The sequence below is a fragment of the Streptomyces sp. NPDC046887 genome, from assembly GCF_040644755.1.
In the GTDB taxonomy this organism is placed as follows: Bacteria; Actinomycetota; Actinomycetes; order Streptomycetales; family Streptomycetaceae; genus Streptomyces; species Streptomyces lichenis.
On sequence record NZ_JBEYXH010000036.1, the window covers coordinates 1 to 56,076 of the forward strand.

The window sequence follows — 56,076 nt, forward strand, 5'->3', positions numbered from 1 at the left end:
GCGCGGTGATCCTGCCCGGCGCCCGGCTGGGCCGGAACGTGGTGGTCGCCGCCGGGGCGGCGCCCCGGGCGCGGGCCGCCTCGGCCTCCGCCTGGGTGGCGGCGTTGCGGGCAGCGGCCGCGTCGGCGAACGCCTGGTCGGCGGCCGCGCGAGCGAGCTTCGCATCAGCCTGGGCTTGGACGTCGGCCTGGTTCGCGCGGACGGCCGCGGCCCGGGCCTTGGCGCCGTCATCGGCCGCCTGGGCGGCGGACTTCATCGCCGCCGCTGCGGAACGGGCCGCGTCGGCGGAGGAACGGGAGGCAGCGGCAGCCGCCTTGAATGCCGGAGCGACCTGGGCGTTGGCCTGGGCCGCCGCGGCCTCGGCGGCCTGGGCCGCCTTGACCGCCTCCGCCGCCCGCGTCTCCGCCTTGGTGACCTCGGCCTGACCCATCGCCTGGGCCGCCTTGGCGACGTCGGCGGCGAAGTCGGCGGCGACGTCCGTGGCGGTGAACGGAGCGGTGAGCGCGATGGCGGTGTTCGCCGGATCGGCGATGCCGGCCGCGGTGGTACGGGCCGACGCGGCGGCCTGGAGCGCGATGGTGGACTGGAGGCGGGCCATCGCCGCCTCCCGGGTGGCACCCTCGGCCTCGTCACGGGTCCGATTGGCCGCTTGGAGCGCCTGGTTGGCGTGGACGGCGGCCAGCCCGGCCAGCCGGGACGCCTCATGGGCCGCGATGCCCGCCCGGGCCTCCTGCGCGGTGGCCTCCGCCGCCTTGGCGTCGGCCCGCCGCGCGGCGGCGCGGGTGAGCGCGGCCTCGGCGTCGGCCCGGTTCGCCGCCGCGTTCGCCGCGGAGGCGGCCGCCTCGGCCTTGTTGGCGGCGGCGTTGGCGCGTGCCGCGTGCGCGGTGGCCTCGGCGGCCGCCGCCCGAGCGCATGCCGCCGCTCCGGCCGCCTCGATGGCCGCCGAGCGGGAACGGACCGCCGCGGCCGACGCCTGGTCGGCCGCGCCCCGTGCCGTACCGGCCGCCGCTCCGGCGGCGTCGGCCGCGGAGCGCGCCTCGGTGGCGGCCGCGCGGGCGGTCTCGGCGTACTCGCTGCCCATGATCTTGGCGGCCATCGCCTCCAGCGCCCGTGCCCTGGCCGCTTCGGCGTTGTGAAGGCGTTCGGCCTCGACGGCCTTGTCGCGTGCAGTGCGGGCCTTGGTCTCCTCGCCCCGTGCCAGTTCATCGGCCTTGGCCGCGTAGCCCTCCTGGACCTGCGCGGTAGCCCGCTTCTCGGCGGCCGTGGCCGCGGCCGCCTGGGCGTCGGCCCGGAGGGCGGAGGCGGTACGGGCCTCGGCTTCGGCACGCGCGCGTGCCGAAGCGGCGATGTCCCGTTCCCGCTCGGCACGCGCCCGCGCGGCCGCCGCGAGGTCTCGCTCGCGTTCGGCGACGGCCCGCTGCTCAGCGGCGACCCGCGCCTGGCGCTCGGCCTCCACCCGGGCGTCCCGCGTCTTTCGGGCGTGCTCCCACGCCTCCTTCTCGGCCTGCTCGGCGGCGATCCGCGCCTGGCGCGACTTCGCCGCCGCGTCCGCAGCGATCCGCGCCTGAGAGGCGGCGGCGTCGGCGAGCCGGGCCGCGGCCTTGGCGTGCTCCTCGGCGTTGGCACGCCACTTGGCGGCCTGCTGGGCGTGCAGCTGGGCCGCGTTCTGGGAGTTCAGCCCGGCCGCGTCGGCGGCGGTGGCGTCCACCGCGTGCCGCGCGGTCGCCGCGGCCTTGGCCGCCGCGTCCGCCGCGCCCGCGATGCCGGAGGCCACCTCGGACCACTGCACCCCGTGTGTCAGACCGGTCCCGACCAGCACATCGGCCTGCGCCTTGGCCTGCCCGGCGGCCACCTGGGCCGCCTTCGCCGCGCCCTCGGCGACACCGATCTGGCGTGCCACCTCGGCCTTGACCGCGGTGTAGTCCGACAGCCGCTTGCCGGCCTTGTCGGCGGCGAGCATCCGATCGGCCTCACGGGACTGGGCCCCCGCCGCGCTCATCGCGTTCGACGCGGTCTTCAGGGCCCTTACGGCATCCCCGTGGGCGGCGATCAGCTTGGTGCGGGCAGCGGCGGCGGTAGACGCCTTCGCCGCCAGCTCGCGCAGCCGCTCGGCCGCCTCCAGCGCTTCCTTCTGGGCCTTCTCGTGGGCCTCCCGGTCGTCCGCATCCTTCCGCGCGGCGACCAGGTAGCCCTTCTCCAGGAAGTCGGCGATCACCTTGTCGTCACCGGCGGCCAGAGCGGCCAGCGCGGTGCGCTTCACCTCGGGTCCGCCGACCGCGGCGAGCATCTCGACCCGCTTCCGGTTCTCCGCCGCGCGCTGCTGCTCGTTCTGCTCCGTCTCCTTGTCCCGCTGCCGGGCGATGTCGGAGCCGAAGGCCAGGAAGTCCGCGCGGTCCCGGGGGGTGCCCTTCAGGACCCGCTCGACCTCCGCGTTGAAGAACGGCCCGCCGGTGCCGCGCAGCGCCTCGATGGTGCCGCGGTTGGCGACATCGGTCGCGTTCCTCTTGTCCTTGGCACGCTGCCTGGCCTCGGCCTCACCGCGCTCCAGGAAGTCACGGATCGCGTGAGGGTCAGTGCTCTCCAGCGCCTTCCTGGCGGCCTCGCGGACCTCATCCTCCTCATCGAACTCCGCGAAATCCTCGACCAGTTGCCGGTCGCGCTCGTCGCTGATCCGGTCCAGCTCGGACCGGGCGGGCGCGGGCGGGGCAGGGTTGCCGCTCTGCGGCTTCACCGCCGCCGCGAGCCGGTCCAGTGACTGGAGCGTCCGCGTCAGTGATGCCTGCTCGGTGTGTACGGAGGTCGAGGCGGCGGCCTCACCGGTCGCGGTGCCCAGCACCGCCACGGCGATCACCACGGACACGGCCTTCCGTATGTGCACGGCCGCGCCTGCGCGCGGCCCTCCGGCTCTGGGCCGGAATCGTCCCCTCATGGGAATCCCCCTCGACGAGTGGATGGAAATACCCCGGCCCATCGTGGGGCGGGGTGGTCGGTGTGCCGTCCGGCCGGCCCCGGTCACGGGCCGGCGGCCGGACGCCCGGTGTCCGGGGACGGTGCCGGAACTCATCGGCTGTGGGCCGGACTTCCGGGCAGTGCCAGGCCGGGGCCGGGGCTCATAGGCCGGGGCCTGATCTCCGGACCTGTGCCGGGCCGGGGCCGGAACTCGTGGGCCGGGAGTCTGATCTCCGGACCCGTGCGGGCGGGGTTCCGGACATCACGGGCCAGGGGGACGAGTGCGGGGCCCGGGCGGGGGCTCCTGTGCCGGGCCGGATCTGCGGCACCGTGCCGGGGCCTGAAGTCGTTGGCCGGGGCCGTGGCCGGAGCCGGGTTCCGAAGTCCCGGCCCCGGCCACGCGCACTCCCCGCCCGTACGCTCTCAGCGTGTCCCCGCTCACGGACGTGACGGCCTGCCCGGCCCCGCCCCGGTCACGGGCGGGGCCGGCCGTGACCGGGGCGGGGACCGGTTCAGACCCGGGTGCGGTTCTCGCCGTCCTGGGCGCGTTCGAACATGGCCTGCCAGAACGCGGCCGCCCCGTCCGCGGCTGTCCGCTCCCCGGACCAGGCGGCCTCGTGGTCGTCCGCGGTGCCGGATATCGCCTGCCAGAGGCGCTCGGCGGACTCGCGGGACAGCCGGGCGACGATCCGCCAGTTCTCGGCCTGAGCGGCCGCGGCGGCCTGTTCGGCCTGCCAGGCACGCTGCGCCGCTCCGGCGTGCTCGGCCACCGACTGCCAGGCGCGTTCCGCCTCCGCACGCGCGCGAGCCGCGTCGGCCGCGCCGGTCACCGCCGCCTCGGCCGCCGTGGCCGCGGCGATCAGACGGGTCAGCGTGTGGTGGCGCACCGCCTCGGCATCGGCCACCCGGGTGCGGTACGCGGCCAGGTCCAGCGTGGCGCCGGTGGCCCAGCCGTAGCCGAAGAACTCCGCCACGTCGGCGTCCGTGGCTCCCGGCCGCAGCGCCCACTGGGCGGCGACGCGCACCTGCTCGCCCGGGTCCTGGGTACCGAGGGCGCGGACGAACTCGCGGTCGGCGGCGGCGACGTCCAGCCGCTGCTGCTCGCCGGCTTCACGGGCGGCGCGGTCGCTGCGCTGTGCCTCGGCGTAGCCGGTCGCGACGAAGGCGGCCTGCTCGGCGGCGCCGCCCTTCAGGGCGCGGGTGGCAGCGGCCCGCGTCTGCGGGGAGAACTGCGCCGTGTGGGTGGCGATCACCCGCTCGCAGAACGCCTTGTTGCGGGCGCGGGTATCCCGGGCGCGCTGCTTCGCGCCGTCGAAGCCGCCACCGGGGGCGAGCCACTCCAGGAGTGCCTGGTCCCCCCGGGTGCTACGCAGGGCGTTCCACGCCGAGGTCCGCACCTCGGCGGCGGGGTGGGTCTTCGCCATCGACGTCACCCGCCTGCGGGCCTCCTCGACGGCGGCGGCCAGCTCCGGCGACAGCGCCTGCTGCGGCAGTTCCTGCAAGGACAGCACGGGCGGTACGGCGGCGGGGACGCTCGCCCACGCCGGTACGCCGCCCGCGAGGGTGATCGCGCAGGCCAGCGCGCCGGCGGTCACCACCTGCGCACATCTCCTCTGACGACTCAACTCAAGGACCCCCCTTGGGAAAGAAGTACGGTTCACGGCCGCCGGGGCGGGACCGCGGGTGCGGCTCCACCCCATCGCGGCGTTCAGCACGCGCACGCCTGCGCGCCGTCCGGCCGGTTCACGCGACCGACCGGACCTGCCACAGCTGGGCGACGGAGCGGTTGCAGGTGTAGAGCTGGAGATCGACGCCGTTGTCCTGCTTCTGTGCGGGCACGTCGACGCACTTCTCCGCGGCGTGCGCGGGTTGGAGTTCGTACAGCTTGCGCACGTGGTCGACCAGCATCATCCGCCAGCGCTGGTGGGGACCCTGGCCGCAGGCGAACTGCTGGACGGCCGCGCCGGACTCGACGCTCTGCCCCTGGACCTCAAGGCACTTTCCGCTCTTGACGTTGCGCAGTTCGAAGGTTCCGCCAGTGGTGGCGACGGCCTTCCACTTCTGGGAATCGGTGCCGTTGCAGTCGTACTGCTGGACATTGACGCCGTCCGTGGTCTTGCCGCCCTCGATCTCCACGCACTTGCCGCTGTGGGCGGCCGTGAGGGTGACGACCTGTTGGGGCACCTGGGCACGGGAGACGGCCTCCGCGCGGGCTGCCGCGGCGGCGGCCGCGGCTTGGCGGGCCGCTTCGGCGGCGGCCGAGGTGGTGGGGCGGGTGGGGTCTTCGTCGGCCTGGACGGCGGTGGCGGTGCCGGCGAGGACGGCGACGGCTGCGGCCGCCGTCAGGACGGCCCGGATGGTCCGAGACATGTGATGATCCGTTTCTCTCGCGTGTCGGAAGCTCAGGTGCCCGTGACCGGGTGGATGCGCCACTGCTGGGCGGGCGTGCCGTTGCAGGCCCACAGCCGGGCGGCCGCGCCGTCCACCTTGCTGCCGCTATCGATGTCCACGCAGAGGTTCGCGGAGACAGGGATGTGGGCGGGCCTGAGCTCGTACAGCTCGCTGGTGATGTCGACCATCACCATGCGCCAGCGCTGGTTCTGTGCTCCGACGCACCACCACTGCTGGACTGGCGTGCCGCTCTTGGTGCCGGCGCTCTCCGCGTCGAGGCACTTGCCGCTGTGCCCGAAGCGCAGCTCGAAGGTGCCGGCGCCGGTGGGCACCAGGTCGATGCGCTGGTTCTCGGCGTCCGCGACGCAGGTCGACTGGACGCTGTTGGCGCCGTTGCGGAAGCCGGCGTTCGGGATGGTGAGGCACTTGTCGCTGTGTGCGGCCCTGAGCTGGAGGGCCGAGGGTGCCGAGGCCGCGACCGCGGCGGCGCGGGCGTCGGCGGTGGACGTGGCAGCGGTAGTGATGGCGGGGGTCGGCTCGGGACGCGCCTCGTCGGCGACGGCGACGGTCACGGTGCCGGCGAGCGCGGCGACACCGGCCGCGACGGTCAGGGCGGATCGGACGATCCGGGGCATGGGTGCTTCCGTTCTTCTCAAGTCTGAAGGGAGAGGGCGCGCGGGTGAGGTGGTCACCGCCCGCGCGGTCAGCGCGCGAGCGGGGTGACGATCTTCCAGGACGCGTCCTGGGCGAAGTCCTTCTCGACGTCGAAGCTGTTCTTGGCGGTCTTGTTGGCGACGTACAGGTCGCCCTGGTGTGCGCGCAGGTAGCGGCCGGGCTGTGCGGACGACTCGAAGGAGGTGCCTGAGCCGCTCAGGCCCTTCTTGGCGCACCAGGTGGCGTCCTTGCGGAACTGCGTGCTGTTGTCGCTCGCGGCCATCCTGGCCCGAAGGGCCTTGTGGGTGAGGTAGTGGCCTGCCTTGCGGGAGGACTCAAGGGAGTAGCAGCCCGGCTTGCCGTCGAGAGCGGGGACGACCACCCAGGTACCGTCCTCGCGGTCGGTCTGCTTGGACGCGGTGGTCAGGGGCGCGAGGAACGCCTCTCCGGCGTCGGGCGCGGACTGGCGGACGTAGAAGCCCGCCGGCTTGCCGCTCGCCGGCTGGAACGACTGGCGCTTGGCCCGGTACTGGCTTTCGGGCTTGAGGAAGTCGGCGACGTCCTCATCGGTGCCGGCCAGGGCCTTCTTGGCGGTGGCGACCAGGTGCGGGTTGACGCCGATCTTCTCGGCGGCGGCCTGGATCTGGAGCGCGAGCCGGCGGTTGGCGTCGGCGATCTGCTTGCGGCGTGCCTCATCGTCCTTCTTGTATGCCTCTTCGGCACCGGTGTGGATGTACTGCTTCCACACGGCCGGATCGGGGCTGAGGACGGCGCGCTGGGCCGCCGCGTACAGCTCGCTGCCCTTGGCGTCGGCCGGGGCGACACGCAGCAGTTCACGAATGAAGTTGTCGTCGCCGAGGGCGAGCATGGCCTCGGAGGGCGTGATGCGGAAGAGGGCGGCCGCGTTGGTGCGGGCGGCGAGCTCCTTGCGGCGTTCGGCCTCCACGCGGTCCTTCTCCTCCAGCTCCTTCAGCTCGTTGGCGATATCGCGCTGGTGTGCCTCGCGGGCGCCGTTGGCGATGAACTCCTGCCAGGCGGCCGGGTCCCCGGCGAGGGCCGTGGCGGCGGCGGTGCGTACCTCGGGCCCAGCGGCCTGGTGACGCATCACGGCGCGGATGAAGTTGTCATCGCCCAGGTCGAGCAGGTCGGGGCTGCTGGGGATGCCGATGGCGGTCAGCGCCTGGGACTTGGCGAGCCGGGCGGCGCGCTCGGCGTCGGCCTTGTCCTTCTCGCGCTGCTTGTCCACGGCGTACGCCTCATGGATGCCGGTGACGATGAACCGCACGTGCTCGTCGGCCGATTCGCTCATCATGGCGGCCTCGGCGGCCTGCCGTACCGCGTCGAAGGTCTCCCCGCCGTCGCGGGCTTTCTGCCAGAGGGCATGGATGAAGTCGAGGTCGCTGAGCAGCAGGGTGTCTGGACTCGGGTCCAGGCGCACCACGGCGGCGGCGTCGACCCGCTGGATGTCGGTGGTGTCGATGTCGGCTGCGGCGGCCAAGGCGGCCGGCGGGGTGGCGATGGCGGTCTGCGGCGCGGCCACCGCCGTCACGGAGGCGATCGCGGTGGCGGTCACCAGCCCGCGGGTGACGGCCCTCCGCACACGGGCGGAGTTCGGGTTGTTCTTCATGCTGATCTCGGTCCCCCTGTCAGGTCCCGCACTCGGTTGCCGATCGAGTGCCAGGTGGTCGGGGCGCAGTCTTGAAGATCAACCCGGGGGAGTCAAAGTGAATGTGAAGGTTTCCGTGCGTCGGCTGGCCGAAATCGCTGTTCAAGGCGCATTTTGAGGCCGAATTTCGGCTGGAAGTCGCCTTGTGTGAACCGTGGAGCACTGAGCAGTAAAACGGAATGCTCCATTCCCTATGGCGTCGCCAGCAGGTATCACGTCATTGGGTCACCCCTCCGACACGCTTGCGTCCCAGGCGGCACACGGCTCGTGGGGCCCGGGGCCCGTCCATGTCGCGACAGGCCCACTCTCGCGAAGAAGATGCGAGGGAAAAGTGTGTGCTGACACACATGGACCAGATCACTGCACCCGGCGTCGTACAATCCGCCACCCCGATGTGACCGATTCCCCGCAGAAGTTCACCAAGACCGCGGTCGGCAGCTGAGAGCGGAGGGGGAGGGGCGGCGCCGTCGCAGAGAAACGGCGCCGCCCCTCCCGCACAGCCTGGGCGTCAGCCCGCCCGCACCGCGGCGACCGCCTTGCGGGCCGCGACCTGGACCGGGTCCCAGACCGGGGAGAACGGCGGGGCGTAGCCGAGGTCCAGGGCGACGATCTGCTCGACCGTCATCCCGGCGGTGAGCGCCACCGCCGCGATGTCGACCCGCTTGGCCGCGCCCTCGCGGCCGACGATCTGGCAGCCCAGCAGCCGGCCGGTGCGGCGTTCGGCGAGCATCTTCACCGTCATGGGGGCCGCGCCCGGGTAGTAGCCGGCCCGGCTGGTCGCCTCGATGGTGGCGGTGACGTACTGGAGGCCGACGGCGCGGGCGTCCTTCTCGCGCAGCCCGGTGCGGGCGATCTCCAGGTCGCAGACCTTGCTGACGGCGGTGCCGACCGCGCCGGGGAAGGTGGCGTAGCCGCCGCCGACGTTGGCGCCGATGACCTGGCCGTGCTTGTTGGCGTGGGTGCCGAGCGGGAGGTGGCGTTCCCGGCCGGAGACCAGGTCCAGCACCTCCACGCAGTCCCCGCCGGCCCAGACGTCCTCCCGGCCGCGCACCCGCTGGGAGAGGTCGGTGAGCAGGCCGCCGAAGGAGCCGAGAGGCAGCCCCGCGTCCCGGGCGAGGGTGGTCTCGGGGGCCACGCCCATACCGAGGACCACCACGTCGGCGGGGTACTCGGCGTCGTCGGTGGCCACCGCCCGTACCCGGCCGTCCTCGCCGGTGAGGATCTTGGTCACGTCGGCTCCGGCGACGGTCTCGATGCCCAGGCCGTCCATCGCCTGGTGGACCAGCCGGCCCATGTCGGGGTCGAGCGTGGACATCGGCTGCTCGCCCCGGTTGAGGACGGTCACCCGGTAGCCGCGCAGCAGCAGCGCCTCCGCCATCTCCACGCCGATGTACCCGGCGCCGACGACCACCGCGCGGCGGCCGTGGTCGCCCTCCAGCCGCCCCAGGGTGTCCAGCAGCGCCTGCCCGTCGTCCAGGGTCTGCACCCCGTGCACCCCGGCCGCGTCGATGCCCGGCAGCGGCGGCCGCACCGGGCGCGCCCCGGTGGCGATGACCAGCTTGTCGTAGCCGGTCCACTCCTCCGTGGGAGACGTACCGGAGTCCACCTGCCGGGTGCGCACCCGGGAGCGGTCCGGGTCCAGCTCCACCACCTCGGTGCGCAGCCGGAGGTCGATACCGCGCTCGCGGTGCTCCTGGGGGGTGCGGGCGATCAGGGCGTCCGGGCCGTCCACCTCGCCGCCGACCCAGTAGGGGATGCCGCATGCCGAGTAGGAAGTGAAGTGGCCCCGCTCGAAGGCGATGATGTCCAGGTCCTCGGGCTTCTTCAGCCGTCTGGCCTGCGAGGCGGCCGCCATGCCCGCCGCGTCGCCGCCGATGACCACCAGTCGTTCGCGTCCTGTGGATGCCATGGCCGACACGCTACGCGGTGCGGCTGGGGCGTCTGAGAGAGTGGCCGCATGGACGGCACCAACGGCATCAGCGGGGCGGGGACGGCGGCGGACGCCGGTACGGGGCACGGCGGGCACACCGTCGTCATCGGCGGCGGTATCGCCGGACTGGCGGCGGCCCACCGGCTGGCCGCCGCCGGGACGCGGGTCACCGTGCTGGAGGCCACCACCCGGCTCGGCGGCAAGCTCCAGGCGGGGGAGTTGGCGGGCGCCCCGGTGGATCTGGGCGCCGAGTCGATGCTGGCCCGCCGGCCCGAGGCGGTGGAGCTGGCCCGGGCGGTCGGCCTGGGCGACCGGCTCCAGCCGCCGGCCACCGCCACCGCCTCGGTGTGGACCCGGGACGCCCTGCGGCCGATGCCCAAGGGTCATGTGATGGGGGTGCCCGGGGATCCGGCCGCGCTCGCCGGGCTGCTGTCGGCGGAGGGTACGGAGCGGATCGGGGCGGAGGACGCCCTGCCGCCGATCGATCCGGAGGAGCTGGACGGTGATGTGGCGGTGGGGGAGTTCGTGGCCTGCCGGCTGGGCCGCGAGGTGGTGGACCGGCTGGTCGAGCCGCTGCTGGGCGGGGTGTACGCGGGGGACGCGTACCGGATCTCGCTGCGGGCCGCCGTACCGAAGCTGTACGAGGAGGCCCGGCGCCATCCGACGCTGTTGGAGGCGGTACGGGCGGTGCAGCGGGCCGCCGCCGGGGCGAGCGGGCCGGTCTTCCTGGGGATCGCGGGCGGGGTGGGCACCCTGCCGGGGGCGGTCGCGGACGCGGTCACCGGGTCGGGGGGCGACATCCGGCTGGACAGTCCGGTGCACGAGGTGACGAGGACGGGGGAGGGGTGGCGGGTGCGGACCGGGGCGGAGCTGATCGAGGCGGACGCGGTGGTGCTGGCGACACCCGCCTGGTCGGCCTCCGAGCTGCTGGCCTCGCTGGCTCCGGCGGCCTCGGCCGAGCTGGCCGCCGTGGAGTACGCCTCGATGGCCCTGGTCACCCTCGCCTACCGGCGCGCGGAGGCGGAGGCGGTGCTGCCGGCCGGCTCCGGGTTCCTGGTCCCGCCGGTGGACGGGCGCACCATCAAGGCGTCCACCTTCTCCTCCCGCAAGTGGCGCTGGACGGACGAGGGTTCGGACGAGCTGCTGTTCCTGCGCACCTCGGTGGGGCGGCACCGGGAGGAGGAGCATCTGCGCCGGGAGGACGGGGAGCTGGTCGCCGCCTCACGGACCGATCTGGCGGCCGCCACCGGCCTGACCGCCGCGCCGGTCGCCTCGGTGGTCACCCGCTGGACCGGGGGGCTGCCGCAGTACCCGGTGGGCCATCTCGACCGGGTCGCCCGGATCCGTGCGGCGGTGGCCGAACTGCCCGGTCTGGCGGTCTGCGGGGCGGTCTACGACGGGGTCGGGATCCCCGCCTGTGTGGCCAGTGCCCACCGCGCGGCCGACGAGATCCTCGCCATGCCGACCCTGGCGCACGGCACCGCGGGCGGGGGGCGAGAATAGCCCCATGAGTGCGCCCGAAAAGATCCCGAACGCCGGCAAGAAGGCGAAGGACCTCAACGAGGTCATCCGCTACACGCTGTGGTCCGTCTTCAAGCTGCGCGAGGTGCTGCCCGCCGACCGCGCCGGCTACGCCGACGAGGTCCAGGAGCTGTTCGACCAGCTCGCCGAGAAGGACGTCACCGTCCGCGGCACCTACGACCTGTCCGGTCTGCGCGCCGACGCCGACCTGATGATCTGGTGGCACGCCGAGACCAGTGACGCCCTCCAGGACGCGTACAACCTCTTCCGGCGTACGAAGCTCGGGCGGGCGCTGGAGCCGGTCTGGTCGAACATGGCGCTGCACCGCCCGGCCGAGTTCAACAAGTCGCACATCCCGGCGTTCCTCGCCGACGAGACGGCCCGCGACTACGTCAGCGTCTACCCGTTCGTGCGCTCCTACGACTGGTACCTGCTGCCGGACGAGGACCGCCGCCGGATGCTCGCCGACCACGGCAAGATGGCCCGCGGTTACCCTGATGTGCGTGCCAACACGGTCGCCTCGTTCTCGCTGGGCGACTACGAGTGGATCCTGGCCTTCGAGGCGGACGAGCTGTACCGGATCGTGGATCTGATGCGCCATCTGCGGGCCTCCGAGGCGCGGATGCACGTCCGCGAGGAGGTGCCGTTCTACACCGGCCGCCGCAAGTCGGTGGCGGATCTGGTGGCCGGGCTGGCGTAACGCCGGCCACCGGACCGTTGCCTTGCCAGGGCCGCGGTCACTTCTCCGCGGGAGACCCGCGGTCCGGAAGATCAGACGGCCGGCGGGCGCCGGGGGTGCGTGACCGCGCTTCCCCGCCCCGTCCGTCGGCCGCTCCAGCGACACCGGACCGCCGTAGAGGGTCCCGCTCCGGGTGCGGCGCGCGTCATGTACGCGCGCCGCACCCTTCGTCGTACGCCGGGCCGCTAGCGGATGCCGAGAGCCCGCGGGTGCGGGGTGCTGAGCGCCGCCCGCAGCGCCGGGTCGTCCAGGGTGCCGACCCCGCCGACCGCCACCGCCGACAGCGGGTCCCGGGGGCTCAGCCGCCGCAGCAGCCGCTGCCCGGCCGGAGAGGCCCAGCCGGTGTACGGCCGGCATTCGAACCGGGCGATCACCAGGCAGCCCGTGGTCAGCACCAGCGGCAGCCCGAACCAGGCCAGTTCGGGTGCGCCGGGGGTGTGCGCCTCGGGCAGCAGCAGTACGGCGGCCGCGGCCAGCGCCACGGTCAGCGCGGTGGAGGCCCGTACCGCGCGCAGCGCCCCGAGCACCGCCGCCCGGGTGTCGGCCGCGACCGCCAGCCCGCTGTCGACCAGGCGGTCCGCCAGGCTGCGTACCGGCTGGTCCGCGGAGGCCCCGGCGCGTACCGCGGCTATCGGGGACTGCCCCTCGGGGCCGATCGCTCCGAGGACCGAGCGCTCCCACTCGTCCCCGCCGTCCGGCCGGACCACCGTCGCCCAGCCGGTGTGGGCGAGCAGCACCCGCTGCCGCCGGTGCATCGAGACCAGGGTCAGCTCGGCCACCCGCTGCGGGCCCCCGGCCAGGAACGCCGCCTCGTGCAAGGTCAGTTCGGCGGTGGAGCCGGGCTTCTCGGGGCCGGGGCGGTGGTCGGCGGCGGCCACGGCGGTCAGGCAGAGCCGTACGCAGCTGAGGGCCGCGGCGACCCAGGTGACCAGCAGAAGAGGGACCCAGAGCATGCCGGAGTTGTACGCCACCGGCCCAGGGGACCGCCACAGGATATTCACCATGTGGACGGGGGCGCGGCGGGCTTCCGGGCCCGGTCAGCCGGAGCTGCCGCCTCCGCAGCTCGACCCGCCGCTGCTGCCACCGCAACTGGAACTGCTTCCGCCGCCGCAGCTCGATCCGCCGCCGCAACCGGAGCCGCCTCCGCCGCAACCCCAGCCGCCGCCCCCGCCGTCGCTCCCGCCGGGAGCGGTCGAGGCGCACCACACCACGACGGCCCCTCCGGCGTAGAGCGCGCTGTCGTCGGTGGAGCCCTGGGCCGCCGAACGGCGCCTGCCCCGGCCGCCGCTCATCCGGGCCGCCGCGACCAGCTGCTCGAACAGGGCCCGGTCCGGCAGTGCGCGCAGCCCCTGCGCCGCGACCAGCGCCCCCGGGTCGGCCGACGCCGCGTAGGCCCTGCGGTACTCGTCCCGGGCGGCCGTGCCGGCCCGGGTGGTGTGGCGGCCCAGCAGATTGCGGCAGACCGCGCCCACCACCACACCCGCCACCACCGCGGGGATCACGGTGAAGACGAAGGGCACCGGGAAGTCCCGGTCGAAGGCGTCGAAGGCGGTGGCCATCTGGATGAAGGTCAGCGGGATGGCGAGGAACAGCAGCAGCACGCTGCCCCCGGCCAGCGCCCCGGCCAGCCGCCGTGCGCCGGGCTCATGGCCGGGCGGGCGCAGCAGCCCCCGGGCCGCCAGGCCGTCCCCGACCTCCTGTACGGCCGGGTGGCGCATGGCCGCCAGCCGTACGGTGTGCAGGGCGCCGTTCGGCGCGGCGGCGAGGGTGTCCAGCACCGCCCGCTCCACCGTGTCCCGGGCTTCCGGACGCACCACGGTGATGATCCCCGGGCCGCCGACCACCACCCGGCCGTCCGCGTGCAGGGCGGCGATCGCCGCGTCCACGGCCCGCGCGGGGCCGCCGCCGAGGAAGGCCGCCTCCGACCGGTCCAGCGGCACCCGGTCGGCCGTCCGGGCGCCGCGCCCGCGCCGCATCACCGAGGCGACCAGCACGACCGAGGCGACCAGCACGGCCGCGTACACCAGCAGCGTGAGGGTGTTCATGCCCGGGCTCCCGTCAGCGCGGTACGGGCGGCCCGCAGCAGCCGGGTGGTCCGGCCGGGCGGCCGTGCGCCCGCCCGGTCCCGCCACCAGTGGGTCAGCTCGCGCCGGGCGGCCGGGTCCTCCGGCAGGTTCCGGCTGAGCAGGTGCTCGGCGAAGTCCAGGGCGTCCCGCCGGTAGCCGTCCCGCATCGGCCGGCCCGCCGCGTACCCGCCGAACGCCGGCCGGTAGCCCTCGCCGAGGATGCCCGGCAGCTCCGGGGCCACCTTGGCGACCACCCCGGCCCGCTTGGCCGTCAGGGCCCGGCTCTGCACCCGCAGCCGGGCCGCGTCGAAGCCCTGCGGCACCGGCCCGCCGGCCACCAGGCCGGACAGCAGCGCGGTCTGGGCGAGGGCGAGCCGCTCCCGGGCGCCCCCCGCGGCCGCGACCACCCGGGGCCGCCCCGCGTCCGTATCGGTGCCCGCATCGGCACCCGCCCGCCCGGCCCCGCCACCAGCCACCGTCTCGCGGATCACCGCGACCTCGGAGGCCAGCTCACCGGGGGGCGGGAAGTCGTCGTCCCGCTCCAGCAGCACCCCCGGCGGGGACACCCGGGAGGCGAGGTCGGCGAGGACGTCCAGCACGGCCGGGGGCACCGGGTGGGCGTGGGTGTCGTGCCAGACGCCGTCCCGCTCCACCCCGCCGGCCACATGGACGTAGGCGATGGCCTCCACCGGCAGCTCGGCCAGCGCCTTGGCCGGGTCCTCGCCCCGGTTGACGTGGTTGGTGTGCAGATTGGCCACGTCGATCAGCAGCCGCACCCCGGTCCGCTCCACCAGCTCGGCCAGGAACTGCCCCTCGGTCAGCTCCTCGCCGGGCCAGCCGAACAGGGCGGCGATGTTCTCCAGCGCCAGCGGCACCGGCAGGCTGTCCTGGGCGATCCGCACGTTCTCGCAGAGCACGTCCAGGGCCTCGCGGGTGCGCGGCACCGGCAGCAGATGGCCCGCCTCCAGCCGCGGTGAGCCGGTGAGCGGCCCCCCGGCCCGTACGAAGGCGATGTGCTCGGTCACCAGTGGCGCGCCCAGGGCCTCGGCCCGGACGGCGAGGTCGGCGAGCCGGCCGGGGTCGGGGCGGTCCGCGCCGCCGAGCCCGAGGGACACCCCGTGCGGGACGACGGTGACGCCCCGCTCGCGCAGCCGGGCCAGGGAGGGGTGGAGGTGGCCGGGGCAGACGTTCTCCGCCACCACCTCCACCCAGTCGACCCCGCCCGGGCCGCCGGCGGCCAGCCCCTCGACCGCCTCCGCGATCTCCGGCCGCCAGCCGATCCCCACCCCGAGTGCCGCCATCCCTGCCGTCATGTCCCTCACCTCCGCGCTCCGGACTCGTCGTCCGTCCGGTGATCCGATCATCCGGTACTCCGGTCGCAGGGGTGATGGCCCCGCCGGGCGGCGGTCAATCCGCACCCGGCGCTGTTCAGAGCTTCATTTGAGGTTGGGGGGCCAAGGGGAGGGGTTACGGGTCAGTTGCCCGGGGCGGGCCGGTTGGTGTTGACGGCGGTGGGGGCGCCGGGCTGGGTGGACGGGCGCGAGGTGAAGGACCCGTCACCGCTGGGCCGGGCCGGGGAGGGGGCCGGCGGCAGGTTGCCGTTGGGCGGCGGCGGGCCGGAGGGGCTGGCCGTGGCGCCCCCGGCGGCCTCGTTGGCTATCGCGTCGAAGTCGACCATGCCGGTCCCCTCCAGCATCGTGATGTGGTCCAGCACCGTCTGGTTGGCGTCCGACGCCAGCTGCCGCACCAGCATGTTGCGGGTGGTGTGGCGTACCTCGGCCACCACCGCGAAGACCTTGCCGTGGGCGTTGCGCAGCAGGTTGGCGAACTTCCGGTCGTACTCCTGGCCCTGGGCCGCCGACAGCTCCCGCAGCCAGCCCTGCTGCTGCTCGGTGGGCTGGTTGGGCAGCTCCACGCCCAGCTTGGCGCTGACGTCCCGCACCCGCTGGTCCAGGTCGGTGTGGCCGACCACCAGATGGTCGCCGGCGTCCTTGATGGCCTGGCTGGGGGCGCGTTCGATGGCCTGCTGCCCGGCGGGGAGCTCCCACAGCCCGGCGAGCCGCACCTTCACCAGGAAGTCCCGGTCCAGCGCCGACAGCGGCCCCCACTGGGTGGCCACGGTGGAGGCGTTGAGGTTGGCCTGCCCGGTGCCCGAGCGGTCGGCGTAGGACCAGACCGGGAACGCCAGCGCCCCCACGGTGGCGACCAGGGCCGCGAGGATGAGGGCCGTGCCGTTGATACGTCGCAACAAGTGGGTGCCTCCCGAGCCGGACGCAGGACGCCGATGCCTGACGCCGATGCATTACTGGGAGGTACGTATACCGGGGGCGGACTGTTCAGTTCCGCCGGACGGCCGAGGAGGGCGCCGGGTATGCCGGTTATGGAATGCGACTTCGCTCACACCGCCCCGGAGTGCGGCGGAGAAAAACGCTGCTCAGGGGGGTGGTTCGGGGCGTACCGTCGTGATCTTCCCTGATCCCGACGCGAGGACCGATCGGCCGTGACCGCCAGCAGCACCCCCCGGGCGACGACCCTGTGGCGCCCCACCGGGCCGGTGGAGCTGGATCTCGTCCGCGACTCCGGCTGGCGCGCCTGGCCGCCGCGCCTCCCCGACCAGCCGATCTTCTACCCGGTGCTCAACGAGGAGTACGCGGTCATGATCGCCCGGGACTGGAACGTCCGCCACGACGGCGCCGGCTTCGTCACCCGCTTCGCGGTGGACACCGACTTCCTGCGCCGCTACCCAGTGCGGCAGGCGGGCGGCCGGACCATCCTGGAGCTGTGGGTGCCGGCCGAGGAGCTGGACGAGTTCAACGCCCATCTCGTGGGGCCGATCGAGCTGGTGCACGAGTTCCGCTGAGCTTGGGGCGGGGCGGCATTGCCGTCGCCTCGCCTCATGCGCGGAGTACGGCGTTGCGACGCCGGTGAGGGCGCGCGTCGCGCGGCGGACGCCCCGGGTTGCGCGCAACCGGCAACCTCCCTGCTCGTTGACAGCCCATGACGACCCGTACACGCCGACTCGTAGCGCTGGTGTCGACCGCTGGCTGTATCACCGCAGGCTCCGTCCTCGCCGCCACCCCGGCCGCCGCCGGCGGTGTCGGTGACTTCCTCTCACCCGCCTTCGGCACCAACTGCGCCAACCACCACACCCAGCCCCGTGCGGACGGAGCCACCACCGCGGACACCGGCACGGCCAACGGCAACCTTCTCGGCCTGCCCGTCGGAACCGCCCTCAACCAGTGCGGCGGCGCGGACGCCCCCTCGATCATGGACATCCAGAGTGCGATGACGGCCCTGGAGGGCCCGACGGCACGGGTCGGCGACCTGGCAGGCGCACTGAAGATCCAGGGCGTGAGCAACGCCCTGAGCAACCCCTCCTGATCCCCGGCCCGTGTCTCCGGGCAGCCCGTCCTAGTCCCGCCGGGCCGCCGGGTGGTCGGCGACCACGGTGCAGGAGCCGGGGGCGATCTCGGTGAAGCCGGCGTCCCGGACCACCGGGAGGCCGGCGGTGGTGAGCCCGCTCCAATCGCCCGCGCTCGCGGTGCGGACGGTGAGCGGGAAGCCGACCTCCCGCCAGGCCTTGCGGTCCGGCTCCGCGAGGGCGTACCAGAGCAGTTGGGCGCCATGGCCGACCTGGGCCATCTCCTTGCCGGTGGACATCGACAGCTCGGGGCTGAGCCACAGCAGGGCCTGCTCCGGGGTCCGGGCGGGCGGGTCGTCGGGGTCGGCCAGCTCGGTGCCGGAGACCTGGAGCTTGGCCAGCTCCTTGGGCCAGCCGTCCAGCGGCACCGGCGGGAACACCCGTACCTCGGCGGTGCCGGCGGTGACCGTGAGCCCGGGCAGGGCGGCGGCCCGGCGCCACTCGGCGCCCCGGGCCCGGCGGACCACCTTGCGGATCCGGGCGTCCTGCCAGGCGCCCATCGCCTCGGCCCACTCGCCCTCCCCGTGGGAGCGGTCGTCGGACAGCATCACCAGCACGGCGCGGGCGGCGGCCTCCAGGGCGTCGGTACGGGCGGGCGGGGCGTCCCGCTCCAGCCGTACGACGAGCGGGAGCACATACTGCGGACGGGCGTCACGGGGGTCATCGGTGCTGCTCACCCGGCCAGTCTGCCAGGTGCCCGGGGCACCGATCTTGGCGGAACGGCCTGTTCCGGGCGACCATGCCCGCATGAAGAGCGACCTTTTCGCAGCCGAGAACCTCGCGCAGCAGGCCTCCGCCCCCGGGATGGCCCTGCAGAACGCCAAGTCCGTCAAGTACACCGTCAACGGGGAGATGCACGCCCGGCAGGGATCGATGGTCGCCTTCCGCGGCAACCTCCAGTTCGAGCGGAAGGGCCAGGGCCTGGGCGGGATGCTCAAGCGGGCCGTCACCGGGGAGGGCCTGGCGCTGATGGCGGTGCGCGGACAGGGCGAGGCCTGGTTCGCGCACGAGGCCCAGAACTGCTTCATCGTCGACATCGAGCCCGGGGACGCGCTGACCGTCAACGGGCGCAACGTGCTCTGTTTCGACGCCACCCTCGCGTACGAGATCAAGACCGTGAAGGGCGCCGGGATGACCGGCGGCGGGCTGTTCAACAGCGTGTTCACCGGGCACGGCAAGCTGGCGCTGGTCTGCGACGGCAACCCGATCGTCATCCCGGTCTCGCACAACCAGCCGGTCTACGTGGACACGGATGCCGTGGTCGGCTGGAGCGCGCAGCTGGGCACCTCACTGCACCGCTCGCAGTCGGTCGGCTCGATGATCCGCGGCGGTTCCGGCGAGGCGGTGCAGCTCAAGCTGGAGGGTGAGGGCTTCGTCGTGGTCCGCCCGAGCGAGCTGGTGCCCAAGCCGGAGTAGTCCTACGGGGTCGGCGCCCGGCGTCAGCCGCGCCGGGCGCCGGCCATCAGTTCGGAGACCTTGACGAACCGGTAGCCGCGCGCCCGCAGTTCGGGCACGATCCGGCGGATCGCCCGCTCGGTGGCCGGGGCCGCGCTGCGGGTGCAGTGCATCACCACCAGCGAGCCGGGCTTGACGCCGTCCAGGACCTGCTCGGCGACCGCGTCCGCGTCCGTGGCGAAGGCGTCGCCGCTGACCACGTCCCACTGGACGGCCGTCACCTTCGCCGGGCCCAGCGCGCGCAGCGCCTCGTCGTCGTAGCAGCCACCGGGGAAGCGGAAGTACGGCACGGTGTTCCGCGCCCCGGCCGCCTTGAACGCGTCGAAGGCCCGCTGTACGTCGGCCGCCATCCGCTCGCGGCCCACCCGGGGCAGCCCGTAGCAGTCGCCGGTGAAGGCGTGGTGGCTGTAGGAGTGGTTGGCGATCTCGAAGCGCGGGTCGGTGCCGATGGCCTTCGCCTGGTCCGGGTACTCCTCGGCCCATCGGCCGGTCATGAACACGGTCGCGTCCACTGTGAGGCGGCGCAGGGTGGCGATCAGCTCCGGGTTGTCGAACCGCTCGCCGTTCGCCGCTCGGGGCCCCTGGTCGGCCGTCATATCGGCGTCGAAGGTGAGGGCGACCGTCTTGCCCCCGGCCGCGCTGCCGCGGGTGAACACCGGGGTCAGCCCGCCCGGGCCGGGCGCCAGGACCGGCGGCGCGGGGGAGCGGGGGGCGGGGGGCGCGCTACTCGGCCGGGCGGCCGCCGTGGGTCCGGCGGGCCCCGGCGCCGCGGGGTCGCCGCAGCCGGTCAGGCAGAGGGGGAGCAGCGGGGCCAGCGCCCAGATCGTCACTTTTCGTACGAAGCTCGTCACGTATTGAAATATATGATCATCGGATCAGCTCTGCCGTACCGGGCGGCCACCGGTGGCTCCCACCCCTGCCGTCCGGAGTAGTCCAGCGCGAGGTCCCGCCCCGTCCGGGCGATCGTGAACGGGAGCCCGCTCCCCGCCGGCACGAATCCGAGCCGACACGAAGCCCCGCCCCACGAAAGAGACGGACGCATGACCGAGGACACCGCGACCCGCCCCCTGCTGGGTCCGCCGCCCGTGCGGCACTGGCCCTCGCTCGACCTCACCGGGACCGACTTCGACCCGGTGCTCGGCGAGCTGATGCGCGAGGGCCCGATCACCCGCGTCCAACTCGCCCACGGCGAGGGCTGGGCCTGGCTGCTCACCCGCTACGAGGACGTGAAGGCCGTCGTCAACGACCCGCGCTTCAGCCGGGCCGAGGTCGCCACCGGCCAGGTCACCCGGATCGCCCCGCACTTCAAGCCCAAGCCGGGCTCACTCGCCTTCGCCGACCAGCCCGACCACAACCGGCTGCGCACCGCCGTCGCCCCCGCCTTCACCTCCCGCGGCGTGGGGCGGCTGCGCGCCCGCTGCCAGGAGATGCTGGACGAACTGGTGGAGGCGATGGTCGAGGACGGGTCGCCGGCCGACCTCACCGCCCGTGTCCTGGAACCCTTCCCGCTCACCACCATCTGCGAGGTCATGGGCATCCCGGAGGCCGACCGGGAGCGGATGGCCGCCTGGACCCGGCAGATCGTCTCCGCCGCCGGCGCCGAGGCCACCGCCCGCGCCAAGGAGGGGATGTACGGCTGGTTCGCCGAGGAGGTCCGGGCCCGCCGGGGCGCCACCGGGGAGGACGTGGTCTCCCTGCTGGGCGCGGCCGTGGGGCGCGGCGACCTCACCGAGGAGGAGGCCATCGGCGTCGCCGGCCCGCTCCAGATCGGCGGCGAGGCGGTGACCAACAACGTCGGCAACATGTTCTTCCTGCTGCTCACCCGCCCCGCCCTGCTGGAGCGGATGCGCGCCGAACCGGAGAACCGCGCCCGCTTCACCGACGAGCTGCTCCGCTACATCCCGCACCGCAGCGCCGTCGGGCTCGCCCGGATCGCCTGCGAGGACGTCGAACTGCACGGGGTGCGGATCCACGCGGGCGAGGCGGTCTACGTCTCGTACCTCTCGGCCAACCGCGACCCGGACGTCTTCCCCGACCCCGAGCGCATCGACTTCGACCGGGCGCCCAACCCGCATGTCTCCTTCGGGCACGGCCCGCACTACTGCGCGGGCGCCATGCTCGCCCGGATGCAGACCGAGTTGCTGGTCGACACCCTGGTCGACCGCTTCCCGGCGCTGCGGCTCGCCGTCCCGCCGGAGGAGGTGCCCTGGCGCCGCCGCACCCTCATCCGAGGGCCGGAGGCGCTCCCGGTCGCCTGGTGAACCCCGCGTGACCCCGCTCCCGTCACACCGTGGCGGCGGGCGGGGTCCACCGGCGGGTGCGGGGCACCGCGCCGGAGACCCCGTACTCCTTCCGCAGCGCCTCCGGGACGGCGTAGTGCATCACCCGGCCCCGGGTGAGCGTGGACAGCTCGAAGACCGAGGTCAGATGGCCGAGGCGGTCCAGCGCCCAGGCGCCGAACGGTGAGCGGTCCTCGATGGTCTCCAGTACCCCGAGCAGCTGCGGAACGGCCCGTACCGCCGTGTCGAAGGGCGTACGGGAGACCTCCAGCCAGTCCGCGCAGGTGTCCCCGACCAGATAGCGGATGAGCGCCGAGACCACCGGGTCGAAGACCGTGCCCGGCACCACCTCCTCGTACAGCTCGACCAGCTGCCGGGTGAGGTGCGCCCCCTCCTCGGAGGGGCCCATGTGCCGGACCATGTACAGGTCGAGGAAGGCCCGGGCCTCCGTGACGGTCCTCGGCACGGCGTCCTGGTCCACGCCGAGCATCGCGCCCACCACCCGCCAGGCGTAGTAGTAGGCGTCGGCGCCCTCCTCGGACATATGGATGCCGAGCCGGTGCAGGCTGTCCAGCACCAGCATCGAGAAGAACATCTGCCCGCCGATCATGTCCTCCTGGCAGATCGGCGTGCCCAGCGCCGCGGTGTCCCAGCGGCCCTCGCGTACCAGGTGGTGGCGGATGGCGGCGTGCAGCAGCCGCACCTTCTGCGCCGCCGGGATGAAGCGGCTGCCCGCCTCGAAGGCGCCCGGCTGCATCAGGTACACGGTGAACTGGCCGGTCTCCGCCATCCGCTTGGAGGGATAGCTCAGCCCATGGGTGGCCGACAGCAGTCTCGCCACATGGGGCACCAGATAGCAGGCGGGCATGGCGGCGAAGGACAGCGCGGTGGAGATGTGCACGTTGTTGTCGGTGAAGAACAGCCGGGCCCGCTCCATCTCACCCCAGTCCACCCAGTCCGGCGGCGCGGCGGTGGTACGCAGATACTCCCGCGCCACCTCGGGCAGCCCGTCCGGCAGCGGCGCCCCGGCCATGGAGACGTACCGCATCAGGGTGTTGAACTTCCCCACCTCGCCCCGGGCGAAGAGGGTGGCGACGGTGGCGTCGGCCAGTTCGTCGCCACGGCCGCGCAGGGCGTCCATCGAGGCCTCGGTCAGGGTCATCGGCTCCTCTTCCTCGGGTGCGTACACGGGTCAGGACAGCCGGGTGGCGGCGGAGTGGGCCAAGGTGGTGAGCGCGGCGGCGGCCGCGGGCGGCAGGGCCAGCCCGTCCAGCGCGTCCAGGGCCTGGGACACCCGGTCGGCGATCATCGCCTCGACCCGGTCCGGCGCCTTCAGCCGCCGCAGCAGCCCGCACACCGCCCGTACGCCCTCCGGGTCCAGGTCGCGCCGCCCCAGCAGGGCGTCCAGCTCGGCCCGCTCCCGGTCCCCGGCGGCCCGCCAGGCCTCCGCCAGCAGCGCGGTGGGCCGCCGGGCCCGCAGGTCGTCGGCGTTGGCCTTGCCGGTACGGGCCGGCTCCCCGAACAGCCCGAGCAGGTCGTCCCGCAGCTGGAACGCCTCCCCGAGCGGCAGCCCGTACGCGGTGTAGCCCTCGCGCAGCCGCCCGCCCGCCCCGGCCAGCGCCCCGCCGATCAGCAGCGGCTGCTCCACGGTGTACTTGGCGGTCTTGTAGCGGACCACCTTCAGCGAGGCGGCGGTGTCCGGGACGCCCCCGGTGTGCAGGATCTCCAGGCACTCGCCCGCCACCAGCTCCCGGGCCAGCGCCGCCCACAGCGGCCGGGCCCGGCCCAGATAGGCGGAGGGCAGGCCGCTGGTGGTGAACAGCTGCCCGGCCAGCGACATCAGCAGGTCCCCGACGAGCATCGCCAGCGAACGGGCCGCGCTCACCGCCCGGGGGCGGCGCCGGACCGCGGACCGCAGCGCGACCTGGGCGGTGGGCCGCCCGTGCCGCAGCGGACTGTCGTCGATCAGGTCGTCGTGCACCACGGCGGCGGCGTGCACCAGCTCCATCGCGGCGGCCGCCCGTACCAGCGCCTCGCTGTCCGGCTGGCCCACCGCGCGCCAGCCCCAGTAGCAGAACGCCGCCCGCAGCCGCTTGCCCTCGGCCACGGCGCTCTCCAACTGCCCGGCCACCGGGGTGAGGGCCGGGTCGATCGCGGTGAGCCGGTCGGCCTCCTCGGCCACGAAGGCGCGCAGGACGGTGTCGACCCGCTCCTTGAACGCGGCCGGCTCCCACCGCTCAGCCGCCATCGACGCCCCGCCGGGCCCGGGCCCGCTGGGCCAGCACCTCCAGATGGGCCGGGGGCACCGCCGCGTACCGGTCCAGCACCAGCCGGCCCCGGGCCACCAGATCGTGCTCGGCGTCCGCCGCCAGCTCCGCCGCGTCCGACCGCCGCAGCAGCCCCCGCACCGTGCCCAGGGCGGCCCCCAGCGTGCTCACCGCCAGATCGGCCGCCCCGGCCGCCAGCAGCAGCGCCCGCCGGTCCCATCCGGCTCGGTCGGACATCCCCCGGTCGTCCGTCCCGGTGGGCCTTCCCGTCGCTTCCGCCACGCCCGCTCCCCACACCCGCAGCTCCCCGGCGGCGCCCGGTCGCGCGCCGCCGGAGACAGGCTCCCCGCCATGCGGTTCGCCCGAACGGCGGATAACGCCGACGGGGGATGACTAGTACGGGTGTGTGGATTTACCTGGGGGTTCAGGCGAACGGGCCGGTGACGGCGAAGGTGGTGCCGGGGGTGTAGCAGTTGACGTACATGGTGTCGCCGTCCGGGGAGAAGGTCACCCCGGCGAACTCGCCCCACTCGGGGTCCTCGGGGGTGCCGATGTTGTGGGCGCCGCGGGCCATCGCGTACACCTCACCGCGCCGGGTGACACCGAAGACATGCTGGGCGCCGCCGCCGTCCTCGCAGACCATCAGCCCGCCGCCGGGGGCCAGGCAGATGTTGTCCGGGGACTCGCCGGGCAGTTGTACGTCGGTGTCCGGGCCGAAGACGACCACCAGGGTGAGCCGGCGCCGGTCCGGCTCGTACCGCCACACCTGCCCGAAGTGGTCGGCGGCGGAGCCCTCCCGGGCGCGGGCGTAGCTGGAGACGAAGTACACCGAGCGGTCGCCCCAGTAGCAGCCCTCCAGCTTCTGGGCGTGGGTGATGCCGCCGGTGCCGAAGTCCTGGAGGCGGACGGGGGTGTCGCGGGCCAGCGGGTCGGGCACCTCGATCCACTCGATCCGGTCGAAGACCGCCCCGGTCTCGCGTACGGCGGACAGGTCCGGCACACCGGGTACGCGCATCGCCTCCAGCCGGCCGCCCGCGCGCAGCGAGCCGGTGCCGCCGAGCGGGCGGTTCGGCAGGAAGCGGTAGAACAGCCCGAAGGGCCGGTCGAAGGCGTCCTCGGTCTCGTACACCACTCCGCTGCGGGGATCGACCGCGACGGCCTCGTGCTGGAAGCGGCCCATCGCGGTCAGCGGCACCGCGCCGGTGCGCAGCGGGTCGCCGGGGTGCACCTCGAAGACGAAGCCGTGGTCCTTGGTGTAGCCGTGGGTGCCGGCCCGGTCCTCGGTCTCCTCGCAGGTCAGCCAGGTGCCCCAGGGGGTGCGGCCGCCCGCGCAGTTGACCGCGGTGCCGGCCACCGCGACCCGTTCGCCGACCACCCGGCCCCGGGCGTCGAGTTCCAGTGCGGTGCAGCCGCCCTTGCCCTCCGGGTCGTAGGTCAGGCCGCGCACGGTGGGCACCGGGATCCGCCCGTCGTAGCGGTTCTCGTGGTTGCGGACCAGATGCACGCGGCCGCGGTGGCCGGCGAAGGCGGCCATCCCGTCGTGGTTGCTCGGCACCCGGCCCTCGCCGGAGCGCAGCCGGTCGCCCTCCCGGGACAGCACCCGATAGCGGAAACCTTTCGGCAGGTCCAGCAGCCCGTCGGGGTCGGGGACCAGGGGGCCGTAGCCGGTGTGGCCGCGGGCGGCGGCGGTCCCGGCGAAGAGTTCGGTGAGGGCGCCGGTGAAGGTGATCCCGGCGGCCGTGGCCCCGGTGGCGGCCAGGACCTGACGTCGTGTCGCGGACAGCGGTGGTGCGGACGACCGTGCGGCGGACTGCGGTGCGGTGGACTGCCGTGCGGTGGACTGCCGTGGTGCGGACATGAGGCGACTCCCTGCTGGCGGTGAGCTGACAGGAGCGGTGACGTGACCCGCATGTGTGTACCACGCACGGTGCTGGTGCGTGAACCATGCGGGCCACGGCGCCTCGTGGGATCCCCGGGACGGCGGTCCGGCCCGCCACGGGGCCCGGACTCAGGCCAGCTCGGCGGTGAGGGTGATCGTGGTGCCGGACAGGGCCTGGCTGACCGGGCAGTTCTTCTTGGCGTCCTCGGCGGCCGTGGCGAAGGACTCGGCGTCCAGGCCGGGCACCTCGCCGCGCACGGTCAGATGGATGCCGGTGATGCCCTCACCCGGCTGGAAGGTGACGTCGGCCTTGGTCTCCAGACGGGTGGGCGGGTTCCCGGCGCCGGTCAGACCGTGCGAGAGGGCCATCGAGAAGCAGCTGGAGTGCGCGGCCGCGATCAGCTCCTCCGGGCTGGTCTTGCCGTTCGCCTGCTCGGCGCGGGAGGGCCAGGAGACCGGCTGGGAGCCGATGCCGGAGGAGTCGAAGGAGACGGTGCCGGAGCCCTTGAGAAGCTCGCCCTCCCAGACGGTGTGGGCGGTGCGCGTGGTGGCCATAGCTGATCCTTTCTGATCGGTTACGGCCCCAAAGCTACTGCGCCACCAGCCCCTTCGCGTCCCGCGCGAGTGCGGTGAGCCGGGAGATCGCCCGGAAGTACTTCTTGCGGTACCCGCCGTTCAGCATCTCCTCACCGAAGAGCCGGTCGAACGGCACCCCGGAGGCCAGCACCGGCACCTCCCGGTCGTACAGCCGGTCGGCCAGCACCACCAGCCGCAGCGCCGTGGACTGGTCGGGCACCGGGGTCACCCCGGTCAGGCAGACCGCGGAGAGCTCGTCGGTCAGCGCCCCGTACCGGCTGGGGTGCACCCGCGCCAGATGGTCCAGCAGGGCGGGGAAGGCGTCCAGCGAGGCGCCCGGGGCGGCGTGCGCGGCGGCGGTGACCTGCTCGTCGGAGTACGGGGCGGGCGCCTCGGGCAGCCCGCGGTGCCGGTAGTCCTCGCCGTCGATGCGCAGCGGGCGGAAGTGCGCCGACAGGCCCTGGATCTCGCGCAGGAAGTCGGCGGCGGCGAAGCGGCCCTCGCCGAGCTTGCCGGGCAGCGTGTTGGAGGTGGCGGCCAGGGCCACGCCCGCCTCCACCAGCCGGCTCAGCAGCGAGGAGACCAGCACGGTGTCGCCCGGGTCGTCCAGCTCGAACTCGTCGATGCACAGCAGCCGGTGCCCGCTGAGCGTGGCCACCGTCTGCTGGAAGCCGAGCGCGCCGACCAGGTTGGTCAGCTCCACGAAGGTGCCGAACGCCTTGCGGTCCGGTTCGGCGGGGGTGGCGTGCCAGAGCGAGGCCAGCAGATGGGTCTTGCCGACGCCGTACCCGCCGTCCAGGTACACCCCGCGCGGCCCCGCCGGCGCGGCCGGCCTCCGGCTGAACCAGCGCCGCTTGCCGCCGCCCGCCTCCGGCGCCGCCCCGAGCCCGGCCGCGAAGCCGCTGAGGACCCGTACGGCCTCGGTCTGGCTGGGCTGGTTCGGGTCGGGGATGTAGGTGTCGAAGCGGACCCCGTCGAAACGCGGCGGCGGCACCATCTCGGCCACCAGCCGGTCGGCGGGGACATACGGCTCACGGGCGCACAGGGACAGCGGGGCCGCTTCGGTTATGGCACTGGACACCCTCACCACTCTACGGGCCGCGCCGGGGCCCTCCGGCCGGACCTCCCCGGGGGCCGGAGCGGGAGGGGGAGAGGAGGGGGCGTGATGCCGGGGGCACGGGCGGGGGCGGCCTGCGGCCGGGGCGGCTGTGGGAGGTACGGGTGGGGCTGCCCGCTGGCTCCCGGCCCCGGGCGGCCCTCCCCTGGGGGCCACCCCGGCCGGCCCTCCCTCGGGGGCCCTGCCGGCCGGGGGCCGTGCGGAGGGCACGGGCTGGGGCGGTCCCTCCCGGTGGGGGCCGGGGCCGTGCGGGGGTACGGGCGGTGGCCCCTCTCGGGCGGGGTGGCCGTGCGGGGGTGCGGGCGGGGGCTCCTCCCGGGCGGGGTGGCGGCTGGGGGTACGGGCGGGAGCGGGCCCTTCCGGCGGGGTGGCCACCGGGGCACGGGCTGGGGCGGGGTACGGGCCGGGGGCGGCCCTTCCCGGTGTGCGGGCGGGGGCGGGCCTGCCGGCTTCCGGGCCCCGGCGGTGCCGCCCGGTCGGGTGGTCGTGCCGGGGGAACGGCGGGGGCGGCTGTACCCGATGTACGGGCGGGGGCGGCCTGGCGGCTCCTGGACCCCGGGCGGCCCCGCCGTGGTCCTCGTGGTCGTCCCTCACCGTGCCAGACTCCGTGCCATGCGACGCCTGAGCCCTGTGACCGACTCGACACCCCCCGCCGACCTGGCCCCGCGTGAGTGGAGCCTCGACGAGCTGGCCGATGCCTACGGCTATCCGGAGGACCTCTCCGCGGGGGCGTCCGGCGGGTCCTGGCTGCGCGCCAACATGGTGTCGACGCTGGACGGCGCCGCCCAGCACGAGGGCCGCTCGCAGCCGATCTCCTCGGCCGCCGACATGCGGGTCTTCGGCACCCTGCGGGCCCTCGCGGACGTGGTGGTGGTGGGTGCGGAAACGGTACGCCAGGAGGGTTACCGCCCGGCCCGTGCCCGGGAGGCGTTCGCCGCCCGCCGGGCCGCCGCCGGGCAGGGGCCCGCCGCCGCCATCGCGGTGGTCTCCGCCTCCCTGGACCTGGACTTCTCGGCCCCGCTGTTCACCGCCCCGCTGGTCCCCACCCTGGTGCTCACCGGGGCGGGCGCCCCCGCCGACCGGATGGCCGCCGCCCGGGAGGCCGGCGCCGAGGTGGTGGTCGCGGGGCCGGGCGCCGGCGCTGAGCCGGACCGGCTGGTCCGCGAGCTGGCCGACCGGGGGCTGCGCCGCCAGCTCACCGAGGGCGGCCCCCGGCTGCTGGGGCTGCTGGTGGCGGCCGGGGCGCTGGACGAACTCTGCCTGACGGTGTCGCCGCTGATGACCGCGGGCGGCGCCCAGCGGATCGCGGGCGGCCCCGGGGCCGCGGTGCCGGAGCGGTTCGCCCTCGCCTCGCTGCTGGAGGAGGACGGCTTCCTGTTCAGCCGCTACCGCAGGGAGGGCGGTGTCCGACGGGGCTGAGGCGCGGCCCCCGACCCCGCACCCCGGCGCAGGTCTGGATCACCGGGGACGGGGGAAGGCGCTCGGGGACCGCCCCCGGGCCGCCGGGGAACTGTCACAGGCTGATCGCCAAGTGGTCACCAGGCGATCGTCATAACCGGAATTGACCGTTCCGCTGGACCGCCGATGGGCACACTAACTCTCGCAGACCCCGTGCGAGCACGGGGAAGGATGGTTTCGGCACACGACAGAAGGGCTTGGAAGTGTTCACAAGCGTGCTGATGATCGAGAAGCCCCTGTCCGCCGTCGACGTGGAGTTCGTCACCGGCCTGCACGGGGACGAGCGGATGTCCTTCATCGTCCTGATGCAGCCGCGCGGCGACCAGGCGGTGGTACTGCTGCGCGCCATCGACGACGTGGCGATGGGGGAGCTGAAGGAAGCCGTCAGGGAGGGCGATGAGCCCGAGGGCAGAGCGGCCAGACTGCCCGCCGAGGCCGGTCTGGAGCACTCCCTCCTCGCGCTGCGCGCGGTCGGCTGCGAGGCCGTCGGGCAGGTGGTCGAGGACCACCCGCTGGACAAGCTGAAGGCGGTGGTGGACGAGTCAGGGGCCGACGAGGTGATCGTGCTGACCGCCCCGCATTACGTGGAGGAGTTCTTCCACCGGGACTGGGCCTCCCGGGCCCGGCACAAGGTGGGCGTCCCGGTCCTCAAGCTGTTCGCCCACTCGGACGCGGACGTACGGGACGCGGACGCCCCCGACGGCGGCACCGGCGGCGCTCAGGCCTAGTCGCCGGGCGGCGGCCCCGGCCCAGGCAGCCCCGCCCCCGGGCGGCGGCCCCGCCTGACCCCGTCCCGGGCGGCGGCCCCGGGCGGGCGGGACGACGAGGGCGCGGGTACGGCATAGGCTGGCCCCCGCACGTACCCACCGCACCCCGGGGAGAGACACGCATGGCACCCGCCATCCCTGCCGCCATGGAACGCCCGCACTTCATCGGCATCGGCGGCGCCGGAATGTCGGGCATCGCGAAGATCCTCGCCCAGCGGGGCGCCCGGGTCGCCGGCAGCGACGCGCGCGAGTCCCAGACCGCCGCGTCGCTGCGGGCCCTCGGCGCCACCGTGCACATCGGCCACGGCGCCGGGAACGTCGCCGAGGACACCACCGCCGTCGTGGTCTCCAGCGCCATCCGCGCCGACAACCCCGAGCTGGTCCGCGCCGCCGAGCTGGGCGTCCCCGTGGTGCACCGCTCCGACGCGCTCGCCGCGCTGATGACCGAGCTGCGGGCGATCGCCGTGGCCGGCACCCACGGCAAGACGACCACCACCTCCATGCTGGCCGTCGCCCTCACCGAGCTGGGCCTCGACCCCTCGTACGCCATCGGCGGCGACCTCGCCGGACCCGGCACCAACGCCCGGCACGGCGAGGGGGGGGTCTTCGTCGCCGAGGCCGACGAGAGCGACCGCAGCTTCCAGAAGTACGACCCCGCGGTCGCCATCGTGCTCAACGTGGAGCTCGACCACCACGCCAACTACGCCTCCATGGACGAGATCTACGAGTCCTTTGAGGCGTTCGCCGCCAAGATCCGCCCCGGCGGCGCCCTGGTCGTCGGCGAGCACGAGGGCGCCCGGGAGCTGGCCCGCCGGGTCCGGGCCGCCCGCGGCGACCTCACCCTCGTCCGGGTCGGCGAGGACGAGGGCGCCGACGCCCGGATCACCGCCATCGTGCCGCGCGGGATGACCAGCGAGGTCACCGTCCTCCTCGACGGCACCGAGCACACCTTCACCGTCTCCGTGCCCGGCCGGCACTACGCGCACAACGCCGCCGCCGCGCTCGCCGCGGGCGCCCGCGCCGGTGTCGACCCGGCCGCCCTGGCCCAGGCGCTCACCGCCTACACCGGCGTCGGCCGCCGCCTCCAGCTCAAGGGCGAGGCCGCCGGGGTGCAGGTCATCGACTCCTACGCGCACCACCCCACCGAGATGACCGCCGACCTGGAGGCCATGCGCGGCGCGGTCGGCGACGCCCGGCTGCTGGTGGTCTTCCAGCCGCACCTGTTCTCCCGCACCCAGGAGCTGGGCACCGAGATGGGCCAGGCGCTCGCCCTCGCCGACGCCTCCGTGGTGCTGGACATCTACCCGGCCCGCGAGGACCCGCTGCCCGGTGTCACCAGCGCCCTGATCACCGACGCCGCCCGGGCCGGCCGCGCGGACGTCACCGACGCCCCCGACAAGGCCGCCGTGCCCGGGATCGTCGCGGGAATGGCCAAGCCCGGCGACTTCGTTCTCACCATGGGCGCCGGGGACGTCACCGACCTCGGCCCGCTGATCCTGGCCCGCCTCGCCGAAGGCGCCTGACGGACCCGGACGGCACCCACCGGCACGAGCAGAACGAGGAGCAGGGAGCACATGGGCTACGACGTGGAGAAGACGGACGAGCAGTGGCGCGCGGAGCTCTCCCCTGAGGAGTACCAGGTGCTGCGCCAGGCCGGCACCGAGCGCCCCTTCACCGGTGAGTACACCGACACCGAGACCCAGGGCGTCTACTCCTGCCGGGCCTGCGGCGCGGAGCTGTTCACCTCCGGGACCAAGTTCGCCTCGCACTGCGGCTGGCCGTCCTTCTACGACCCGAAGGACACCGACGCGGTCGAACTGATCCAGGACAGCTCGCACGGCATGGTCCGCACCGAGGTCCGCTGCGCCCGCTGCGGCTCCCACCTCGGCCATGTCTTCGAGGGCGAGGGCTACCCCACCCCCACCGACCAGCGGTACTGCATCAACTCCATCTCCCTGCGACTGGAGCCGGCCGAGGGCTGAGCCGCCGCGCTCACGCCCGGCGCAGGACCTCGGTGGCCAGGTCGAGGAAGTCCGCCACCAGCCCGGTCGCCTCGCCCTCCGGGGCGGCCAGGCGGTTGGGGACCGGCGGGAGGTCGGTGACCGGGAGGTAGACCAGGTCGGGGCGGGAGTAGGAGGCGGCGACGCTCTTCGGGACGAGCGAGACGCCCTGGCCGGAGGCGATCAGCTCGAACTTCACCTCCAGCGAGGACATGTGGTGAGTCCGGGCGTCTAGCATCCGTTCTCCGTCCAGGTCGGCCAGGAGCAGGGAGTCCCGGTCGGCCAGCGGGTGGGACACCGGGAGGCAGGCGAGCTTGGACTCCTCGCCGATCGGTACGGTGCGCAGCCCCGCCTCGTCGAAGGGGCAGCGCAGATAGCCCACCTGGGCGCGGCCGTCCCGTAGCGGGGCGTCCCGCTCCCACCAGCGCATCGGCAGGACGTCGATCGCCACCTCCGGGTGGCGGGCGGTGAACGCGCGGATCGCCTCCGACACATGCAGCCCCGGGGAGAAGGCCACCACCAGCCGCTGCTCGCCCCGCGCGGCCTCCCGTACCCGTCCCAGCGCCGTGTCCACCACCGTGGTGATCCGCCCCGCCTCCTCGTGCAGTTGCCGCCCCGCCGGGGTCAACTCGACGCTGCGGGTGCTCCGGACGAAGAGCGCGCAGCCCAACTCCTGCTCGAACGCTCGGATCTGACGGCTGAGCACCGGCTGGGCGATGAACAGCGCCTCCGCCGCCCGGCCGAAGTGGCGGTGCTCGGCCACCGCGCTGAAGTAGCGGAGCTTGCGCAGGTCCAGATCCATGCCCGCACGGTATCAATGCGGTCGAAAGGGTATTGGACGCCCGGTCGGCCGAACCGGAGACTCGAACCATGATCGCCGCCCGCCGCTTCCGGTGGGCCGCACCGCCGGCCGGGTCCGGCACGGTCGCCGTCCGCGACGCCCAGCCGCTCGCGTGGACGTTCCGCCAGTCCGACCCGGCCCAGGAGAGGAGTCCCATGACCACCGCCCCTCGCCAGACCGCCCTGATCGTCGGGGCCTCCCGGACCCTGGGCCTCGCGCTCGCCGCCGAGTATCTGCGCCGGGACTTCGATGTCATCGGCACCGTCCGCGGCAGCGCCCGCACGGGGCTGCACGACCTCGCCGACGCCTCCGGGGGACGGCTGACCGTCGAGTCGCTGGAGATGACCGACCCGGAGCAGATCACCGCCCTCCGCGAGCGGCTGGCCGGACGCACCCTGGACCTGCTCTTCGTCAGCGCCGCCGTCACCCGCGGCGACCTGCCGATCGGCGAGGTCCCCACCGAGATGTTCACCGAGGTCATGACCACCAACGCGCTCAGCCCGATGCGGGTGGTGGAGTGGCTGCGCCCGCTGGTCGCGCCGACCGGCACGATCGGCGTGATGTCCTCCAGCCAGGGCAGCCTCACCCTCAACACCCGCGGCGGCCAGGACCTCTACCGGGCGAGCAAGTCCGCCCTCAACCAGCTGATGCGCAGCCACGCCGCCCGCCACGCCGACGACCCCCGCACCCTGCTGCTGGTCGATCCCGGCTGGGTGCGCACCGACCTGGGCGGCCCCTACGCCGACCTCAGCGTGGAGGAGAGCATCCCCGGGGTGGCGGCGACCATCGAGGACCACCGGGGCAAGGGCGGGCTCCACTTCGTCGACCACCAGGGGCAGGCCGTCCCCTGGTAGGCCGATCGGCTCAGTCTCCGGCCGGCTGGAGCAGGTCCCAGCGGTTGCCGTACAGGTCCTCGAAGACCGCCACCGTGCCGTACGCCTCCTGGCGCGGCTCCTCCAGGAAGCGCACCCCGGCCGCGGTCATCCGGGCGTGGTCGGCGGCGAAGTCCCCGGTGTGCAGGAAGAAGCCGACCCGGCCGCCGGTCTGGGCGCCCACGCTCGCCGCCTGCTCGGTGTTCTTCGCCCGCGCCAGCAGCAGCCCCGTACCCGCCCCCTCGGCGCCCCCCGGCCGGACCACCACCCAGCGGGTGCCGCCGCCCCGGTCGGTGTCCTCGACCAGTTCGAAGCCGAGGGCGCGGGTGTAGAAGTCGATGGCCTCGTCGTAGTCGCGGACGACAAGGGTGGCCAGGGCGATGAAGGACATGGGGGAAGGTTAGACGTATGACCTGGGGCACCGCCGCTTAGGCCCGGCTGCCACACTTCCGCCCATGGACGCCTTCGAGCTGATCGACCAGGACCGGATGGCGGCGCTCACCGCACGCGCCCGCGGGCTCGCCGCACCCGGGCGGCGCGGGCTGCTGGGCCTCACCGGGCCGCCCGGTGTCGGCAAGTCGACCCTGGCCGCCCGGCTGGTGGAGCGGCTGGACGGGCTCGCCGTCCTGGTCCCGATGGACGGCTTCCACCTCGCCCAGGCCGAGCTGGAGCGACTGGGGCGGGCCGGGCGGAAGGGGGCGCCGGACACCTTCGACGCCGCCGGGTACGCCGCGCTGCTCGCCCGGCTGCGTACCCCTGAGTCCGGTGCCACGGTCTACGCCCCCGCGTTCGACCGCACCCTGGAGGAGCCGGTCGCCGGGTCGATCGCGGTGCCTCCCGGCGTACCGCTGGTGATCACCGAGGGCAACTACCTGCTGGCGGACCGGGGACCCTGGGCCGGGGTGCGGCCGCTGCTGGACGAGGTCTGGTACCTGGAGGCGGCGGACGAGCGGACCCGGGTGGAGCGGCTGGTGGCCCGGCACATCCGCTACGGCAAGGAGCCGGGGTACGCCGAGCGCTGGGTCCGCGAGTCCGACGAGGCCAACGCCCGGCTGGTCGCCGCCGGGCGCGACCGCGCCGACCTCGTCGTACCGGTCCGCTGACCCCTCAGTCACGGACCGGCCGCTCTTCCTCTCCCGGCCCCCGCCGGGTCACCCGTCCGTGAGCACCACGCAGGACTGCGCCGGAAGGGTCAGCAGGCCCTCGGCGTCCGGCGGCTGCACCGGCTCCCAGGCGGCCAGCACCCGGCCGCCGGCGCCCAGCGGGATGCGGACCGGCTCCTTCGCCAGGTTGACCGCCACCCGGATGTCGCCCCGGCGCAGGGCCAGCCAGCGGGCGTCCTCGTCGAAGGCGGTCCGTACCGACGCCAGGTCCGGGTCGGTCAGGTCGGGCTGGTCGGCGCGGAGCGCGATCAGCTCCCGGTACCAGGCCAGCAGTCGGGCGTGCGGGTCGCGCTCCCGCTCGGCCCAGTCCAGACAGGAGCGGTCCCGGGTGGCCGGGTCCTGGGGGTCGGGTACGTCCTCGGCCGCCCAGCCGTGCTCGGCGAACTCCCGCCGCCGCCCGTTGCGTACCGCCTCGGCCAGCTCCGGGTCGGTGTGGTCGGTGAAGAACTGCCAGGGGGTGGACGCCCCCCACTCCTCGCCCATGAACAGCATGGGGGTGGACGGCCCCGTCAGCACCAGTGCGGCGGCGCAGGCCAGCAGCCCGGGGGAGCAGGTGGCCGAGAGCCGGTCGCCGGTGGCCCGGTTGCCGACCTGGTCATGGGTCTGGGCGTAGCCGAGGAAGCGGTGCGCCGAGGTGCGGACCCGGTCCACCGGGCGGCCGTGGACCCGGCCCCGGAAGGTGGAGAACGTCCCGTCGTGGAAGAAGACATGACCGAGCGTCTTGGCCAGCGCGGCCAGCGGGGCCCGGGCGAAGTCCCCGTAGTAGCCCTGCGACTCGCCGGTGAGCGCGGTGTGCAGGGCATGGTGGAAGTCGTCGTTCCACTGGGCGTGCAGCCCCAGTCCGCCCTCGGCGCGCGGCGCGGTGGTGCGCGGGTCGCACAGATCGGACTCGGCGATCAGGAACAGCTCCCGGCCCTGCTCGGCGCCGAGCGCGTCCACCGCCGCGGCCAGCTCCTCCAGGAAGGTCAGCGCCCGGTCGTCGGCCAGCGCGTGCACCGCGTCCAGCCGCAGCCCGTCGATCCGGTACTCCCGCAGCCAGGCCAGCGCGCTGCCCAGCAGATACGCCCGCACCTCGTCGGAGCCGGGCGCGTCCAGGTTGACCGCCGCGCCCCAGGGGGTGTGGTGGGTCTCGGTGAAGTACGGGCCGAAGACGGGGAGGTAGTTGCCGGAGGGCCCGAGGTGGTTGTGGACCACGTCCAGGACCACTCCCAGGCCGAGACCATGGGCGGTGTCGACAAAGCGCTTCAGCGCCTCGGGACCGCCGTACGGCTCGTGGACCGCCCAGAGTGACACCCCCTCGTACCCCCAGCCGTGCCGGCCGGGGAACGGGCAGAGCGGCATCAGCTCCACATGGGTGACGCCCAGCGCCACCAGGTGGTCCAGTCGGCCCGCCGCCGCGTCCAGGGTGCCCTCGGCGGTGTAGGTGCCCACATGGAGCTCGTAGACGACCGCGCCGCGCAGCCCGCCCGCCGGGCCCTCGGCCGGATTGCGCCAGTCGTACGCGGAGTGGTCGACCACCGCGCTCAGCCCGTCCGGCCCGTCCGGCTGCCGCGCCGAGCGCGGGTCCGGCAGCACCGGGCCGCCGTCCAGCGCGTACCCGTAGCGGTCTCCGTGGCCCGCCTCCGCCTCGGCCGTCCACCAGCCGTCCCGCTCCGGGTCCCGCTCCATGGGGCGCGGCGCACCCTCCAGATGCAGCTCGACCCGTTCCTCCGCCTGCGGCGCCCACACCTGGAACAGCATGGCGATCCCCTCGTCGTCGGTGGTCTCGTCGGTCTCGTCGGTCTCGTCTTCGGTGGTCGTGTCCTGTGGTCCTGTCATCCTGGCAAGATCCGGTACGGGAAGCACGGCACTTGGCCGAACGGGATACGGACGCGGCACCTCCGGGCCCGCGCGGGCCGACCCGCGCACGTCACAGCTCCGTACGCGGCTGGACACCCGAGCGCCGACGCGCCGACAATCGGGTGGTGACCTCCCCTTCCGAGTCCCACACCTTCCCCGCCCGGCTCTCCGACGCCGAGCGGGACCGTGCGCTGGGGGTGCTCCGGGAGGGCGCCGCGCAGGGCAGGCTGTCCCATGACACCTTCCTGCGCCGGATGGAGCTCGCGCTCGCCGCCCGCCACCCCGACGAGCTGGCCGCCCTCACCGCCGACCTGCGCTCCGAAGGGCGGTTCAGCAGGCTGCTGTTCGGCGGTGTGGAGCGGGTGTCGTCGTTCACCGTCCGGCTGGGCCGGGCCTGGCGGGCGCAGAAGCTGCCCGCGCTGCGGCTGCCCCCGGGGCCGTATCCGCTGCGGATAGGCCGGGACCCGTCCAACGGGCTGCGGCTCAGCCATGGTTCGGTCTCCCGGCACCACGCCGAACTGGCCCTCCAGGGCGGGCTGTGGGTGCTGCGCGACCTCGGCTCCACCAACGGCACCACCGTCAACGGCCAGCGGGTCACCGGCCCGACCGTGGTCCGGGCCGGTGACATGGTCTCCTTCGGCGAGATGCCGTTCACCCTGGCCGCCGGCCGCTGACCCGCCGTCGGCGTACTACGCGTCCGGGTGGCGGCGGAGCAGGGCCACCGGGCGGGCCGCGAACAGCTCCGCCAGGTCCACCGGGGCCCCTGCGCCCCCGGTGAACTCCCTCCCACCGTCCACCGCGTCGTACCAGCGGCCCTCCGGCAGCACCAGCGCGGTGCCCGCCCAGCCGCCGCCCTCGGCCAGCCGCAGCGAGAGCCGGGTCACCGCTGTGACGGTCTCGGCCCGTCCGCCGGTGCCGCGGCTGTATGCCAGGCAGTGGCCGGCCGCCGGGCCGCTGGCGGCCAGCGGGGTGTACGTGCCGGGGCGGCCGAACACCTCCGGCAGCTCACGCCGCAGACGCAGGGCCGCCCGGGTCAGGGCCGTCTTCTCGTCGTCCGGCCCGGGTGCGTACGGCCGCCGGTTGTCCGGGTCCACCAGCGCCAGATACTCCCGCTCGGTGCCCTGGTACAGGTCCGGCACCCCCGGCATGGTCAGGTGCAGCAGCGCCGCGCCCAGGGTGTTGGCCCGGACGTATGGGTCGAGTTCGCGGGCCAGCAGGGAGACCGTGTAGAGCGGCGGCCCGCCGGGGCCCACCTCCACGAAGTCCAGCACCGCCTGCTCGTACGCCGGGTCGGCCTCGGTCCAGGTGGTGCGCAGCGCGGCCTCCCGTACCGCCTTCAGCACCGCCGGGGCCAGCCGGTCGGTGTACGGGGCGCCGAGCCCGAGCGCGGTCTGCCAGGCCGACCAGGCCGTCTGCGGGTCGGGGGAGGGGGCCTGCCCCACGTCGTCCAGCAGCTTCGCCCACCGCTGCGGGCACTCGGACAGCACCGCGATCCGGGCCCGGACGTCGGCGCTCCGCTTGGTGTCATGGGTGGACAGCACGGTGCCGGTGGCCGGCCAGTCCCGGTCCAGCCGGGCGCAGTAGGCGTGGAACGCCTCGGGGGAGACGGCCGGTTCGCCCGGCTCGCCGCCCACCTCGTTGGCCGAGATCAGCGGGGTGTAGCGGTAGAACGCCTTGTCCTCCACCGACTTGGCGCGCAGCGCGGAGGAGGTCTGGGCGAAGCGGGTGAGGAAGGCCGCCTGGGCGGGCCCCGCGCCGAGCCGGCCGAGCGCCAGCTCCCGTACGGTGTCCACCGCCGCGGCCTCCTCGGGCACGGTGAAGGCGGTCTTGGCCTCCTCGGCGGCCCGCTCGGTGAGCACGTCCTCGGCGCCGGGGCCGTAGGGGCGGTAGACCGGGACCCGCACCAGCAGTTCGCGGACCGCCCGCTCCAGGGCCCAGGGGGCGTGGTCGCGCCTGGCCGGGTCGGCCGCGCAGACCAGGGCCGCGGTGCGGGTCAGGAACGCCACCTCGGCCGCCAGCTCCCGCTCCACCACCTCGTACGCGGCCCGGCGGGCGGTGGGCCCCCAGTCGCCGCCCTCGTCGGGGGCCGGGGCGGCGAAGCGCCGGTAGTGCCCGGTCAGCTCCTCGGCGCCGACCGGGTCGACGAAGACCCCGTCGATCCGGCGCAGCGCGTCGTACCCGGTGGTCCCGGCCACCGGCCAGGAGGACGGCAGCGGCTCCTCACCGGTGAGGATCTTCTCCACCACGATCCAGCAGTCCCCGCCGGCCGTCCGCTTCAGCTCGCGCAGATACGCCTCGGGCTCGGCGAGCCCGTCCGGATGGTCGATCCGCAGGCCCTGGACCACCCCGTCCCGTACCAGCTCCAGGATCTTGGCATGGGTGGCGGCGAAGACCTCGGGGTCCTCCACGCGTACCCCGATCAGGTCGGAGATGGTGAAGAAGCGCCGGTAGTTCAGCTCGGTGCGGGCCAGCCGCCACCAGGCGAGCCGGTAGTGCTGGGCGTCCAGCAGCGCGGGCAGCGGCAGCTCCTCGGTGCCGGGGCGGAGCGGGAAGTGCTGCCCGCCCGCGTGCAGCACCCCGTCCGCCACCCGCATCCCGGCCAGCTCCTCGCCGACCGGGGCGCCCAGCACCGGCAGCAGCAGCCGTCCGCCGCCCGCCGCCCAGTCGATGTCGAACCAGCGGGCGTACGGGGAGTCGGGCCCGTCCCGCAGCACCGAGCGCAGGGCGTGGTTGTGGACCGGGGAGGCGGCCATGTGGTTGGGGACCAGGTCCAGCACCAGACCGAGGCCGTGCGCGCGGGCGGTGGCGGCCAGGGCCCGCAGGCCCGCCTCGCCGCCCAGCTCCTCCCGTATCCGGCTGTGGTCGGTGACGTCATAGCCGTGGGTGGAGCCGGGCACCGCCTCCAGCACCGGCGACAGATGCAGATGCGAGACCCCGAGCGAGGCGAGCGCGGGCACCGCGTCCGCGGCGGCGGAGAACGGGTACTCCGGCTGTATCTGGAGCCGGTAGGTGGCGATGGGCGTCATGCGGTGGCGGGTACCCCGATCGGGGGGTCCCGCCCCTCATACGGGCGTATTCACGCCGCATCACCCGGTCGGCGTATGTGCTCTGGCCGGAACGGCTCCGTCCGTGCACAGGCCGCGGCCCGGCGGTGTGGTGGCCGCCGGGCCGCGGGAAGGGTCCTCCGGTGTTCTCACGCCGGTCGGCGCAGCACCGCCAGACTGCGGCCGATCAGCGTCAGCCGGTCGCCGGCGGCGAGCTTGACGCCCTGCCCCGGCTCCACCCCGTCCTCCTCGGAGGTGTCCACCACCACCTGCCATTGACGCCCGTGGTTGACGGGCACCACGAACTCGATGTCCTCCGCGGCGGCGTTCACCATCAGCAGGAAGGAGTCGTCGGCGATCCGCTCACCGCGCGGGCCCGGCTCCGAGATGGCGCTGCCGTTGAGGAAGACCGACATCGCCTTGGCGTGCGCGGCCTGCCAGTCCTGGGAGGTCATCTCCTCACCCTCGGGGGTGAACCAGTTGATGTCCGACAGCTCGTCGTGGGTGCCCTCCACCGGCCGCCCGTGGAAGAACCGGCGGCGGCGGAAGACCGCGTGGTCCCGGCGCAGCCACACCATCGACCGGGTGAACTCCATCAGCGACCGCGCCTCGTCGTCCGACCACGCCCGGTCCTCGGCGGCCCCGTCCGCCGATTCCGCCGCCCCGGACTCGTCGGACTCGTCGGGCTCCTCGGAGTTCTCCGAGCCGTCCGGGTCCGGCCAGCGGACCCAGGCGATCTCGTTGTCCTGGCAGTAGGCGTTGTTGTTGCCCCGCTGGCTGCGCCCGAACTCGTCGCCGTGGCTGATCATCGGCACACCCTGGGACAGCATCAGGGTGGCGATGAAGTTGCGCATCTGGCGCGCCCGCAGCCGCCGGATCTCCTCGTCCTCGCTGTCGCCCTCGGCCCCGCAGTTCCACGACCGGTTGTGGCTCTCGCCGTCCCGGTTGCCCTCGCCGTTCTCGTCGTTGTGCTTGTCGTTGTACGAGACCAGGTCGCGCAGGGTGAAGCCGTCGTGGCAGGTGACGAAGTTGACCGAGGCGAGCGGGCGGCGGCCGTCGTCCTGGTAGAGGTCGGAGGACCCGGTGAGCCGGGAGGCGAACTCCGCCAGGGTGCGCGGCTCGCCCCGCCACAGGTCGCGGACCGTGTCCCGGTACTTGCCGTTCCACTCGGTCCACAGCGGCGGGAAGTTGCCCACCTGGTAGCCGCCCTCGCCCACGTCCCAGGGCTCGGCGATCAGCTTCACCTGGCTGACCACCGGGTCCTGCTGGACCAGGTCGAAGAACGAGGACAGCCGGTCCACCTCGTGGAACTGGCGGGCCAGGGTGGCCGCCAGGTCGAAGCGGAAGCCGTCCACATGCATCTCGGTCACCCAGTACCGCAGCGAGTCCATGATCAGCTGGAGCACGTGCGGGGACCGCATCAGCAGCGAGTTACCGGTGCCGGTGGTGTCCATGTAGTACCGGGGGTTGTCGGTGAGCCGGTAGTACGAGGGGTTGTCCAGCCCCCGGAAGGAGAGTGTCGGGCCCAGGTGGTTGCCCTCGGCGGTGTGGTTGTAGACCACGTCGAGGATGACCTCGATGCCCGCCTGGTGCAGGGCGCGCACCGCCGACTTGAACTCCAGCACCTGCTGGCCCCGGTCGCCCCAGGAGGCGTACGCGTTGTGCGGGGCGAAGAAGCCGATGGTGTTGTAGCCCCAGTAGTTGGCCAGCCCGGCGTCGGCGAGCCGGTGGTCGTTGACGAACTGGTGCACCGGCATCAGCTCCAGCGCGGTCACCCCCAGCTCCGTCAGGTGCTCGATCACCGCGGGGTGGGCGAGGCCCGCGTAGGTGCCGCGCAGCTCGTCCGGCAGCGCCGGGTGGAGCATGGTCAGGCCCTTCACATGCGCTTCGTAGATCACCGTCCGGTGGTAGTCATGGCGCGGCCGGCGGTCGTCGCCCCAGTCGAAGTAGGGGTTGACCACCACCGAGGCCATGGTGTGCGGCGCCGAGTCCAGGTCGTTGCGGGAGTCCGGCTTGCCGAAGTGGTAGCCGTACACCGCCTCGCCCCAGTCGATGGCACCGGCGATGGCCCGCGCGTAGGGGTCGAGCAGCAGCTTCGCGGAGTTGCAGCGCTGTCCGCGCTCCGGCGCGTACGGTCCGTGGACCCGGAACCCGTAGCGCTGGCCCGGCATCACACCGGGGAGGTACGCATGGCGGACGAAGGCGTCCGTCTCGCGCAGCTCCACCGCGGTCTCGGAGCCGTCGTCATGGAGCAGACACAGCTCGATTCGGTCGGCGGCCTCGGAGAAGACCGCGAAGTTGGTTCCGGCGCCGTCGTAGGTGGCACCGAGCGGATACGCCTGTCCCGGCCAGACCTGCATAGATCGACTCTTCCACTTCTGATCCGGCTGATGGGTCGTCACTGGGGTCTTGTGGAGCGTGTGGAGCCTGTGGGGCTTGTCGAGCCTGTGGAGCGATGGAGCCATCAAGTCTTCGAACCTTGAGCCAGAATGTTCCCCGAAACCGGCCGAACCACCGAGGACATCCGCCGGTGCTACCGGGTGACCGGGAGAAGCCCTGGTCGGGTGGCCGAAAGACATCCCGCCGTTCGGGTGGCGCGGGGCGCTCGGCGCGCGGTGCGGTGCCGCCGCCGGGTCAACCTCGCGCACCGGATGTCGCCCCCACGCGTCATCGGCGTGCGGCGGCCCCCGTTCCTGGGTCCGGCGGTCCGGCGGAGGGCCGCGACCGCCCCGGTCCCACCGTGCCCCACCATACGGAATGCCCTCGTTCGGGCCGGATCGTCGGCCCGGAAGTGGCCCGGAAGGCCCGGCGGTTGGCCAGGAGTGCCGGGCAACGGGCTGCGACGCCTCCCCCGACCGGAGTACCCTTCCTTGATCGTTGTCGGACGGATGCGCGGGAGCAGAAGGCGGTGTGCGGGTGAGCTCGGGAGGGCTGGAGCTGCCCCCGGGGGAGTCGGGCCGGAGTGAACCGGCCCCACAGGGGGACCCCACGGAAACCGTCGGCGTCCCCGAGGACGTCCCACCCGGCGCGGTGCCGCTGGCCCGGCCGATGGAGATCGGTGCCGAGCTGGACTGGGGCACCGAGGCCTGGAGCGAGGTGCGCACCCGGGCCCAGCGCGCCGGACGCGCCTACATCTGGCTGAATCTGATCGAACAGCGGTTGCGGGCGGTGGTGGCCGCGGTGCTCCGACCGATCTACGCGCCGGTGCACGGCGACGACTGGGTGGTGGCCGCCGCCGGGCCCGCCGGCCAGGAGTGGGTGCAGCGCGCCGTCGCCGTCCGCGAGGTGTCCCGCCGCAAGGGGTATCTGCTGGACCCGGCCGACGACAACGTCCTCAGCTTCCTCACCCTGCCCCAGCTGCGCGAGCTGATGGTGCAGCACTGGCCCTGCTTCGAGCCGTATATCGACGACCGCCGCGAGGTGGAGCTCGCCCTCGACGAGCTGGAGGTCACCCGGAACGTGGTCTCCCGCAACCGGGCGCTCTCCCGGCCGGTGCTCGACCAGGCGGAACGGGCCTCCGCCCGGCTGCTGGAGATCCTCGGCGGCGGCGCCGGAGCGCCCTCCGCGCACCGGCTGCCGGTGGACGCCGTGGAGGACCTCGTCGGCGACCGCTACGCGGACGTGGTCTCCGTCCATGCCGACCGGGTGCGCCTCCAGCGGCTGATGCCCGCCGAGGACCTGTTCGGCGGGGCGCGGCGGCTGGACGCCATCGGGATAGGCCTCAACCTCCTCGTACAGAACTTCTCCGGGCGGCGGCTGGTGCATCTGGCCGAGTCCGGCTGCCGCACCCGGCTGCTCTTCCTCAACCCGGCGAGCAGCGCCGTCAAGCGCCGCGAGCGGGAACTGGGCCTGAAGAAGGGGGAGCTGAGCCGCTCGGTGGAGATGAACATCCTCCATATGCGGCGGGTCCGCGCCCGGCTGCGCGACCCGGGCGCCTTCCAGATCCAGGTCTTCGACGAGACCCCGCGCTTCACCGCCTACCTGGTGGACGGGGACGGCCCGGACGGCGTCGGCGTCATCCAGTCCTATCTGCGCCGCGCCCGCGGCATGGAGGCCCCGGTCCTGGTCCTGCGCGGCGGCCGGCGGACCGTGGTCCGCTCCCACAGCGAACCCGAGCCCGGGCTCTTCGACACCTACCGCGAGGAGTTCGAGTCGGTGTGGACCGACTCCCGCCCGGTCTCCTGACGCCATGGCCGGCCGGGCCGAATCGGACGGCCCCGCCAGGGTAGACGCCCGTGACGTCCCCTGACGCTCCGTCGGGACTGTCCCCCAGGCGTTGTCAGTGGGGCGTGGCAGGGTGAAGAGCACCTGGGGAGCGCGCCGCGCGGTGCGCCGCCGCAGGTGGGGGCGCGCCATGGGCGCGTCACGGGGACAGCGCGCCGACCGGCGTGCGCCGCACCACCACACGAGGGGGGACCATGAGCTGGCACGGGGAGACGCTGGTCGGCTTCGACCTGGAGACGACCGGTACGGAGCCGAGTGAGGCGCGGATCGTCACCGCCGCCCTCGTCGAGGTGCGGGCCGGGGAGGTGGTCGGCCGCCGGGAATGGCTGGCCGACCCGGGAGTCCTGATCCCCGCCCAGGCCTCGGCGATCCACGGCATCAGCACCGAGCGGGCCGCCGCGGAGGGCCGCCCCGCCCGGGAGGTGGTGGACGAGCTCGCCGCCCTGCTGGCCGGGTACTGGCTGCGCGGGGTGCCCGTGGTGGCGTACAACGCGGCGTTCGACCTCTCGCTGCTCGCCGCCGAACTGCACCGGCACGGGCTGCCCGGGCTGGTGGAGCGGCTGGGCGGCGCACCGATCGGCCCGGTGGTCGACCCGTACACGATCGACCGCGCGGTGGACCGCTACCGCCGCGGCAAGCGGAACCTGGAGGCGGTCTGCGCCGAGTACGGGGTGGTGCTGGACGCCGCCCACCAGGCGGCCGCGGACGCGCTGGCGGCCGTCCTGGTGGCCCGCGCCATAGCCGGGCGGCACCCGGCGGTGGCCGCGCTCACCCCCGTCGAGCTGCACGAGCGGCAGGTGCGCTGGTACGCCGAGTGGGCGGCGGACTTCCAGCGGTTCCTGCGCCGCAAGGGCAGCCCGGACGCCGTCATCGACCCGGTCTGGCCGCTGCGCCAACCGGCCCCCGTGGCGGGGTGAGGGCCCTCAGGCCCCGGCGGAGGGGCCGTGCTCCCGGAAGAAGGCGAGCAGCAGTTCGTTCACCCGCTCCGGAGCCTCCAGCGGCAGCCAGTGGCCGACGCCCTCCACCCGCTCGTAGCGGAAGTCACCGTCCACGAACTCCTCCGTCCCGGTCATCGACCGCTCGGTGAGGAAGGGGTCGCCGTCGCTCCACACCCCCAGCACCGGACCGCGCAGCCTCGGCCCGTCCGGCACCGGACCGAACATCACCTCCGGGGGCAGCCCCGCCCGGTAGATGCCCAGCGCCGCGGTGAGCGCCTCCGGCTCGCGCAGCCGGGCCGCCGCCTCGTCCGCGTCCGGGTGCCCGGCCAGCATCTCCCGCAGCACGGCGAAACCGTCCCGGGAGACGAAGTCCTCCGCGATGCCCGCCAGTTGGAACAGCTGGATGTACCAGGAGCGGCGGCGCTGCTCCCAGCCGGCCGACAGCAGCGCACCGCCGTGGCCCACCGACAGCAGGCTCAGGCTCGCCACCCGGTCCGGCTCGACGGCGACCAGTGCCTGGGCGACGGCCGACCCCCAGTCGTGGCCGACCAGATGGACGGGGCCGACGTCCAGCCGGTCCAGCAGCTGGACCAGGTCGCCGGCGGAGTGGAGCGGGTGGTAGGCGGTGGGGTCCGCGGGCCGGCCCGAGTCGCCGAAGCCGCGCAGATCGGGGGCGATCACCCGGTGGCCGGCCGCGTCCAGCGCCTTGACCTGGTGCCGCCAGAGGTCATGGGTGTCGGGGAAGCCGTGCAGCAGCAGCACCGGGTCGCGGCCGGTGCCGTTGTCCTGGACCTCCAGCGAAACGTCGGACAGCTCCACACGCATACGGTTCTCCAGTGGTCGAGAGGGCTCTTCGCGACTCAACCTACGGGCGGGGCGCCGTATTTCAGAAGAGGTACCCGCTTTCAGAAGGGGTACCAGCGGACCGCCGGATCGCCGTCCCGGAGCGAGGCCACCCGCCGGCGGAACTCGGCCAGCGCCCGGGGGTTGCTCGGGGCGTGCTGGGCGACCCAGGCGCAGCTGGCGGTCTCCCGGGCGCCCCGCAGCACCGCGCAGCCGTCCCACTCGCGGACATCCCAGCCGTATGCCTCGGTGAAGGCGTCATAGGCGGCCGGGTCGAGCCCGTAGCGGTCCCGGGACAGGGCGAGGACGACGAGGTCGTGCTCGCGCAGGTCGGAGGAGAAGGTCTCCAGGTCCACCAGAACCGGCCCGTCCGGCCCGATGTGCACATTGCGGGTCAGCGCGTCGCCGTGGATCGGGCCGGGCGGCAGCCGTGGGACGAGAGCGGCGGCCGCCGCGAAGCCGTCGCGCCGGGCGCGCAGATACTCCGCGTCGGCCGGGTCGACCACGTCGCCCGCCAGCCGCAGCCAGCGCTCGACACCGCCGAGCAGCTCCCGCCGCGGCAGGGCGAACGGCGGCTCGGGCAGGGCGTGCACCCGCCGCAGCAGCGGGGCCAGGTCGCGGGGCTCGGCCGGGCGTGCGGCCTCGGGCAGCCGGTGCCAGACGGTCACCGGGTGCCCGTCCACCAGCCGCGGCTCCGGCTCGGCCGCCCGTACCGCGGGCACGCCCGCTTCGGTGAGCCAGGAGGCGATCGCCACCTCCCGTACGGCCCGCTCCAGCAGCTCGGCGTCCCGGCCGACCTTGACCACCAGCCCGCCGTCCGCGCCGGTGCGGAAGACGGCGTTCTCGCCGAGCGCCAGCAGTTCCGCACCACCGCCCCGGCCCGCCAGCCCGGCCGCGGCCAGCACCTCCCGTGCGCGTGCCTCGTCCATCTCCGACCGCCTCCCTTTCACACCGACCGCCAGTCTTCCACTCGCCCGCCGACCCCGTCCGAGAGGCCTGGAAATCAGTTGCACGATACGTATCGTCTCGCGTATGGTCACCGCCATGACCGCCACCCCGCGCGCCCATATCGCCATGTTCTCCATCGCCGCCCACGGCCATGTGAACCCGCACCTCGACGTGATCCGGGAGCTGGTCGACCGCGGCCATCGGGTCAGCTTCGCCATCCCGGCCTCCTTCGCCGAGCAGGTCGCCGCCACCGGCGCCCGGCCCGTCCCGTACACCTCCACGCTCCCGACCGACGACGACCCCGACGCCTGGGGTACCGAACTCGTCGACAACCTGGAGCCGTTCCTCGCCGACGCCATCCAGGCGCTGCCGCAGCTCGCCGACGCCTTCGAGGGCGACCGGCCGGACCTCGTGCTGCATGACACCGCCTGCGCCGCCGCCCCCGTCCTCGCCCACCGCTGGGGCGTGCCCGCCCTCTCCCTCTGGCCGCACATGGCCCCCTGGGAGGGGTACGAGGAGGAGATCGGCGACCCGATGTACGCCGAGCTGAAGCAGAGCGAGCGCGGCAAGGCGTACTACGAGCGCTACCAGGGCTGGCTCGCGGAGAACGGCATCGAGACCGACCCGGCCCGGTTCATCGGGCGCCCCCGCAAGGCGGTCGTCCTCATCCCCCGGGCGCTCCAGCCGAACGCCGACCGGGTGGACCGTGCCGTCTACCGCTTCGTCGGCGCCTGCCAGGGCGAGCGGGCCGACCAGGGCACCTGGCAGCGGCCCGACGGCGCCGAGAAGGTGCTGCTGGTCTCGCTCGGCTCCGCGTTCACCAAGCAGCCCGCCTTCTACCGCGCCTGTGTCGAGGCGTTCGGCGACCTGCCCGGCTGGCATGTGGTGCTCCAGATCGGCAAGCACGTCGACCCCGCCGAACTGGGCGCCGTACCCGGCAACATCGAGGTGCGCACCTGGGTGCCCCAGCTCGCCGTGCTGCGCCAGGCCGACGCCTTCATCACCCACGCGGGCATGGGCGGCAGCCAGGAGGGCCTGGCCACCGGCACCCCCATGGTCGCGGTCCCGCAGGCCGCCGACCAGTTCGGCAACGCCGACACGCTGATCTCCCTCGGGGTGGCCCGCCGCCTCGACACCGAGCAGGCCACCGCCGAGGCGCTGCGTACCGCGGTGCTGGAGCTGGTCGCCGACCCCGAGGTCGCCCGCCGCGCCGAGGCCATCCGCCGGGAGACCGCCGAGGAGGGCGGCACCCCGCGCGCGGCCGACCTGGTGGAGGCCGAACTGCCCCGGCCCTGAGCGTACGTGGGCGCCGGCCCGCCGACAGGCGCACTTGATGGAGACGCGTCAATCGAGCAGGGTGTGGGGCGGCGCCCCGCCCGGGGCCGCCCGGCGGCCGCCGCGCCGTCCCCCATGGGGCACGGCGGCCGCCCACTACGGTGGCGCCCATGACCACCAGATACGCCCTGCTGCTGCGCGGTATCAACGTCGGCGGCCACAAGAAGCTCCCCATGGCCGACCTGCGCACCCTGCTGACCACGCTCGGCCACACCGAGGTGTCCACCTACCTCCAGAGCGGCAACGCCGTCTTCACCTCCGCCTCCGCCGAGGGGGAGGACGCCCTCGCCACCCGGATCGAGGAGGCCGTCGTGGAGCGGTTCGGCTTCCGCGCCGACTGCCTGGTGCGCTCCGCCCCCTACCTCCGTGCCATCGCCGACGACTGCCCCTTCCCGGCCGCCGAACTGGAGCCCCGCCAGCTCCATGTCACCTACTTCTCCGACCCGGTCGCCCCGGCGCGCTTCGCCGCCCTGGACACCGCCGCCTTCGCCCCCGAGGACTTCCGCCTCGGCGACCGCGCCCTCTACCTCTACGCCCCCGACGGCCTCGGGCGCTCCAAGCTCGCCGAAGCCCTCGCCCGCCCCGCCCTCCTCAAGGGCCTCACCGCCACCACCCGCAACTGGAACACGGTCGTCAAGCTGGCGGAGTTGACCGGCTGACCGGGGGAGGGTGAGCCGGCCGGGCGGTAGGGGCTTGCCCGGGGTGGGCGAGGAAGATCATCATGGCGGGTGTGAACCGCTTTCGCGCACCCGACGGAACCCTGCTCGCCTGCCACGGCACCGGCACCGGTGAGCCGCTGATCTGCCTGCCCGGGGGGCCCATGCGGGCGTCGGCGTATCTGGGGGACCTGGGCGGGCTGGACCGGCATCGGCGGTTGGTGCGACTGGACTTGAGGGGGACGGGGGAGTCGGCGGTGCCGGGCGACCCCGGCTCGTACCGCTGCGATCGGCAGGTGGACGACGTGGAGGCGCTGAGGGTCGCCCTGGGGCTGGAGCGGGTGGACCTGCTGGCGCACTCGGCGGGCGGGGACCTGGCGCTGGCCTATGCCGCCCGGTACCCGGAGCGGGTGCGGGCGCTGGTGCTGGTCACCGCCCGGGCGCGGGTGCTGGGTGTGGACTTCACCGTCCGGGACAGGGGCGAGGCGGCCGATCTGCGAAAGGGGGAGCCCTGGTACGCGGAGGGGCGGGAGGCGTACGACCGGATCTGGGCGGGGCAGGCGAGCGAGGAGGACTTCGACGCCGCCATGCCGTTCTTCTACGGCCGCTGGGACGCGGCCGCGCGGGCGCACGCGGCCGGGGATGTCGAGGAGAGCAACGAGGAGGCCGCGGCGGGGTATGCCGCGTCGGGGGCCTTCGATCCGGAGGCGGGACGCGCCGCCCTCGGGGCGCTGGACGCGCCCGTTCTGGTGCTGGCCGGGGAGTGGGACAGCGGGCCCCGGCCTGAGGTCGCCCGGGAGATCGCCGCGCTGCTGCCGCACGGCACGGCGGTGGTGCAGCCGGGCGGCGGGCACTACCCGTGGCTGGACGACCCGGAGTGGTTCAGCCGGACGGTCGCTGCTTTTCTGGACGCGGCGTAGAACGGCGTCTTCTCAACGGCGGAGGCGGAGGCGGAGGACGTAGGCCGCGGTCAAGGCGACGGCGCGGTCCTCGTCCTGGGAGAGCTCGGTTAGGGCGTGGGACGCGGCGGCTCCGGGGATGTCCGCGAGGGACTGGGCCAGTCGGCGGCGGGCGGTGGGGTCGGGGCTGCCCTGGGTGAGGCGGTCGACCAGGGCCGTGGCGATGGCGTCGGTCGCCGCGGGGCCGGTGGCGAGGGCGCTCAAGGCGTCGGCCGCGTCGGTGTCGTTGCGGCCCTCCACGATGAGGTCGATCAGGGCCGGGACCGCGTCGGCCACCCCGCGGGCCCCGAGCGCCAGGGCCGCGTGGGCGCGGACGACGGGGTCGGGGTGGGGGAGGGCGGTGCGGAGCAGGGCGGTCGAGGTGTCGTCGGGGAGTTCGGCGAGGGCCTGGACGGCGCGCCGGCGTACCTCGGGCGAGGGGGAGCCGAGGCCTTGGGCCAGGAGCGCGGGGGCGGGCTCGCCGGAGTGGGCCAGGGCCCAGCGCAGGGCGCCGGCGACGACCGGGTCCGACTCGGTCAGGATGGCCTCTACCAGGGCCTCCGGCGGGATGGGGGTGTCCTTCGCCGAGGACAGGGCCGCATGCTGCCGGGCGTTCGCGCTCTTCGAACCGAGCGCCTGGAGGAGGGCGATGGTGTGGAGGACGTCCTCCCAGTCGGAAGGTTCCGCGGCATTGATCCGGGTCAGCCGGGTGAGCAGGTCTGTCTGCGCGGCGATGCGCTCACGGGTCTGGTGGATGAGGTCGGTGACCAGTTGGCTGGGGGCGAAGGCCGGGTCGTCCAGGGCGCGTTGGACATCGCGCAGGGACAGGCCGAGGGAGCGCAGGCTCTCGATGTGGAAGATCCGCCGGATGTCCTCGTCGGTGTACTCGCGGTAGCCGGCGCCGGTACGGCCCGTGGGCCGCAACAGGCCCAGCGACTCGTAGTGCCGGAGCATACGGGCGCTGACCCCGGAGCGCTGGGCGACCTCGCCGATCAGCACCGTCTACCGCCCCTCCCGGTCGGCGCCGCCGAGGGCCACCATGCGCTTGGCCTCCTCGATCGCGGACGCGAACCCGGCGTCCGGATCGTGCCACAGCCGCTCGGTGGCGAGCGCGTGGGAGCGGATTTCGGGGTCGGGGTCGGCCGCCGCGCCGCTCAGGACCGGCAGCACCACCTCGCCGAGGGCGATCAGGGCCCGGCTGAGGCTCAGTCGCGTCTCGTGGCGCCCGCGGCCCAGCTGGGATGTGAGGGAGGTGGCCAGGCGGTGCTTCTCGTCTTCGGGGACGAGGACGATGGCCGCCCGCCAGGCGGACCGGGCCACTTCGTCGTCGGGGTCGGCGAGCAGGTCGGGGGTGATCGCCGGCCAGGCTCGGGGGTCGCCGATCTTGGAGAGGGTGTGCAGGGCCTGGCTCCGGGCCTGGGCGCAGTTCGAGCGGACCTCGGTGAGGAGCGGCGGGAGGGTCAGCGCCGCCGGGTGGCGGGTGAGCGCCCAGGTCAGCATCTCCCGTACGGAGAAGTCCGGTTCGATGGCGCACCGCTCGATCAGCGCCCCCACCGCCTCCGGGGCCGGGGCGGTGCCGACGGCGAGCGCCGCCCGCAGTCGTACCGATGTGTCCTCGTGGGCCAGCCCCCGGAGAGTGCGCGCCGTCTGGTCGTCCTTGTCCACCATGGTCATATGACCACCTCCTTGACGGCAGTGAAGGCCTTGCCACCGTGTCAAGGTCAAGTGGCGGCAGACAGACTTACGCGGCCACCAGGATGCCCGCGCCGGCGCGGGCCTCGTCGTAGCGGGTGAGGAGGAGCCGGGCCACTTCGGGGGCCGGGCCGAGGACGTCGGCGAGGAGGTCGGCGTCGGCCGCGCCGGCCGCTATCCGGTCCGGGAGGCGGCCCGGCGCCAGGACGTAGGGGGCGACGGCCACCCGGGAGACCCCGGTCTCACGCAGCGCGCGTACCGCGTCCTCGGTGCGGGGAGGGGATGCGGAGGCGAACGCGGGCCGCACAGCGCACCAACCGGTACGCCGCAGCTCCCGCGCCACATCTGCGATCACCGCGATCGCCTCCGGGTCGGTGGAGCCCGCCGAGGCCAGCACGACCCCGGTCGAGCGCTTGTCGGCGGGGGTCAGCCCCGCCTCGTACAGCCGCCGCTCCAGCGCCTCCACCAGGAGGGGGGAGGGACCGAGGACCGGCGCCTGGCGGATGCGCAGGGCGGGCGGGGCCTGGCGCAGTACGGTGGGCACGTCGGACTTGGCGTGGAAGGCGCGGGTGAGCAGCAGGGGGAGCGCCACCACATCCCGTACCCCCTCGGCGGCCAGCCGCTCCAGCACGGCGCCCACCGAGGGGACGTTGAAGTCCAGGAACGCCGTCTCGGTGCGCAGGCCGGGGCGCAGCGCGGTGGCCCGGTCCACCAGGGCGCGGACCGTCGCGGCGTGCCGCGGGTCGCGGCTGCCGTGCGCGATGACCAGCAGCACGGGGGAGCCGGACGGAGGGGAGAAGGGGTTCATGGGGACCACTCAGCTCTTGACCAGGAGGCCGCGGGAGCGGAGTACGGCGCGCTCCAGCGGGCTGAAGATCAGCAGGTCGATGGCGACACCGACCACCAGGATCAGGATGATGGCCAGGAAGATGCCCGGCATGTCGATGTTGTTGCGGCCGTTCTCCAGCAGCTGGCCCAGGCCCAGGCCCAGGTCGGGGGAGGAGGCGATGATCTCCGCCGCCATCAGCGAGCGCCAGGAGAACGCCCAGCCCTGCTTCAGCCCGGCCAGATAGCCCGGGAGGGCGGCGGGCATGATGACGAAGCGGGCGCCGCGCAGGCCGGTGGCGCCGAGGGTGCGGCCGGCGCGGAGGAACAGCGGGGGCACCTGGTCGATGCCCGCGACCAGCCCGTTGGCGATCGACGGCACCGCGCCCAGCAGGATCACCGCGAACATCATCGAGTCGTTGAGGCCCAGCCAGAGGACGGCCGGGGGCACCCAGGCCACCGAGGGCAGCGACTGGAGCCCGGAGAGGATCGGGCCGATCGCGGCCCGCACCACCCGCACCCGGGCCACCAGCAGCCCCAGCGGGGTGCCGATCGCCAGCGCCATCAGAAAGCCCAGCAGGGCCCGGGACACACTGGTCCACAGGACCTCCAGCAGGGTGCCCTCCAGCCACATCTTCTGCAGGCTGTCCCAGACCGCGGCCGGCGGCGGCAGCTTGTACGCGTCGGTGACCTGCGCCGACACCAGCAGCTGCCACACCGCCAGGACCAGCGCCACCGCCACCACCGGCGGCAGCACCTTGCGCAGCAGCACCTCGCGCACCGGGACGCGGGTGACCTGCACCGCGTCCAGCGCGTCCAGGCCCGCCTCCAGACCGGCCAGGTCGTCGCGCTTGTCCGTGCCGCTCGTCTTGGTGGCGGTCTTCGTCTCAGTGCCGGCCATGGCGGCGGATCTCCCCACGCAGTTCTTCGGTGATCTCGACGGACAGCTCGGCCACGTCCGCGTCCTCGATACGGCGCGGCTGCTCGATGTCCACGGTCCACTCCCGGGCGATCCGCCCGGGCCGGGAGGAGAGCAGCACCACCCGCTGGGCGAGCCGCACCGCCTCCCGGACGTTGTGGGTGACGAACAGCACCGAGACGCTGGTCTCCCGCCAGATGCGGGTCAGCTCGTCATGCAGCACGTCCCGGGTGATGGCGTCCAGCGCCGCGAACGGCTCGTCCATCAGCAGCAGTTCGCTGTCCTGGGCCAGTGCCCGGGCCAGCGCCACGCGCTGCCGCATACCGCCGGACAGCTCATGCACCCGCTTGCCGTACGAGCCGCCGAGGCGCACCAGCTCCAGCAGCCGCTCGGCCTCCGGGCGGCGGGCGGAGCGCTCCACCCCGCGCAGCCGCAGCGCCAGTTCGATGTTCTTGCCGGCCGTCAGCCAGGGGAACAGCGCGTGCTCCTGGAACATCAGCGCCGGCCGGCCGCCGGGGGTGTCGATCGCCCCGGCGCTGGGCTTGTCCAGCCCGGCGACCAGGTTGAGCAGGGTGGACTTGCCGCAGCCCGACGCCCCCAGGAGGGTGACGAACTCGCCCGGGGCGACATCCAGGGAGATGTCGTCCAGCACGAGCTGCCGTCCCGCCGGGGTGGCGAAGGACTTGGACACATGCTGGAGCCGGGCGGCGTGCGACGCGGTGTCCGCGGCACGGTCCTCGGCCTTGGTGAGCGTGGTGGCCATGGTCGTCACCTCCTGAGAGAGTCCTGGGAACGCGGGTGTCGTTACTCGGCGCCGAGACCGGCGTCGGCGACCTCGGGCTTGCCCTCGGCCTTGAGGATCTTGTTCAGCGGCTTCAGGTCGTAGATGCCCTTGAGCTCCGGCTTCTCCAGCAGCCCGGCGTTCACCGCGTGGTCCGCCTGCGCCTGCAGGGTGGCGGCCAGCGGGTCGTCGGTGAACTGGATGGACGGCCAGGCGCCATCGATGACCTCGGCGCCGAGCGGCTTGCCGGACAGCTCCTTCAGCCTGGCGTTCGCGGACGCCTTCGCCTTGTCCTGGTGGGCGTTGATCCAGGCGTTGGTCTTCACCGAGCCGCGCAGCACCGCCTCCACCACGTCCGGGTGCTCCGTGAGGAACTTCTGCGACACGATGATGTTGGTGATCACGAACTTCTTGTCCGGCCAGATGTCGGACTCGTTCAGCAGCTCCTTGGCGCCCTCGCTGACCAGCTTGGAGGCGGTCGGCTCGGGCACCCAGGCGCCGTCGATGGAGCCGGACTTGTACGCGTCGGGGGTCACCTTGTTGTCGGTGCGGACCACCGAGACGTCGCCCTTGCCGCTCTGCGCGTCGACCTTCCAGCCCTGCTCGGAGGCCCAGTGCAGAAATGCCACGTCCTGGGTGTTGCCGAGCTGCGGGGTCGCGATCCGCTTGCCCTTGACGTCCTTCAGGGACTTGATCTTGTCCGGGTTGACCACCAGCTTGACGCCGCCGGACGCCGAACCGGAGATGATGCGGAGGTTCTTGCCGCCGGACTTGGTGTAGCCGTTGATGGACGGCGAGGGGCCGATGAAGCCGATGTCGATGGAGCCGGCGTTGAGCGCCTCGATCTCCGAGGGTCCGGCGTTGAACGGGACCGTCTTCAGCTGGGTGCCGCCCAGCTCCTTCTGGAAGATGCCCTCCTGGTCGCCGACCAGCGCGGTGGCGTGCGTCAGGTTGGGGAAGTGGCCCAGCCGCACCGTGTCGGCGGAGAGCTTCTCGCCCTTCGCGGACACCTTCTTGGTGTCGTCGGCGGCCTCGGAGCCGTAGCCGCAGGACGCGAGGGCCCCGATCAGCAGGGGCAGGGCGACCGCGGCGGCGGCGCCGCGGCGCAGGGTGGTGGTGCGGACGGAAGCAGGCACGGGAGGTCTTCTCTCTCGTTGGCCCGGGGCTCACGTACTCCGATGGTCCGGAAGGGTGGTGGCCGGGTGGTCGATGGGTCTTCGTCGTGGGGGAGGCACGGCTGCGTGGGGGGCGTGGGCGCGCGAGCGGTGCGCGTACGTCATCGCGCACATCGCGCCACCCCGCCCTGCCCGCTGCCGAGTCGGCCGCTGCCCACCCGGCCGCCCTCCTTGGCGAAGGAGGCGTAGACGTCGGTCATGGAGTTCCGTTCCAGTGAGGGAGATACATCGTCAGGGGCGTCAGAAGTCCCAGCCGTCGTCAGCCTCGGGGGCCTCGGCCGGCTCACCGGCGGGGGCCGCCGCGAAGGCGTCGCCGGCCATGCCCGCCGAGAGCGTGGTGCCGTCGGCCGGGTCGATCAGCAGGAACGATCCGGTACGGCGGGAGTCGGCGTAGGCGTCGAGCGGCAGCGGCTCGGCGGTGCGCACCACCACCCGGCCGATGTCGTTGGCGGCCAGGGTGCCCGGCGAGGGGTGCTGGGAGAGGTCGTCCAGGGTCAGCCGGGACGGGATCTCCTTGACGATGGCCTTGACCGTGCGGGTGGTGTGCTTCAGCAGCACCCGCCGGCCGACGGTGAGCGGCTGGTCGGCCACATGGCAGACGGTCGCCACCACGTCCTGGGTGGTGGCCGGGGCCGCCGCGGTCGGGGCGATCAGATCCCCGCGCGAGATGTCGATGTCGTCGGCGAGGCGCAGGGTGACCGACTGCGGGGCCCAGGCGATGTCCACCGGCTGGCCGAGCGCGTCGATCCCCTCGATCACCGAGGTCTTCCCGGAGGGCAGGACGGTGACCGGCTCGCCGACCCGCAGGGCGCCGGAGGCGATCTGGCCCGCGTAGCCGCGGTAGTCGGGGTGCTCGGCGCTCTGCGGGCGGATCACATACTGGACCGGGAAGCGGGCCGGGCAGCCGGTGAGGTCATGGCTGACCGGGACGGTCTCCAGGTGCTCCAGCACGGTGGGGCCGCCGTACCAGTCCATATGGGCCGAGGGCTCCACCACGTTGTCGCCGGCCAGCGCCGAGATCGGGATGGCGGTGACCTCCGGGACGCCCAGCGCGGTGGCGTACGCGGTGAACTCCTCGGCGATCCGGGCGAAGACGGGCTCGGCGTAGTCGGCCAGGTCCATCTTGTTGACCGCGAGGACGACATGCGGGACGCGCAGCAGGGCGGCGATGGCGGCGTGCCGCCGGGTCTGCTCCACCACCCCGTTGCGGGCGTCGACCAGCACGACGGCCAGCTCGGCGGTGGAGGCGCCGGTGACCATGTTGCGGGTGTACTGCACATGGCCGGGGGTGTCGGCGAGGATGAACCGCCGCCGGGGCGTGGCGAAGTAGCGGTACGCCACATCGATGGTGATGCCCTGCTCGCGCTCGGCGCGCAGCCCGTCGGTGAGCAGCGCCAGGTCGGGCGCCTCCTGGCCGCGGCCCAGCGAGACCCGCTCGACCGCTTCCAGCTGGTCGGTGAGCACGGACTTGGAGTCGTGCAGCAGACGGCCCACCAGGGTGGACTTGCCGTCGTCCACGGAACCGGCGGTGGCGAAGCGCAGCAGGGTGGTGGCCGATATCCCGGCCAGCCCGGCGGAGGCGTCGGTGGGGGTGCTGGTCATGGCTAGAAGTACCCTTCGCGCTTGCGGTCTTCCATCGCGGCCTCGGAGAGCTTGTCGTCGGCGCGGGTGGCGCCCCGCTCGGTGAGCCGGGAGGCGGCGATCTCGGCGATCACCGCGTCGAGCGTGGTGGCGTCGGAGTCGACGGCCCCGGTGCAGGACATGTCGCCGACCGTGCGGTAGCGGATCAGCCGGGTCTGCACCGGTTCGCTCTCCTTGGGCCCGCCCCACTCGCCGGCGGTCAGCCACATACCGGCGCGGGCGAACACCTCGCGCTCATGGGCGAAGTAGATCTCCGGCAGCTCGATG

At 74.0% G+C, this 56,076-nt stretch carries 51 protein-coding genes (1 of these 51 only partly in view); 18 read left to right on the plus strand and 33 right to left on the minus strand.

Annotated elements, in window-relative coordinates:
• From ABZ945_RS26225 to ABZ945_RS26250, 6 genes are all read right to left on the minus strand, one after another.
• On the minus strand, window positions 1-2,860 hold a 2,860-nt coding region (locus ABZ945_RS26225; protein WP_361274133.1), incomplete at its 3' end, for a hypothetical protein.
• 601 nt (window positions 2,861-3,461) lie between these two features.
• On the minus strand, window positions 3,462-4,547 hold the full coding sequence (locus ABZ945_RS26230) for a hypothetical protein (RefSeq protein WP_361274135.1): 1,086 nt from the start codon (window positions 4,545-4,547) through the stop codon (window positions 3,462-3,464).
• Window positions 4,548-4,692: 145 nt separating this feature from the next.
• Window positions 4,693-5,319, minus strand: coding sequence for an RICIN domain-containing protein (locus ABZ945_RS26235; protein WP_361274138.1), 627 nt, complete (start codon window positions 5,317-5,319; stop codon window positions 4,693-4,695).
• A gap of 32 nt (window positions 5,320-5,351) precedes the next feature.
• On the minus strand, window positions 5,352-5,975 hold the full coding sequence (locus ABZ945_RS26240; protein WP_361274140.1) for an RICIN domain-containing protein: 624 nt from the start codon (window positions 5,973-5,975) through the stop codon (window positions 5,352-5,354).
• Between the two features lie 68 nt (window positions 5,976-6,043).
• On the minus strand, window positions 6,044-7,621 hold the full coding sequence (locus ABZ945_RS26245; RefSeq protein ID WP_361274143.1) for an AbfB domain-containing protein: 1,578 nt from the start codon (window positions 7,619-7,621) through the stop codon (window positions 6,044-6,046).
• Between the two features lie 547 nt (window positions 7,622-8,168).
• Window positions 8,169-9,569: an FAD-dependent oxidoreductase gene (locus ABZ945_RS26250; protein WP_361274146.1), complete on the minus strand. Its 1,401-nt coding sequence runs from the start codon at window positions 9,567-9,569 to the stop codon at window positions 8,169-8,171.
• 48 nt (window positions 9,570-9,617) lie between these two features.
• Here ABZ945_RS26250 and hemG point away from each other — a divergent pair, with 48 nt between their 5' ends.
• On the plus strand, window positions 9,618-11,093 hold the full coding sequence (gene hemG, locus ABZ945_RS26255; RefSeq protein ID WP_361274149.1) for a protoporphyrinogen oxidase: 1,476 nt from the start codon (window positions 9,618-9,620) through the stop codon (window positions 11,091-11,093).
• Window positions 11,094-11,097: 4 nt separating this feature from the next.
• Window positions 11,098-11,811: a hydrogen peroxide-dependent heme synthase gene (hemQ, locus tag ABZ945_RS26260; RefSeq protein WP_361274152.1), complete on the plus strand. Its 714-nt coding sequence runs from the start codon at window positions 11,098-11,100 to the stop codon at window positions 11,809-11,811.
• A gap of 224 nt (window positions 11,812-12,035) precedes the next feature.
• On the opposite strand, the gene ABZ945_RS26265 is transcribed toward hemQ, so the two are convergent.
• The 4 genes from ABZ945_RS26265 to ABZ945_RS26280 all read right to left on the minus strand — a co-directional run bounded on the left by ABZ945_RS26265 (window position 12,036) and on the right by ABZ945_RS26280 (window position 16,164).
• Complete coding sequence (locus tag ABZ945_RS26265) at window positions 12,036-12,803, minus strand: TIGR04222 domain-containing membrane protein (protein ID WP_361274155.1); 768 nt, start codon at window positions 12,801-12,803, stop codon at window positions 12,036-12,038.
• A gap of 84 nt (window positions 12,804-12,887) precedes the next feature.
• Window positions 12,888-13,895, minus strand: coding sequence for a TIGR04222 domain-containing membrane protein (locus tag ABZ945_RS26270; RefSeq protein ID WP_361274158.1), 1,008 nt, complete (start codon window positions 13,893-13,895; stop codon window positions 12,888-12,890).
• The gene (locus tag ABZ945_RS26275; protein WP_361274161.1) at window positions 13,892-15,229 is read right to left on the minus strand and encodes a DUF692 domain-containing protein; all 1,338 of its coding nucleotides are present in this window, start codon (window positions 15,227-15,229) and stop codon (window positions 13,892-13,894) included. Before ABZ945_RS26275 ends, ABZ945_RS26270 begins: the two co-directional genes overlap by 4 nt.
• A gap of 161 nt (window positions 15,230-15,390) precedes the next feature.
• Window positions 15,391-16,164 carry a DUF4142 domain-containing protein gene (locus ABZ945_RS26280; RefSeq protein ID WP_361274163.1) on the minus strand — a complete coding sequence of 258 codons (774 nt, stop codon included), beginning with the start codon at window positions 16,162-16,164 and terminating at the stop codon, window positions 15,391-15,393.
• A 252-nt stretch (window positions 16,165-16,416) separates the two neighbouring features.
• Here ABZ945_RS26280 and ABZ945_RS26285 point away from each other — a divergent pair, with 252 nt between their 5' ends.
• Window positions 16,417-16,776 (plus strand): hypothetical protein, encoded by a 360-nt coding sequence (locus ABZ945_RS26285; protein ID WP_361274166.1) that lies wholly within the window; start codon window positions 16,417-16,419, stop codon window positions 16,774-16,776.
• A gap of 137 nt (window positions 16,777-16,913) precedes the next feature.
• A complete protein-coding gene (locus tag ABZ945_RS26290) occupies window positions 16,914-17,297 on the plus strand; it encodes a hypothetical protein (RefSeq protein ID WP_361274169.1) in 384 nt (127 codons plus the stop codon).
• 30 nt (window positions 17,298-17,327) lie between these two features.
• Here ABZ945_RS26290 and ABZ945_RS26295 read toward each other — a convergent pair whose 3' ends face one another.
• Window positions 17,328-18,014, minus strand: a complete 687-nt coding sequence (locus ABZ945_RS26295; protein ID WP_361274172.1) for a peptidyl-tRNA hydrolase — start codon at window positions 18,012-18,014, stop codon at window positions 17,328-17,330.
• Window positions 18,015-18,084: 70 nt separating this feature from the next.
• On the opposite strand from ABZ945_RS26295, the gene ABZ945_RS26300 reads away from it, so the two are divergent.
• The gene (locus tag ABZ945_RS26300; protein ID WP_361274175.1) at window positions 18,085-18,753 is read left to right on the plus strand and encodes an AIM24 family protein; all 669 of its coding nucleotides are present in this window, start codon (window positions 18,085-18,087) and stop codon (window positions 18,751-18,753) included.
• Window positions 18,754-18,776: 23 nt separating this feature from the next.
• Here ABZ945_RS26300 and ABZ945_RS26305 read toward each other — a convergent pair whose 3' ends face one another.
• Window positions 18,777-19,643: a polysaccharide deacetylase family protein gene (locus ABZ945_RS26305; RefSeq protein WP_361274178.1), complete on the minus strand. Its 867-nt coding sequence runs from the start codon at window positions 19,641-19,643 to the stop codon at window positions 18,777-18,779.
• A gap of 189 nt (window positions 19,644-19,832) precedes the next feature.
• Between ABZ945_RS26305 and ABZ945_RS26310 the strand changes: the two genes are divergently transcribed.
• Window positions 19,833-21,053, plus strand: a complete 1,221-nt coding sequence (locus ABZ945_RS26310; RefSeq protein WP_361274180.1) for a cytochrome P450 — start codon at window positions 19,833-19,835, stop codon at window positions 21,051-21,053.
• Window positions 21,054-21,075: 22 nt separating this feature from the next.
• Here ABZ945_RS26310 and ABZ945_RS26315 read toward each other — a convergent pair whose 3' ends face one another.
• The 6 genes from ABZ945_RS26315 to zapE all read right to left on the minus strand — a co-directional run bounded on the left by ABZ945_RS26315 (window position 21,076) and on the right by zapE (window position 26,880).
• Complete coding sequence (locus ABZ945_RS26315; RefSeq protein WP_361274182.1) at window positions 21,076-22,233, minus strand: oxygenase MpaB family protein; 1,158 nt, start codon at window positions 22,231-22,233, stop codon at window positions 21,076-21,078.
• A 30-nt stretch (window positions 22,234-22,263) separates the two neighbouring features.
• Window positions 22,264-23,319: a polyprenyl synthetase family protein gene (locus ABZ945_RS26320; RefSeq protein ID WP_361274185.1), complete on the minus strand. Its 1,056-nt coding sequence runs from the start codon at window positions 23,317-23,319 to the stop codon at window positions 22,264-22,266.
• The gene (locus ABZ945_RS26325; RefSeq protein ID WP_361274188.1) at window positions 23,309-23,575 is read right to left on the minus strand and encodes a polyprenyl synthetase; all 267 of its coding nucleotides are present in this window, start codon (window positions 23,573-23,575) and stop codon (window positions 23,309-23,311) included. The genes ABZ945_RS26320 and ABZ945_RS26325 overlap by 11 nt, the downstream gene beginning before the upstream one ends.
• Window positions 23,576-23,762: 187 nt before the next feature.
• Complete coding sequence (locus ABZ945_RS26330) at window positions 23,763-25,196, minus strand: alkaline phosphatase PhoX (protein WP_361274190.1); 1,434 nt, start codon at window positions 25,194-25,196, stop codon at window positions 23,763-23,765.
• 150 nt (window positions 25,197-25,346) lie between these two features.
• Window positions 25,347-25,772, minus strand: coding sequence for an OsmC family protein (locus ABZ945_RS26335; protein WP_361274193.1), 426 nt, complete (start codon window positions 25,770-25,772; stop codon window positions 25,347-25,349).
• 34 nt (window positions 25,773-25,806) lie between these two features.
• Entirely contained in the window at window positions 25,807-26,880 is a 1,074-nt protein-coding gene (gene zapE / locus ABZ945_RS26340; protein WP_361274196.1) for a cell division protein ZapE, read from the minus strand.
• A gap of 642 nt (window positions 26,881-27,522) precedes the next feature.
• Here zapE and ABZ945_RS26345 point away from each other — a divergent pair.
• The 4 genes from ABZ945_RS26345 (at window position 27,523) to msrB (ending at window position 31,117) form a co-directional block, all read left to right on the plus strand.
• Window positions 27,523-28,329, plus strand: a complete 807-nt coding sequence (locus ABZ945_RS26345; protein WP_361274198.1) for a pyrimidine reductase family protein — start codon at window positions 27,523-27,525, stop codon at window positions 28,327-28,329.
• Between the two features lie 242 nt (window positions 28,330-28,571).
• Window positions 28,572-29,096, plus strand: coding sequence for an indole-3-glycerol phosphate synthase (locus ABZ945_RS26350; RefSeq protein WP_361274201.1), 525 nt, complete (start codon window positions 28,572-28,574; stop codon window positions 29,094-29,096).
• 161 nt (window positions 29,097-29,257) lie between these two features.
• On the plus strand, window positions 29,258-30,658 hold the full coding sequence (gene murC / locus ABZ945_RS26355) for a UDP-N-acetylmuramate--L-alanine ligase (protein WP_361274204.1): 1,401 nt from the start codon (window positions 29,258-29,260) through the stop codon (window positions 30,656-30,658).
• 51 nt (window positions 30,659-30,709) lie between these two features.
• Window positions 30,710-31,117, plus strand: coding sequence for a peptide-methionine (R)-S-oxide reductase MsrB (gene msrB / locus ABZ945_RS26360; protein ID WP_361274207.1), 408 nt, complete (start codon window positions 30,710-30,712; stop codon window positions 31,115-31,117).
• A 10-nt stretch (window positions 31,118-31,127) separates the two neighbouring features.
• On the opposite strand, the gene ABZ945_RS26365 is transcribed toward msrB, so the two are convergent.
• Window positions 31,128-31,937 carry a LysR family transcriptional regulator gene (locus ABZ945_RS26365; protein WP_361274210.1) on the minus strand — a complete coding sequence of 270 codons (810 nt, stop codon included), beginning with the start codon at window positions 31,935-31,937 and terminating at the stop codon, window positions 31,128-31,130.
• A 194-nt stretch (window positions 31,938-32,131) separates the two neighbouring features.
• Here ABZ945_RS26365 and ABZ945_RS26370 point away from each other — a divergent pair, with 194 nt between their 5' ends.
• Complete coding sequence (locus ABZ945_RS26370) at window positions 32,132-32,830, plus strand: SDR family NAD(P)-dependent oxidoreductase (RefSeq protein ID WP_361274322.1); 699 nt, start codon at window positions 32,132-32,134, stop codon at window positions 32,828-32,830.
• A gap of 10 nt (window positions 32,831-32,840) precedes the next feature.
• Here the strand turns inward: ABZ945_RS26370 and ABZ945_RS26375 are convergent, their stop codons facing one another.
• Complete coding sequence (locus tag ABZ945_RS26375) at window positions 32,841-33,239, minus strand: VOC family protein (protein ID WP_361274213.1); 399 nt, start codon at window positions 33,237-33,239, stop codon at window positions 32,841-32,843.
• Window positions 33,240-33,303: 64 nt separating this feature from the next.
• Here ABZ945_RS26375 and ABZ945_RS26380 point away from each other — a divergent pair, with 64 nt between their 5' ends.
• Window positions 33,304-33,951, plus strand: a complete 648-nt coding sequence (locus ABZ945_RS26380; RefSeq protein WP_361274216.1) for a nucleoside/nucleotide kinase family protein — start codon at window positions 33,304-33,306, stop codon at window positions 33,949-33,951.
• A gap of 48 nt (window positions 33,952-33,999) precedes the next feature.
• On the opposite strand, the gene treZ is transcribed toward ABZ945_RS26380, so the two are convergent.
• Complete coding sequence (gene treZ / locus ABZ945_RS26385; protein WP_361274325.1) at window positions 34,000-35,751, minus strand: malto-oligosyltrehalose trehalohydrolase; 1,752 nt, start codon at window positions 35,749-35,751, stop codon at window positions 34,000-34,002.
• A gap of 224 nt (window positions 35,752-35,975) precedes the next feature.
• On the opposite strand from treZ, the gene ABZ945_RS26390 reads away from it, so the two are divergent.
• The gene (locus ABZ945_RS26390) at window positions 35,976-36,524 is read left to right on the plus strand and encodes a DUF1707 and FHA domain-containing protein (protein ID WP_361274219.1); all 549 of its coding nucleotides are present in this window, start codon (window positions 35,976-35,978) and stop codon (window positions 36,522-36,524) included.
• Between the two features lie 15 nt (window positions 36,525-36,539).
• Here ABZ945_RS26390 and treY read toward each other — a convergent pair whose 3' ends face one another.
• Both treY and glgX read right to left on the minus strand, forming a co-directional pair.
• The gene (treY, locus tag ABZ945_RS26395; protein ID WP_361274221.1) at window positions 36,540-38,876 is read right to left on the minus strand and encodes a malto-oligosyltrehalose synthase; all 2,337 of its coding nucleotides are present in this window, start codon (window positions 38,874-38,876) and stop codon (window positions 36,540-36,542) included.
• Between the two features lie 167 nt (window positions 38,877-39,043).
• Window positions 39,044-41,254: a glycogen debranching protein GlgX gene (glgX, locus tag ABZ945_RS26400; protein WP_361274224.1), complete on the minus strand. Its 2,211-nt coding sequence runs from the start codon at window positions 41,252-41,254 to the stop codon at window positions 39,044-39,046.
• A gap of 556 nt (window positions 41,255-41,810) precedes the next feature.
• Between glgX and ABZ945_RS26405 the strand changes: the two genes are divergently transcribed.
• Window positions 41,811-43,079: an SAV2148 family HEPN domain-containing protein gene (locus ABZ945_RS26405; protein ID WP_361274227.1), complete on the plus strand. Its 1,269-nt coding sequence runs from the start codon at window positions 41,811-41,813 to the stop codon at window positions 43,077-43,079.
• A gap of 233 nt (window positions 43,080-43,312) precedes the next feature.
• Entirely contained in the window at window positions 43,313-44,035 is a 723-nt protein-coding gene (locus ABZ945_RS26410) for a 3'-5' exonuclease (protein ID WP_361274230.1), read from the plus strand.
• 6 nt (window positions 44,036-44,041) lie between these two features.
• Here ABZ945_RS26410 and ABZ945_RS26415 read toward each other — a convergent pair whose 3' ends face one another.
• Window positions 44,042-44,881, minus strand: coding sequence for an alpha/beta hydrolase (locus tag ABZ945_RS26415; RefSeq protein WP_361274233.1), 840 nt, complete (start codon window positions 44,879-44,881; stop codon window positions 44,042-44,044).
• A gap of 80 nt (window positions 44,882-44,961) precedes the next feature.
• Complete coding sequence (locus ABZ945_RS26420) at window positions 44,962-45,828, minus strand: aminoglycoside phosphotransferase family protein (RefSeq protein ID WP_361274236.1); 867 nt, start codon at window positions 45,826-45,828, stop codon at window positions 44,962-44,964.
• A gap of 115 nt (window positions 45,829-45,943) precedes the next feature.
• Here ABZ945_RS26420 and mgt point away from each other — a divergent pair, with 115 nt between their 5' ends.
• The 3 genes from mgt to ABZ945_RS26435 all read left to right on the plus strand — a co-directional run bounded on the left by mgt (window position 45,944) and on the right by ABZ945_RS26435 (window position 48,758).
• On the plus strand, window positions 45,944-47,143 hold the full coding sequence (mgt, locus tag ABZ945_RS26425; protein WP_361274239.1) for a macrolide-inactivating glycosyltransferase: 1,200 nt from the start codon (window positions 45,944-45,946) through the stop codon (window positions 47,141-47,143).
• Between the two features lie 149 nt (window positions 47,144-47,292).
• Window positions 47,293-47,841, plus strand: coding sequence for a DUF1697 domain-containing protein (locus tag ABZ945_RS26430; RefSeq protein ID WP_361274242.1), 549 nt, complete (start codon window positions 47,293-47,295; stop codon window positions 47,839-47,841).
• Window positions 47,842-47,912: 71 nt separating this feature from the next.
• Window positions 47,913-48,758 carry an alpha/beta hydrolase gene (locus ABZ945_RS26435; RefSeq protein WP_361274327.1) on the plus strand — a complete coding sequence of 282 codons (846 nt, stop codon included), beginning with the start codon at window positions 47,913-47,915 and terminating at the stop codon, window positions 48,756-48,758.
• 12 nt (window positions 48,759-48,770) lie between these two features.
• Here ABZ945_RS26435 and ABZ945_RS26440 read toward each other — a convergent pair whose 3' ends face one another.
• The 8 genes from ABZ945_RS26440 to cysD form a co-directional block, all read right to left on the minus strand.
• The gene (locus ABZ945_RS26440; RefSeq protein WP_361274244.1) at window positions 48,771-49,775 is read right to left on the minus strand and encodes a HEAT repeat domain-containing protein; all 1,005 of its coding nucleotides are present in this window, start codon (window positions 49,773-49,775) and stop codon (window positions 48,771-48,773) included.
• Window positions 49,776-49,778: 3 nt separating this feature from the next.
• Window positions 49,779-50,450: a HEAT repeat domain-containing protein gene (locus ABZ945_RS26445; RefSeq protein ID WP_361274247.1), complete on the minus strand. Its 672-nt coding sequence runs from the start codon at window positions 50,448-50,450 to the stop codon at window positions 49,779-49,781.
• Window positions 50,451-50,517: 67 nt separating this feature from the next.
• A complete protein-coding gene (locus ABZ945_RS26450; RefSeq protein ID WP_361274250.1) occupies window positions 50,518-51,276 on the minus strand; it encodes a sirohydrochlorin chelatase in 759 nt (252 codons plus the stop codon).
• Window positions 51,277-51,285: 9 nt separating this feature from the next.
• Window positions 51,286-52,194, minus strand: coding sequence for an ABC transporter permease (locus ABZ945_RS26455; protein WP_361274252.1), 909 nt, complete (start codon window positions 52,192-52,194; stop codon window positions 51,286-51,288).
• A complete protein-coding gene (locus ABZ945_RS26460) occupies window positions 52,181-52,975 on the minus strand; it encodes an ABC transporter ATP-binding protein (RefSeq protein ID WP_361274255.1) in 795 nt (264 codons plus the stop codon). Before ABZ945_RS26460 ends, ABZ945_RS26455 begins: the two co-directional genes overlap by 14 nt.
• A 41-nt stretch (window positions 52,976-53,016) precedes the next feature.
• Window positions 53,017-54,129 carry an aliphatic sulfonate ABC transporter substrate-binding protein gene (locus ABZ945_RS26465; RefSeq protein WP_361274258.1) on the minus strand — a complete coding sequence of 371 codons (1,113 nt, stop codon included), beginning with the start codon at window positions 54,127-54,129 and terminating at the stop codon, window positions 53,017-53,019.
• A gap of 279 nt (window positions 54,130-54,408) precedes the next feature.
• Window positions 54,409-55,770 (minus strand): GTP-binding protein, encoded by a 1,362-nt coding sequence (locus tag ABZ945_RS26470; RefSeq protein ID WP_361274261.1) that lies wholly within the window; start codon window positions 55,768-55,770, stop codon window positions 54,409-54,411.
• Window positions 55,771-55,772: 2 nt separating this feature from the next.
• Window positions 55,773-56,076: the end of a sulfate adenylyltransferase subunit CysD gene (gene cysD / locus ABZ945_RS26475; protein ID WP_361274264.1), read on the minus strand. Its footprint extends 641 nt past the window's final position; 304 of the gene's 945 nt are visible here — the last part of the coding sequence; the start codon falls outside the window, past its right edge — the gene reads right to left on this strand; the stop codon is at window positions 55,773-55,775.

Coding starts and splice junctions, on each gene's coding strand:
- ABZ945_RS26250 (WP_361274146.1), bottom strand. CDS start 9,569: ATGGCATCCACAGGACGCGAACGACTGGTGGTCATCGGCGGCGACGCG.
- ABZ945_RS26245 (WP_361274143.1), bottom strand. CDS start 7,621: ATGAAGAACAACCCGAACTCCGCCCGTGTGCGGAGGGCCGTCACCCGC.
- ABZ945_RS26445 (WP_361274247.1), bottom strand. CDS start 50,450: ATGACCATGGTGGACAAGGACGACCAGACGGCGCGCACTCTCCGGGGG.
- ABZ945_RS26315 (WP_361274182.1), bottom strand. CDS start 22,233: ATGACCCTGACCGAGGCCTCGATGGACGCCCTGCGCGGCCGTGGCGAC.
- ABZ945_RS26235 (WP_361274138.1), bottom strand. CDS start 5,319: ATGTCTCGGACCATCCGGGCCGTCCTGACGGCGGCCGCAGCCGTCGCC.
- ABZ945_RS26370 (WP_361274322.1), top strand. CDS start 32,132: ATGACCACCGCCCCTCGCCAGACCGCCCTGATCGTCGGGGCCTCCCGG.
- ABZ945_RS26270 (WP_361274158.1), bottom strand. CDS start 13,895: ATGAACACCCTCACGCTGCTGGTGTACGCGGCCGTGCTGGTCGCCTCG.
- ABZ945_RS26455 (WP_361274252.1), bottom strand. CDS start 52,194: ATGGCCGGCACTGAGACGAAGACCGCCACCAAGACGAGCGGCACGGAC.
- ABZ945_RS26460 (WP_361274255.1), bottom strand. CDS start 52,975: ATGGCCACCACGCTCACCAAGGCCGAGGACCGTGCCGCGGACACCGCG.
- ABZ945_RS26345 (WP_361274198.1), top strand. CDS start 27,523: ATGCGACGCCTGAGCCCTGTGACCGACTCGACACCCCCCGCCGACCTG.
- ABZ945_RS26265 (WP_361274155.1), bottom strand. CDS start 12,803: ATGCTCTGGGTCCCTCTTCTGCTGGTCACCTGGGTCGCCGCGGCCCTC.
- ABZ945_RS26300 (WP_361274175.1), top strand. CDS start 18,085: ATGAAGAGCGACCTTTTCGCAGCCGAGAACCTCGCGCAGCAGGCCTCC.
- ABZ945_RS26335 (WP_361274193.1), bottom strand. CDS start 25,772: ATGGCCACCACGCGCACCGCCCACACCGTCTGGGAGGGCGAGCTTCTC.
- treZ (WP_361274325.1), bottom strand. CDS start 35,751: ATGCTGTTCCAGGTGTGGGCGCCGCAGGCGGAGGAACGGGTCGAGCTG.
- ABZ945_RS26290 (WP_361274169.1), top strand. CDS start 16,914: ATGACGACCCGTACACGCCGACTCGTAGCGCTGGTGTCGACCGCTGGC.
- ABZ945_RS26275 (WP_361274161.1), bottom strand. CDS start 15,229: ATGACGGCAGGGATGGCGGCACTCGGGGTGGGGATCGGCTGGCGGCCG.
- msrB (WP_361274207.1), top strand. CDS start 30,710: ATGGGCTACGACGTGGAGAAGACGGACGAGCAGTGGCGCGCGGAGCTC.
- ABZ945_RS26330 (WP_361274190.1), bottom strand. CDS start 25,196: ATGTCCGCACCACGGCAGTCCACCGCACGGCAGTCCACCGCACCGCAG.
- mgt (WP_361274239.1), top strand. CDS start 45,944: ATGACCGCCACCCCGCGCGCCCATATCGCCATGTTCTCCATCGCCGCC.
- ABZ945_RS26415 (WP_361274233.1), bottom strand. CDS start 44,881: ATGCGTGTGGAGCTGTCCGACGTTTCGCTGGAGGTCCAGGACAACGGC.
- ABZ945_RS26375 (WP_361274213.1), bottom strand. CDS start 33,239: ATGTCCTTCATCGCCCTGGCCACCCTTGTCGTCCGCGACTACGACGAG.
- hemQ (WP_361274152.1), top strand. CDS start 11,098: ATGAGTGCGCCCGAAAAGATCCCGAACGCCGGCAAGAAGGCGAAGGAC.
- treY (WP_361274221.1), bottom strand. CDS start 38,876: ATGACGCCCATCGCCACCTACCGGCTCCAGATACAGCCGGAGTACCCG.
- murC (WP_361274204.1), top strand. CDS start 29,258: ATGGCACCCGCCATCCCTGCCGCCATGGAACGCCCGCACTTCATCGGC.
- ABZ945_RS26380 (WP_361274216.1), top strand. CDS start 33,304: ATGGACGCCTTCGAGCTGATCGACCAGGACCGGATGGCGGCGCTCACC.
- ABZ945_RS26325 (WP_361274188.1), bottom strand. CDS start 23,575: ATGTCCGACCGAGCCGGATGGGACCGGCGGGCGCTGCTGCTGGCGGCC.
- ABZ945_RS26365 (WP_361274210.1), bottom strand. CDS start 31,937: ATGGATCTGGACCTGCGCAAGCTCCGCTACTTCAGCGCGGTGGCCGAG.
- ABZ945_RS26310 (WP_361274180.1), top strand. CDS start 19,833: ATGACCGAGGACACCGCGACCCGCCCCCTGCTGGGTCCGCCGCCCGTG.
- ABZ945_RS26320 (WP_361274185.1), bottom strand. CDS start 23,319: ATGGCGGCTGAGCGGTGGGAGCCGGCCGCGTTCAAGGAGCGGGTCGAC.
- ABZ945_RS26470 (WP_361274261.1), bottom strand. CDS start 55,770: ATGACCAGCACCCCCACCGACGCCTCCGCCGGGCTGGCCGGGATATCG.
- ABZ945_RS26430 (WP_361274242.1), top strand. CDS start 47,293: ATGACCACCAGATACGCCCTGCTGCTGCGCGGTATCAACGTCGGCGGC.
- glgX (WP_361274224.1), bottom strand. CDS start 41,254: ATGCAGGTCTGGCCGGGACAGGCGTATCCGCTCGGTGCCACCTACGAC.
- ABZ945_RS26420 (WP_361274236.1), bottom strand. CDS start 45,828: ATGGACGAGGCACGCGCACGGGAGGTGCTGGCCGCGGCCGGGCTGGCG.
- ABZ945_RS26240 (WP_361274140.1), bottom strand. CDS start 5,975: ATGCCCCGGATCGTCCGATCCGCCCTGACCGTCGCGGCCGGTGTCGCC.
- ABZ945_RS26450 (WP_361274250.1), bottom strand. CDS start 51,276: ATGAACCCCTTCTCCCCTCCGTCCGGCTCCCCCGTGCTGCTGGTCATC.
- ABZ945_RS26410 (WP_361274230.1), top strand. CDS start 43,313: ATGAGCTGGCACGGGGAGACGCTGGTCGGCTTCGACCTGGAGACGACC.
- hemG (WP_361274149.1), top strand. CDS start 9,618: ATGGACGGCACCAACGGCATCAGCGGGGCGGGGACGGCGGCGGACGCC.